85 protein-coding genes (1 of these 85 cut by a window edge) are annotated in these 51,334 nt (G+C 42.2%); 26 read left to right on the forward strand and 59 right to left on the reverse strand.

The annotated features are described in order from the left end of the window. The first annotated feature begins 462 nt into the window (after positions 1 to 462). A complete protein-coding gene (locus QT994_RS10000; RefSeq protein ID WP_333173928.1) occupies positions 463 to 969 on the forward strand; it encodes a hypothetical protein in 507 nt (168 codons plus the stop codon). 49 nt (positions 970 to 1,018) lie between these two features. Here QT994_RS10000 and QT994_RS10005 read toward each other — a convergent pair whose 3' ends face one another. The 23 genes from QT994_RS10005 to QT994_RS10115 all read right to left on the reverse strand — a co-directional run bounded on the left by QT994_RS10005 (position 1,019) and on the right by QT994_RS10115 (position 14,663). Beyond that, the gene (locus QT994_RS10005) at positions 1,019 to 1,591 is read right to left on the reverse strand and encodes a hypothetical protein (RefSeq protein ID WP_333173930.1); all 573 of its coding nucleotides are present in this window, start codon (positions 1,589 to 1,591) and stop codon (positions 1,019 to 1,021) included. Between the two features lie 26 nt (positions 1,592 to 1,617). Next, entirely contained in the window at positions 1,618 to 1,842 is a 225-nt protein-coding gene (locus tag QT994_RS10010; protein WP_333173933.1) for a hypothetical protein, read from the reverse strand. Positions 1,843 to 1,847: 5 nt separating this feature from the next. Next, positions 1,848 to 2,911, reverse strand: a protein-coding gene (locus tag QT994_RS10015; RefSeq protein WP_333173935.1) for an ISKra4 family transposase whose coding sequence is annotated in 2 segments (ribosomal slippage) — positions 1,848 to 2,758 and positions 2,758 to 2,911 — 1,065 coding nt in all. Because the reading frame shifts where the segments join, the coding sequence is not laid out codon by codon here. 69 nt (positions 2,912 to 2,980) lie between these two features. Beyond that, positions 2,981 to 3,289 (reverse strand): DUF1822 family protein, encoded by a 309-nt coding sequence (locus QT994_RS10020; protein WP_333173938.1) that lies wholly within the window; start codon positions 3,287 to 3,289, stop codon positions 2,981 to 2,983. Between the two features lie 37 nt (positions 3,290 to 3,326). Continuing rightward, positions 3,327 to 4,076 carry a hypothetical protein gene (locus tag QT994_RS10025; protein ID WP_333173941.1) on the reverse strand — a complete coding sequence of 250 codons (750 nt, stop codon included), beginning with the start codon at positions 4,074 to 4,076 and terminating at the stop codon, positions 3,327 to 3,329. 113 nt (positions 4,077 to 4,189) lie between these two features. Next, positions 4,190 to 4,804 carry a hypothetical protein gene (locus QT994_RS10030; RefSeq protein WP_333173943.1) on the reverse strand — a complete coding sequence of 205 codons (615 nt, stop codon included), beginning with the start codon at positions 4,802 to 4,804 and terminating at the stop codon, positions 4,190 to 4,192. Between the two features lie 78 nt (positions 4,805 to 4,882). Further along, positions 4,883 to 5,233, reverse strand: coding sequence for a hypothetical protein (locus tag QT994_RS10035; RefSeq protein ID WP_333173945.1), 351 nt, complete (start codon positions 5,231 to 5,233; stop codon positions 4,883 to 4,885). A gap of 46 nt (positions 5,234 to 5,279) precedes the next feature. After that, positions 5,280 to 5,660, reverse strand: coding sequence for a hypothetical protein (locus QT994_RS10040; RefSeq protein ID WP_333173947.1), 381 nt, complete (start codon positions 5,658 to 5,660; stop codon positions 5,280 to 5,282). 35 nt (positions 5,661 to 5,695) lie between these two features. After that, positions 5,696 to 5,911, reverse strand: a complete 216-nt coding sequence (locus QT994_RS10045) for a hypothetical protein (protein ID WP_333173949.1) — start codon at positions 5,909 to 5,911, stop codon at positions 5,696 to 5,698. Positions 5,912 to 6,366: 455 nt separating this feature from the next. Then, the gene (locus QT994_RS10050; protein WP_333173951.1) at positions 6,367 to 6,657 is read right to left on the reverse strand and encodes a hypothetical protein; all 291 of its coding nucleotides are present in this window, start codon (positions 6,655 to 6,657) and stop codon (positions 6,367 to 6,369) included. Positions 6,658 to 6,833: 176 nt separating this feature from the next. Beyond that, positions 6,834 to 7,502 carry an MT-A70 family methyltransferase gene (locus QT994_RS10055; protein ID WP_333173953.1) on the reverse strand — a complete coding sequence of 223 codons (669 nt, stop codon included), beginning with the start codon at positions 7,500 to 7,502 and terminating at the stop codon, positions 6,834 to 6,836. 1 nt (position 7,503) lies between these two features. Continuing rightward, positions 7,504 to 7,866 carry a hypothetical protein gene (locus QT994_RS10060; RefSeq protein WP_333173955.1) on the reverse strand — a complete coding sequence of 121 codons (363 nt, stop codon included), beginning with the start codon at positions 7,864 to 7,866 and terminating at the stop codon, positions 7,504 to 7,506. Positions 7,867 to 7,936: 70 nt separating this feature from the next. Continuing rightward, positions 7,937 to 8,089, reverse strand: coding sequence for a hypothetical protein (locus tag QT994_RS10065; protein ID WP_333173957.1), 153 nt, complete (start codon positions 8,087 to 8,089; stop codon positions 7,937 to 7,939). A 76-nt stretch (positions 8,090 to 8,165) separates the two neighbouring features. Beyond that, positions 8,166 to 8,309: a hypothetical protein gene (locus QT994_RS10070; protein ID WP_333173959.1), complete on the reverse strand. Its 144-nt coding sequence runs from the start codon at positions 8,307 to 8,309 to the stop codon at positions 8,166 to 8,168. Positions 8,310 to 8,534: 225 nt separating this feature from the next. Then, positions 8,535 to 8,753 (reverse strand): hypothetical protein, encoded by a 219-nt coding sequence (locus tag QT994_RS10075; protein WP_333173961.1) that lies wholly within the window; start codon positions 8,751 to 8,753, stop codon positions 8,535 to 8,537. Beyond that, entirely contained in the window at positions 8,750 to 9,010 is a 261-nt protein-coding gene (locus tag QT994_RS10080) for a hypothetical protein (protein ID WP_333173963.1), read from the reverse strand. Before QT994_RS10080 ends, QT994_RS10075 begins: the two co-directional genes overlap by 4 nt. A 233-nt stretch (positions 9,011 to 9,243) precedes the next feature. Next, positions 9,244 to 9,627, reverse strand: a complete 384-nt coding sequence (locus QT994_RS10085; protein ID WP_333173965.1) for a hypothetical protein — start codon at positions 9,625 to 9,627, stop codon at positions 9,244 to 9,246. Between the two features lie 87 nt (positions 9,628 to 9,714). After that, positions 9,715 to 10,113, reverse strand: a complete 399-nt coding sequence (locus QT994_RS10090) for a DUF6876 family protein (RefSeq protein WP_333173968.1) — start codon at positions 10,111 to 10,113, stop codon at positions 9,715 to 9,717. A 73-nt stretch (positions 10,114 to 10,186) separates the two neighbouring features. Beyond that, complete coding sequence (locus QT994_RS10095) at positions 10,187 to 10,489, reverse strand: hypothetical protein (RefSeq protein WP_333173971.1); 303 nt, start codon at positions 10,487 to 10,489, stop codon at positions 10,187 to 10,189. Positions 10,490 to 10,537: 48 nt separating this feature from the next. Next, positions 10,538 to 10,819 (reverse strand): hypothetical protein, encoded by a 282-nt coding sequence (locus QT994_RS10100; protein WP_333173973.1) that lies wholly within the window; start codon positions 10,817 to 10,819, stop codon positions 10,538 to 10,540. Positions 10,820 to 10,953: 134 nt separating this feature from the next. Continuing rightward, positions 10,954 to 12,534 carry an AAA family ATPase gene (locus tag QT994_RS10105; RefSeq protein ID WP_333173975.1) on the reverse strand — a complete coding sequence of 527 codons (1,581 nt, stop codon included), beginning with the start codon at positions 12,532 to 12,534 and terminating at the stop codon, positions 10,954 to 10,956. Positions 12,535 to 12,752: 218 nt separating this feature from the next. After that, positions 12,753 to 14,078, reverse strand: a complete 1,326-nt coding sequence (locus tag QT994_RS10110) for a hypothetical protein (RefSeq protein ID WP_333173978.1) — start codon at positions 14,076 to 14,078, stop codon at positions 12,753 to 12,755. Positions 14,079 to 14,183: 105 nt separating this feature from the next. Then, positions 14,184 to 14,663 carry a hypothetical protein gene (locus QT994_RS10115; RefSeq protein ID WP_333173980.1) on the reverse strand — a complete coding sequence of 160 codons (480 nt, stop codon included), beginning with the start codon at positions 14,661 to 14,663 and terminating at the stop codon, positions 14,184 to 14,186. Positions 14,664 to 15,049: 386 nt separating this feature from the next. Here QT994_RS10115 and QT994_RS10120 point away from each other — a divergent pair, with 386 nt between their 5' ends. The 4 genes from QT994_RS10120 to QT994_RS10135 are packed head-to-tail and all read left to right on the forward strand — an operon-like array spanning position 15,050 to position 19,505. Next, entirely contained in the window at positions 15,050 to 15,316 is a 267-nt protein-coding gene (locus QT994_RS10120) for a hypothetical protein (protein WP_333173982.1), read from the forward strand. 16 nt (positions 15,317 to 15,332) lie between these two features. Continuing rightward, on the forward strand, positions 15,333 to 15,701 hold the full coding sequence (locus QT994_RS10125; protein WP_333173984.1) for a hypothetical protein: 369 nt from the start codon (positions 15,333 to 15,335) through the stop codon (positions 15,699 to 15,701). Continuing rightward, entirely contained in the window at positions 15,698 to 19,264 is a 3,567-nt protein-coding gene (locus tag QT994_RS10130) for a virulence-associated E family protein (RefSeq protein WP_333173986.1), read from the forward strand. The genes QT994_RS10125 and QT994_RS10130 overlap by 4 nt, the downstream gene beginning before the upstream one ends. Positions 19,265 to 19,277: 13 nt before the next feature. Further along, complete coding sequence (locus tag QT994_RS10135; protein WP_333173989.1) at positions 19,278 to 19,505, forward strand: NblA/ycf18 family protein; 228 nt, start codon at positions 19,278 to 19,280, stop codon at positions 19,503 to 19,505. Between the two features lie 877 nt (positions 19,506 to 20,382). On the opposite strand, the gene QT994_RS10140 is transcribed toward QT994_RS10135, so the two are convergent. After that, positions 20,383 to 20,577 (reverse strand): hypothetical protein, encoded by a 195-nt coding sequence (locus QT994_RS10140; protein WP_333173991.1) that lies wholly within the window; start codon positions 20,575 to 20,577, stop codon positions 20,383 to 20,385. Positions 20,578 to 20,769: 192 nt separating this feature from the next. Between QT994_RS10140 and QT994_RS10145 the strand changes: the two genes are divergently transcribed. The 18 genes from QT994_RS10145 (at position 20,770) to QT994_RS10230 (ending at position 29,525) form a co-directional block, all read left to right on the forward strand. Next, the gene (locus QT994_RS10145; RefSeq protein WP_333173993.1) at positions 20,770 to 20,982 is read left to right on the forward strand and encodes a hypothetical protein; all 213 of its coding nucleotides are present in this window, start codon (positions 20,770 to 20,772) and stop codon (positions 20,980 to 20,982) included. Positions 20,983 to 21,050: 68 nt separating this feature from the next. Then, a complete protein-coding gene (locus QT994_RS10150) occupies positions 21,051 to 21,419 on the forward strand; it encodes a hypothetical protein (protein WP_333173995.1) in 369 nt (122 codons plus the stop codon). Then, the gene (locus QT994_RS10155) at positions 21,367 to 21,936 is read left to right on the forward strand and encodes a hypothetical protein (RefSeq protein ID WP_333173998.1); all 570 of its coding nucleotides are present in this window, start codon (positions 21,367 to 21,369) and stop codon (positions 21,934 to 21,936) included. Before QT994_RS10150 ends, QT994_RS10155 begins: the two co-directional genes overlap by 53 nt. Before the next feature lie 339 nt (positions 21,937 to 22,275). Then, positions 22,276 to 22,476, forward strand: a complete 201-nt coding sequence (locus QT994_RS10160; RefSeq protein WP_333174000.1) for a hypothetical protein — start codon at positions 22,276 to 22,278, stop codon at positions 22,474 to 22,476. Beyond that, the gene (locus QT994_RS10165) at positions 22,473 to 22,757 is read left to right on the forward strand and encodes a hypothetical protein (protein ID WP_333174002.1); all 285 of its coding nucleotides are present in this window, start codon (positions 22,473 to 22,475) and stop codon (positions 22,755 to 22,757) included. Before QT994_RS10160 ends, QT994_RS10165 begins: the two co-directional genes overlap by 4 nt. Before the next feature lie 8 nt (positions 22,758 to 22,765). Continuing rightward, positions 22,766 to 23,059, forward strand: coding sequence for a hypothetical protein (locus QT994_RS10170; protein ID WP_333174006.1), 294 nt, complete (start codon positions 22,766 to 22,768; stop codon positions 23,057 to 23,059). After that, a complete protein-coding gene (locus tag QT994_RS10175) occupies positions 23,056 to 23,283 on the forward strand; it encodes a hypothetical protein (protein ID WP_333174009.1) in 228 nt (75 codons plus the stop codon). Before QT994_RS10170 ends, QT994_RS10175 begins: the two co-directional genes overlap by 4 nt. After that, positions 23,280 to 23,750, forward strand: coding sequence for a GIY-YIG nuclease family protein (locus QT994_RS10180; RefSeq protein WP_333174012.1), 471 nt, complete (start codon positions 23,280 to 23,282; stop codon positions 23,748 to 23,750). Before QT994_RS10175 ends, QT994_RS10180 begins: the two co-directional genes overlap by 4 nt. A 2-nt stretch (positions 23,751 to 23,752) precedes the next feature. Further along, positions 23,753 to 24,070, forward strand: coding sequence for a hypothetical protein (locus QT994_RS10185; RefSeq protein WP_333174013.1), 318 nt, complete (start codon positions 23,753 to 23,755; stop codon positions 24,068 to 24,070). Between the two features lie 19 nt (positions 24,071 to 24,089). Then, complete coding sequence (locus QT994_RS10190) at positions 24,090 to 24,296, forward strand: hypothetical protein (protein ID WP_333174016.1); 207 nt, start codon at positions 24,090 to 24,092, stop codon at positions 24,294 to 24,296. Between the two features lie 3 nt (positions 24,297 to 24,299). Continuing rightward, positions 24,300 to 24,632, forward strand: coding sequence for a hypothetical protein (locus QT994_RS10195; protein ID WP_333174018.1), 333 nt, complete (start codon positions 24,300 to 24,302; stop codon positions 24,630 to 24,632). 1 nt (position 24,633) lies between these two features. Then, positions 24,634 to 24,984 carry a hypothetical protein gene (locus tag QT994_RS10200; protein ID WP_333174021.1) on the forward strand — a complete coding sequence of 117 codons (351 nt, stop codon included), beginning with the start codon at positions 24,634 to 24,636 and terminating at the stop codon, positions 24,982 to 24,984. Beyond that, positions 24,977 to 25,201: a hypothetical protein gene (locus QT994_RS10205; protein ID WP_333174024.1), complete on the forward strand. Its 225-nt coding sequence runs from the start codon at positions 24,977 to 24,979 to the stop codon at positions 25,199 to 25,201. Before QT994_RS10200 ends, QT994_RS10205 begins: the two co-directional genes overlap by 8 nt. Further along, entirely contained in the window at positions 25,201 to 25,566 is a 366-nt protein-coding gene (locus QT994_RS10210) for a hypothetical protein (protein ID WP_333174026.1), read from the forward strand. The genes QT994_RS10205 and QT994_RS10210 overlap by 1 nt, the downstream gene beginning before the upstream one ends. 51 nt (positions 25,567 to 25,617) lie before the next feature. Next, complete coding sequence (locus tag QT994_RS10215; RefSeq protein ID WP_333174029.1) at positions 25,618 to 26,514, forward strand: hypothetical protein; 897 nt, start codon at positions 25,618 to 25,620, stop codon at positions 26,512 to 26,514. Positions 26,515 to 26,745: 231 nt separating this feature from the next. Then, positions 26,746 to 27,171: a hypothetical protein gene (locus tag QT994_RS10220; protein ID WP_333174031.1), complete on the forward strand. Its 426-nt coding sequence runs from the start codon at positions 26,746 to 26,748 to the stop codon at positions 27,169 to 27,171. Positions 27,172 to 27,349: 178 nt separating this feature from the next. Continuing rightward, positions 27,350 to 29,215 (forward strand): hypothetical protein, encoded by a 1,866-nt coding sequence (locus QT994_RS10225; protein ID WP_333174033.1) that lies wholly within the window; start codon positions 27,350 to 27,352, stop codon positions 29,213 to 29,215. Positions 29,216 to 29,273: 58 nt separating this feature from the next. Next, positions 29,274 to 29,525, forward strand: a complete 252-nt coding sequence (locus QT994_RS10230) for a hypothetical protein (protein WP_333174035.1) — start codon at positions 29,274 to 29,276, stop codon at positions 29,523 to 29,525. Positions 29,526 to 29,645: 120 nt separating this feature from the next. Here QT994_RS10230 and QT994_RS10235 read toward each other — a convergent pair whose 3' ends face one another. The 34 genes from QT994_RS10235 to QT994_RS10400 all read right to left on the reverse strand — a co-directional run bounded on the left by QT994_RS10235 (position 29,646) and on the right by QT994_RS10400 (position 48,921). After that, positions 29,646 to 29,876 (reverse strand): hypothetical protein, encoded by a 231-nt coding sequence (locus tag QT994_RS10235; protein ID WP_333106795.1) that lies wholly within the window; start codon positions 29,874 to 29,876, stop codon positions 29,646 to 29,648. 16 nt (positions 29,877 to 29,892) lie between these two features. After that, positions 29,893 to 30,216, reverse strand: coding sequence for a hypothetical protein (locus QT994_RS10240; RefSeq protein ID WP_333106796.1), 324 nt, complete (start codon positions 30,214 to 30,216; stop codon positions 29,893 to 29,895). An 11-nt stretch (positions 30,217 to 30,227) separates the two neighbouring features. After that, the gene (locus tag QT994_RS10245; protein WP_333174037.1) at positions 30,228 to 30,836 is read right to left on the reverse strand and encodes a hypothetical protein; all 609 of its coding nucleotides are present in this window, start codon (positions 30,834 to 30,836) and stop codon (positions 30,228 to 30,230) included. A 6-nt stretch (positions 30,837 to 30,842) separates the two neighbouring features. Next, entirely contained in the window at positions 30,843 to 31,352 is a 510-nt protein-coding gene (locus tag QT994_RS10250) for a thermonuclease family protein (protein WP_333174041.1), read from the reverse strand. A gap of 55 nt (positions 31,353 to 31,407) precedes the next feature. Then, positions 31,408 to 32,397 (reverse strand): hypothetical protein, encoded by a 990-nt coding sequence (locus tag QT994_RS10255; RefSeq protein ID WP_333174043.1) that lies wholly within the window; start codon positions 32,395 to 32,397, stop codon positions 31,408 to 31,410. Positions 32,398 to 32,405: 8 nt separating this feature from the next. Next, positions 32,406 to 32,792 (reverse strand): hypothetical protein, encoded by a 387-nt coding sequence (locus QT994_RS10260; protein ID WP_333174045.1) that lies wholly within the window; start codon positions 32,790 to 32,792, stop codon positions 32,406 to 32,408. Positions 32,793 to 32,880: 88 nt separating this feature from the next. Then, positions 32,881 to 33,132 (reverse strand): hypothetical protein, encoded by a 252-nt coding sequence (locus QT994_RS10265; RefSeq protein ID WP_333174047.1) that lies wholly within the window; start codon positions 33,130 to 33,132, stop codon positions 32,881 to 32,883. Between the two features lie 29 nt (positions 33,133 to 33,161). Continuing rightward, positions 33,162 to 33,503, reverse strand: coding sequence for a hypothetical protein (locus tag QT994_RS10270; RefSeq protein ID WP_333174049.1), 342 nt, complete (start codon positions 33,501 to 33,503; stop codon positions 33,162 to 33,164). Positions 33,504 to 33,551: 48 nt separating this feature from the next. After that, positions 33,552 to 33,914 carry a hypothetical protein gene (locus QT994_RS10275; RefSeq protein WP_333174052.1) on the reverse strand — a complete coding sequence of 121 codons (363 nt, stop codon included), beginning with the start codon at positions 33,912 to 33,914 and terminating at the stop codon, positions 33,552 to 33,554. Between the two features lie 2 nt (positions 33,915 to 33,916). Further along, positions 33,917 to 34,279, reverse strand: a complete 363-nt coding sequence (locus tag QT994_RS10280) for a hypothetical protein (protein ID WP_333174055.1) — start codon at positions 34,277 to 34,279, stop codon at positions 33,917 to 33,919. Between the two features lie 450 nt (positions 34,280 to 34,729). After that, positions 34,730 to 34,972: a hypothetical protein gene (locus QT994_RS10285; RefSeq protein WP_333174057.1), complete on the reverse strand. Its 243-nt coding sequence runs from the start codon at positions 34,970 to 34,972 to the stop codon at positions 34,730 to 34,732. Positions 34,973 to 35,053: 81 nt separating this feature from the next. After that, positions 35,054 to 35,977, reverse strand: a complete 924-nt coding sequence (locus tag QT994_RS10290; RefSeq protein ID WP_333174060.1) for a DUF5131 family protein — start codon at positions 35,975 to 35,977, stop codon at positions 35,054 to 35,056. A gap of 73 nt (positions 35,978 to 36,050) precedes the next feature. Then, the gene (locus QT994_RS10295) at positions 36,051 to 36,425 is read right to left on the reverse strand and encodes a hypothetical protein (protein WP_333174063.1); all 375 of its coding nucleotides are present in this window, start codon (positions 36,423 to 36,425) and stop codon (positions 36,051 to 36,053) included. Between the two features lie 123 nt (positions 36,426 to 36,548). Further along, entirely contained in the window at positions 36,549 to 37,274 is a 726-nt protein-coding gene (locus QT994_RS10300) for a hypothetical protein (protein WP_333174065.1), read from the reverse strand. Between the two features lie 189 nt (positions 37,275 to 37,463). Further along, positions 37,464 to 37,922 (reverse strand): hypothetical protein, encoded by a 459-nt coding sequence (locus tag QT994_RS10305; protein ID WP_333174068.1) that lies wholly within the window; start codon positions 37,920 to 37,922, stop codon positions 37,464 to 37,466. Positions 37,923 to 38,005: 83 nt separating this feature from the next. After that, positions 38,006 to 38,461: a hypothetical protein gene (locus tag QT994_RS10310; RefSeq protein ID WP_333174070.1), complete on the reverse strand. Its 456-nt coding sequence runs from the start codon at positions 38,459 to 38,461 to the stop codon at positions 38,006 to 38,008. A gap of 85 nt (positions 38,462 to 38,546) precedes the next feature. Beyond that, entirely contained in the window at positions 38,547 to 39,017 is a 471-nt protein-coding gene (locus QT994_RS10315; RefSeq protein WP_333174072.1) for a hypothetical protein, read from the reverse strand. 100 nt (positions 39,018 to 39,117) lie between these two features. Next, a complete protein-coding gene (locus tag QT994_RS10320) occupies positions 39,118 to 39,435 on the reverse strand; it encodes a hypothetical protein (RefSeq protein ID WP_333174074.1) in 318 nt (105 codons plus the stop codon). Positions 39,436 to 39,462: 27 nt separating this feature from the next. Further along, positions 39,463 to 39,738 carry a hypothetical protein gene (locus tag QT994_RS10325; protein ID WP_333174077.1) on the reverse strand — a complete coding sequence of 92 codons (276 nt, stop codon included), beginning with the start codon at positions 39,736 to 39,738 and terminating at the stop codon, positions 39,463 to 39,465. Positions 39,739 to 39,811: 73 nt separating this feature from the next. Further along, positions 39,812 to 40,408: an SLOG family protein gene (locus QT994_RS10330; RefSeq protein WP_333174079.1), complete on the reverse strand. Its 597-nt coding sequence runs from the start codon at positions 40,406 to 40,408 to the stop codon at positions 39,812 to 39,814. 68 nt (positions 40,409 to 40,476) lie between these two features. Further along, the gene (locus QT994_RS10335; RefSeq protein ID WP_333174082.1) at positions 40,477 to 41,082 is read right to left on the reverse strand and encodes an alpha-ketoglutarate-dependent dioxygenase AlkB; all 606 of its coding nucleotides are present in this window, start codon (positions 41,080 to 41,082) and stop codon (positions 40,477 to 40,479) included. A gap of 77 nt (positions 41,083 to 41,159) precedes the next feature. Then, positions 41,160 to 42,599, reverse strand: coding sequence for a phospholipase D-like domain-containing protein (locus tag QT994_RS10340; protein ID WP_333174084.1), 1,440 nt, complete (start codon positions 42,597 to 42,599; stop codon positions 41,160 to 41,162). 87 nt (positions 42,600 to 42,686) lie between these two features. Next, complete coding sequence (locus QT994_RS10345; RefSeq protein ID WP_333174087.1) at positions 42,687 to 43,196, reverse strand: hypothetical protein; 510 nt, start codon at positions 43,194 to 43,196, stop codon at positions 42,687 to 42,689. A gap of 184 nt (positions 43,197 to 43,380) precedes the next feature. Then, on the reverse strand, positions 43,381 to 43,683 hold the full coding sequence (locus QT994_RS10350) for a hypothetical protein (protein ID WP_333174090.1): 303 nt from the start codon (positions 43,681 to 43,683) through the stop codon (positions 43,381 to 43,383). A 188-nt stretch (positions 43,684 to 43,871) separates the two neighbouring features. Then, on the reverse strand, positions 43,872 to 44,282 hold the full coding sequence (locus QT994_RS10355) for a hypothetical protein (protein WP_333174092.1): 411 nt from the start codon (positions 44,280 to 44,282) through the stop codon (positions 43,872 to 43,874). A gap of 173 nt (positions 44,283 to 44,455) precedes the next feature. Beyond that, a complete protein-coding gene (locus QT994_RS10360) occupies positions 44,456 to 44,752 on the reverse strand; it encodes a hypothetical protein (protein ID WP_333174094.1) in 297 nt (98 codons plus the stop codon). After that, complete coding sequence (locus QT994_RS10365) at positions 44,749 to 45,177, reverse strand: hypothetical protein (protein WP_333174096.1); 429 nt, start codon at positions 45,175 to 45,177, stop codon at positions 44,749 to 44,751. Before QT994_RS10365 ends, QT994_RS10360 begins: the two co-directional genes overlap by 4 nt. 75 nt (positions 45,178 to 45,252) lie before the next feature. Then, complete coding sequence (locus tag QT994_RS10370; RefSeq protein ID WP_333174098.1) at positions 45,253 to 45,618, reverse strand: hypothetical protein; 366 nt, start codon at positions 45,616 to 45,618, stop codon at positions 45,253 to 45,255. Positions 45,619 to 45,733: 115 nt separating this feature from the next. Further along, the gene (locus tag QT994_RS10375) at positions 45,734 to 46,117 is read right to left on the reverse strand and encodes a hypothetical protein (protein WP_333174099.1); all 384 of its coding nucleotides are present in this window, start codon (positions 46,115 to 46,117) and stop codon (positions 45,734 to 45,736) included. 172 nt (positions 46,118 to 46,289) lie between these two features. Further along, the gene (locus tag QT994_RS10380) at positions 46,290 to 46,682 is read right to left on the reverse strand and encodes a hypothetical protein (RefSeq protein WP_333174101.1); all 393 of its coding nucleotides are present in this window, start codon (positions 46,680 to 46,682) and stop codon (positions 46,290 to 46,292) included. Positions 46,683 to 46,724: 42 nt separating this feature from the next. Then, a complete protein-coding gene (locus QT994_RS10385; protein ID WP_333174103.1) occupies positions 46,725 to 47,453 on the reverse strand; it encodes a hypothetical protein in 729 nt (242 codons plus the stop codon). 41 nt (positions 47,454 to 47,494) lie between these two features. Continuing rightward, the gene (locus QT994_RS10390; RefSeq protein WP_333174105.1) at positions 47,495 to 47,911 is read right to left on the reverse strand and encodes a hypothetical protein; all 417 of its coding nucleotides are present in this window, start codon (positions 47,909 to 47,911) and stop codon (positions 47,495 to 47,497) included. A 149-nt stretch (positions 47,912 to 48,060) separates the two neighbouring features. Beyond that, positions 48,061 to 48,468 carry a hypothetical protein gene (locus QT994_RS10395; protein ID WP_333174107.1) on the reverse strand — a complete coding sequence of 136 codons (408 nt, stop codon included), beginning with the start codon at positions 48,466 to 48,468 and terminating at the stop codon, positions 48,061 to 48,063. A gap of 66 nt (positions 48,469 to 48,534) precedes the next feature. Further along, positions 48,535 to 48,921 carry a hypothetical protein gene (locus QT994_RS10400; protein ID WP_333174110.1) on the reverse strand — a complete coding sequence of 129 codons (387 nt, stop codon included), beginning with the start codon at positions 48,919 to 48,921 and terminating at the stop codon, positions 48,535 to 48,537. A 67-nt stretch (positions 48,922 to 48,988) separates the two neighbouring features. Between QT994_RS10400 and QT994_RS10405 the strand changes: the two genes are divergently transcribed. Then, on the forward strand, positions 48,989 to 49,813 hold the full coding sequence (locus tag QT994_RS10405; protein ID WP_333174114.1) for a DNA cytosine methyltransferase: 825 nt from the start codon (positions 48,989 to 48,991) through the stop codon (positions 49,811 to 49,813). A gap of 16 nt (positions 49,814 to 49,829) precedes the next feature. Next, the gene (locus QT994_RS10410; RefSeq protein ID WP_333174117.1) at positions 49,830 to 50,072 is read left to right on the forward strand and encodes a hypothetical protein; all 243 of its coding nucleotides are present in this window, start codon (positions 49,830 to 49,832) and stop codon (positions 50,070 to 50,072) included. Between the two features lie 70 nt (positions 50,073 to 50,142). Here QT994_RS10410 and QT994_RS10415 read toward each other — a convergent pair whose 3' ends face one another. After that, a complete protein-coding gene (locus QT994_RS10415) occupies positions 50,143 to 50,709 on the reverse strand; it encodes an HNH endonuclease signature motif containing protein (protein ID WP_333174120.1) in 567 nt (188 codons plus the stop codon). 37 nt (positions 50,710 to 50,746) lie between these two features. On the opposite strand from QT994_RS10415, the gene QT994_RS10420 reads away from it, so the two are divergent. Further along, positions 50,747 to 51,334: the 5' portion of a hypothetical protein gene (locus QT994_RS10420; protein ID WP_333174122.1), read on the forward strand. The gene runs 81 nt beyond the window's last position; the window shows 588 of its 669 coding nt (coding positions 1-588); its start codon is at positions 50,747 to 50,749; its stop codon lies beyond the right edge, outside the window.

Raw genomic sequence — 51,334 nt, forward strand, 5'->3', positions numbered from 1 at the left:
AAACATTGCGAGAAACATTACTAAAAACATTGCGAGAAACATTACTAAAAACATTGCGAGAAACATTACTAAAAACATTGCGAGAAACATTACTAAAAACATTACTAAAAACCTTACTGAAAACATTACTAGAAACATAGTAAAGAAGGCTTTACACAACTAAATAATTGCTCATTAAACAAATAAAACGTTAAACTGGAAAAAATTCATTATTGAGTAAAGAGTATGGGCGAAGCTAAACGTAGAAGAGAGGCGGGATTAGGATTCGATCCAAATCAAAAGCTAATAACTGGTTGCTACATGGCTCCGGCGATGATAAGCGATCGACACACAGTTTACTTAGGAATCAGAAGAAAGGCTGATTTAGTAAGCAGCAAACCGTTGTCTGTCCATACAAACATAACAGATGCTTGGAAAGTTCTGACAAGCTGTAAAGAAATCTTGAAGAATTGCTCTTTTTCTATGAACCAATCAGATGAAGAGGTTTTTAAGTTATTCAAGGAAATGCTTCTGTCTACCTATGGAAACCAAAGTGAGGAAGGCGATCGATATCAAGTATCGGGCAACATAGATGCTTTCAATTCCTGGATGAACGAAGGCAACTACCGAGATAAAAATAATCCACCGCCGGGAGTGACAATTACCCCTTTAACATCGGTAGTTAGGAAACGTTACAGAGTTTTTAGTAGTCCAATTAGAAAGGAATCACCCAAATTCTATGGAAATCCCGAAGATAACTCGGTATTTCATGTAGGTGAAAGTTTTGACCGCCCCATTGCCGGAACCAAAAATGAACTGTTTATCTGGCAAACTTATGTAATTGCAGGATTCTTCGCTGATTACCTGAATCTTCATGATAAAGATTCCCTGAGCGCTGAGGAAGCCCAAAGACTAACTCACGAAGTACAGGATTTGATGAATCAGGAGCGATCGCCGAGAGTCGCCATTGAACGAGCGCATTCTAGATGATAAGGAAGGTGGCGGGGTGGCGGTGGCCACCGCCTATCCCGCAAATAATTTATTGACTGCGTTTGCAGACTTTGCCATCTCGGAAACCGAGTCCATGTCCGGGACATACCCTCTGGCAGCCGTCAGGGTCTAAGAGACTTGGAAAAGTTTTGTAGCCCTGGTGTGGGCAAATGTCGTTGACCAGGGTGTGGTCTTTGTAAGCTTCCTCCAAAGCAGAGATGAAACTGTAGGAGGAATCCAGAAATCGCATCTCTCGAACACAAACCATCTTTTTTAGGAACGGTTCGCTAATTACGTCCTCGGCACGTTGAATATAAGATGGCCAATCAGCAGAAGTTTCGTATATCGAATCATTGAATACTTCTTTAACCAATTTGTCAGACCAAAAGCGATAGTCATAGTGAAGATGTAGGTCAGGAAAACCAATAATTTTTGCATCCGAATGTGGCTCATAAGGCAGTATCGGCAAAGCTGTAAAGATTTGATAACTGCGACTTACAGAGGTGTACATTCTACTTGTGACACAAAGAACTGATGCCACTTGTCCGACCGCTACTTCCTCAAGTTGAGTTTTCATATTATTCAAGGGTGCTGTTTGGAATAGCTGGAAAGCAGCCAGCATTTAACTACTTTCCCAATTGCAAAAAATTACACCGTTCCTAATTCAATGCGTTCCAAATAGTCCGATAAGTTATCAAAGGGCTGAAGGTCGGCAACGGAAATTTCTACAGTATCACCGTGGAGGTCGGCAGCCGGGAGAAAGCCCAAAAGTTTGACTTTATCCAATGGGTCAGGTAATTGGACAAAGATATAGGCAATGCGATCGTCTTGGACTTGGACAGAAATAGCGCTGGGAGCATCCCGGTTTTGCAAAAGCCTCAAATGGCTAAGAGGTCGTTGAGGTAGGCACAACGAAGTTTGAGCATTTGATTGACATTTTTTTTCAACCATTGAGCGCCAGAAATTTTCAACCTTCTATCTATTTGTTTGACCGTCGATTCCACCGCTCCCGAGCCGATGGAACAAATCTTGTCTTGTGATAATTGCTCATAGTTAACAATTCGAGAGCGATGCTTTTCTAGATACTTACAAAAGTTTTGGGCGGTTTTTTTGCGACCATACTTAAATAAATCTAGAGTGGACTCCACCCGGCATTGCCACAAAAATTCCTTGGCTTGGGCTAGACGTTTCAACGACCCTCCCACTTTATATAGATTTTCAATTAAATGATACCAATCTAAAATTTCGCGTCGGGTTTTACCAGGATTCAACTGGCTAATAATGTTCCATATTCCCTCATGTCCATCACCCAGACAAGTTAATATATCGGCTAAAGGCTGATGGTTTATATAGTTAATTAACGCTTCATTATCTTGATAAAAAGCTCCATAATAACTTTCATGTAACCGCACGGCCTTATAATCTTGCCAATGAGACCCTTCTCCCAACTTCCCTCTCAGACGGACTTTCCCTCCATCTATGCTAGTTTCCTCAACCTCCAAGAAGGCTATCGGTTCTGACCATTCTTGTTTTTCTACCAATCGATGTAAACAAGTGTGTCCCATCTTTACTCCTGTCTGAACTTCCATTTCTTGGGCAGCCTTGGAGTAGGAAATATTAGCGATTTGACGGAGACAGCATTTTTCAAATAATGGAGATAATCGGGTGGATTTCTTGACCTCTAATTTTTCTGCCTGTTTTTCAGTAATTATTAGTTCACCAATACAGCTTTTTACTGTCCGGGGTCGTCCTTGTTCTGTTCCCGTTGCCTGTTTGATAAAAAAAAACCTATTTGGGGACCTACATGAACCAGCCATTGCTGCCTGAGATGCTTTTCGATATTTTCCAAACTTGTCAGTTCACTGGGGGGTGTATTGTTATAAAAAATTTTAGCAATTTCTGACGTACAGCTTTCCAATCGCTCTAGTTCTTCAGGGGTCATGGCTCTTTCTCTCTACTCTTTTTTAACGTTTCTTTGGATTTTACTCATTTTATGCTGATTTGGGGATATTTACAAAACCGGGATGCTCCCAATAGCGCTTTCTTCTTCACAAATTCGACAGCATTGAATCTTTCCGATTCCGGGCAACATCAAGTCAGCAAGGTCCAAAACTGCTTCAATTGCCAGAGTCCAGTCATCATGCTTATCTAGAATGGTTTCAAATTCCATCCATCCTAAAAAATGATTCACTGCCCACACTGTCATTGTATTGTAGAAAAGTTTTAGACCATTTTCTAGGTTCGCTTGTTCTGAGGCATAAGCTAAAGCTAAGTTGTAAACTTTGGCATCGATCGGAAATTCCATCAAATTATCTTTCATTTGTGTGATTGAGAAATCACACTCTCAAAGCGAAGCATTATTCAATTACTAAATCTTCAAAGGACGATTTGATTAGTTTTGATAAATCCTGTTCAAAACAAGGGAGCAAACTGTGATAAATGCCTTGGCTCAACAATCTTGATTCAATATTATCAGGAAACTTATTTCTAGGTACTTCCTTCTGATAAGCTACGCAAATATCATAATACGTTTGGCAGTAATAAACAAAGTTCAAGATTGTTTCTCTTCTTAGCTTTTCGGCTGATAGAATTTGTACTAAGTAGTTCATTGAATCACTTAAAGTTTTTCTATTGCCTTTAGCCCATTCCCAATCTTGAACTTGAGAAAACCTAATATAGCTATAGCCTCCGCCGAAATACCATTTCCTTTTGCCATACAATGTGTTTATGTAAGCAAGAAGTTTTTCACAAGCCAATCGCAAAGTATCTATTTTGCTGTCAGAGTATAACTGCCCACGTCCAACAAGATACCATCCTAAATCATCAGTGACTAGGGTATCGTTTAACATTGAGGAAACGCAAGTTTTGCCAGCCTTTTTTACTGCTGGGTCGATCGACTTATCTTTCAAAAACTGAACCATCAAATCAAAACCAACCTCACCATATTTACAGGCTTCACACAAACCACCAATTTGGGATAATCGGTGATTGGATGCTAAGCGATTCTTGACACCGAATAGACCTCCGAGCACCGCAGCGCCTTCGGGAACTAAGACTTGACTGCCGAGTACCGCGTCATATTCTGTGGGGTATGTGGCATCTACCATTGCTATTACCTGATTAAATGTGATGTGGGGCGCAACTCCCACGTAAATGCGTTGAAATTGATGCTAATTACTGACTATCGATGCGCTACGCGCCTCGCCCGTGCTACGATAGTTCAGTCATAGTTTTTAAGAATTTGAGGGATTAAGGCTGTCAATTGGGAGGAAGTTATCAAGAAAAATTTTTCATTTGTATCAAGCCCTAGAATCAGAAGTAAACCTCGCAATTCTTGCCCCTTTTTCGTGACAAAATTTACTTCACCCTCGGCACCAGCGTTGCTTAAAATGACCAAACTTTTATCAAGAAACTGATGTCCTGTAATTTCTAAGAAGGCTTTCTCTTCCACTTCTATGTCCAACCCCAAAAGTCTTTGGATATCAGGTAAAACTGGGTTTTTGGAGAATTTTACTTCCAAACCTTGGTCTGAAACTAAAACGTAATAGAGCATAGGTGTGTCGATCGTATATTTTACTCTGGGTCTACCATTGACGGTTTCCGTGGGGACTGACTTAATGGAAACCTGACCATTTTGTAAAGCCAAAATAATTTGATTAACGTACTCGGCGGATAAGTCTAATTGAGCACCTATGTCTTCTGGGTAAAGGGGTTCTGAGTTTTTAAGCAGATTGTAGACACTTCTCGCAGTGTACAGCCCTGACCACGGTAATTCATCCTCCCCAGCAATTACCCTGGCATATTGAATTATTCTTTGGTAAAGATTCTTATCCATTTTTTTGTGTTGTTCCTTTGATAGATGCTAAGAAAGTTGCCATCACGCCCCAGAATGAGGGGCATGATTTTGTTAGGGCTAACGTAAATTTGCTTGATAGAGTTTGGTTTCTCGTTTCACAAGCTCTACCTGCTGCTGAGTCAACAGACAGAAATCTGCAATTTGCGGATCGCTCGCCACAACGAGAACTTGTCCCTGAAGAATCACGCGCTTTGGAGTAAGCATAGTTGGCTGATGAGCCTTTAGCAAGAATTCGTCATCACACAAAACCGCGAGTGACAGGTCAGAATAACAGTGGTACACCGCCTCAAAGAACGCTTCTTCCCCTGGAATTCCTACAAGCTTTTGAATTTCTGGGATTTGTGGCAGTTCAGTTGCTGCTACTTCTTCAATTCCTGTTGAGTTAATTAAAACGTAAAATCGTGTCATGCTGGCTCCAGTTAACGGTGGCAATTACAGAAAATCAATCAATATCTCACAGCGAAGCACTAAAATCGTGTTCTGGCTTTGGTGGTTTTTGGTGCAGTTTGAGTTCTTTTTTCACCATTTTTACTTGTTCAAGATTTAGCAAGCACAAATCTAAGAGTGAGTTGTTAGTTCCAACAATAACTACTTGACCGAAAATCACGTCTCCGTTTTTAGTTACACAAGTCGGTTTCAGCGCTTTCGGTTCCACGTCATCATCACAAATTATGACAATCTTGGGGTCAGAAAAGTTAGAAGAATCTAGCACTTCAAAAGTGGCTGGCTCTCCTTCAATGCCAACCAAATCTTGAATTTCTTCTGTTGTCAACATTTCGCGAGTGGTGTAGACATCTATTTCTTGTTCGTTCGTAACCAAAATGTAGTAAGGCATGAGAGGGAACTGGGAGCGACCCAGTTATTCGCTATTTATTGATTTGTCGCCATCTTAGGGATAGGTTCACACAAAGCTTTGGCTGCCTCAAGGTGCTCAGGGGGAACATAGAAGCTAAACTTGTCTTGATACACGTAAAACTCTAGTTGATGAGAAATTTTGCCAATGGCAGCAACAACCGCCTGATGCTGATTGGATGGAAAATCAGCTACTCTTTGAAGTCCTGAAATATTGGTGTCAGATGAAGGCATTCGTTAGGACTGGGAACGACCCAATTATTACGCTAATAAGGTTGTGGGCTACCAAATAAATTACCAGATTATTGGCAAATTCGATCGCATTTTGAATCAATTCAGCTTTTTGTCTAGCAAATTCTGTATGGGATAACTTTGCTAAACGATAAACTTGCTCTTTTGACCATCGGCTTTCTGCGTCATAGCCTGGATCTCCAATAACCACCGAGATTTCAATTGTGGTATTTTTGGATCATTTCGTGATTTGAAGGTAGTAATCATTCCAGCCGTCATCAATGAGAAGTTGAAAACGCTCTCTTAGATATGGGATTGATTTACCTTCTTTGGTTTTCCAAGAACCCTGTTCTGAGGATATATTTAGTTCTAATTCGCTCATTTTTTATGCTAAAAACTCACAAGTTCAGAGCGAAGCATTCTGTATTTTAACTGGGAGCGACCCAGTTATTACGCTATTATTTGTTGGATTTGTTGGCAAATTCGATCGACATACAGAAAGTTCTAGCTGCTTCAAGATGTTCCTCTAAAACATACACTCTAAAAGCACCTTTTCTCCAAAGCTGTTTCGGATCATAAGGATGAAACTCTATCAGGTATTGAAACTCGCTATTTTTCAGTGCGGTTTCGATTAATTCACGCTGATGTGCGAAAAAGTCACTCACAATAATAAAGCCGTTTTCAGCAATCTCTGGCAATTCATTAGATTCTGATTCTGTCGTTGTGCAGTCGTTATGAACGGTTGTCATGATGGTAAATATGAGAGAACAAATCAACATCTCAAAGCGAAGCACTAACGGAGAGACTTAACCCTAGTAATTCCATTGAAAAACTAGGAAAAGTCTTCAATTGCTATTAGTCAAGTGAAAGACAGTCTTTGTTCACATCATTCCAATAGACATTAAGAACAGAAACCTCAAAAGAATTAGGTTTTAGGCAAATTAGCTTCAGCACCCCAGGAATCCCAGTTCGATCGCTGTTGCCTTGCAAATAACTCAATCCTCGACGGTTGCGACAATTGCCCCAATTCCTCACAATTCTCTAGTTTTTCTGCCAGTTGATTTGCGATCGTCCAAAACTCTTCCGGCTTCTGAGAATGTTTGCGTCTCCGCGCTCTAATGATATTCGGGATGTTGGTTAGACCGTGGGTACTAAAACTCCCTGGTTCGCCTTTGGTAGCTACCAAAAAGTGTTCAGTACAATTCCTCCCGTAGTGACCCATTCCGATGTGAGGTCGGCCATCCTTCGTGACCTTCTCCCATGTGAAGGTCGATCGATGAGTAAATCCCCAGTTTTCTAAGCAGCGGAACCCTAGCGCTTGATGGTTATTTGTCACCCACAGCAGCAGATAAGAGTTATCGCTGGCGATCGCACTAATTGGCATATTGAGAATTTCCTCCTCGGTCATAGATGGATAACTGCAACGGCCCCGGTGAGTTTTGTCTGTTTCCCGAAGTGAATAGACCCAAGGAGGATCTATTACGATAAGCCGATAATCCTTGCAGGGAATCGGGGGCAGATTCGGTAGCAGATGGAGTGCGATCGATAGTTTCAGTTGTCCTACCGCATCATCAGCTTTGTAAGTAGTCTTCATGCTAATTTCTCCTTTTTTCTGCTAATCGTTGTTCGGTTTCCTGTTTATTGATGACTAAGCCCTGGAAGAGTATGTTTTGTGCTTGCTTAATCTTCAAAGGGTCTAACTGACGAACTTTATAAAGCAAATAGTTCAGGATATTGATTGAGCTTTGTCCATCTAATTTGGTCACATTTTGAACGAGTTGAGCAGCAATTGAGAAATATCCAAGTTCATAATCTGTGGCTCCCGCGAGAACTTTAATCGCAAATTGTTCCAAACTCCAGTTATTCGATCGAGCCGTCTCAAAGATTTTATCAACCTCTATTTGGATTCTTGCAGCTTCGTCTATTACTTCTTCCGTGTGATGCCCCATGATTTTCACTCCTTTTTTTGGACTTCTGAAGTCTTGATACTTCGTAGTGTACAGCCGTATATTTCGACATAAACGTAAGTCATGATTTGACCTTCAGTAATCGAATCTTCAACTGTTTTTCGATTGAACAAGAAATACATTCCCACCAAGTTAAAATCATTGGCGGTTCCTGCAAGACTTCGGCTGTCAGATTTTTTTCATCAATGACTTCTAAGACGACAATGTGTTTCATGGTGTTAATTATTTGAGAGGAAAACAATCAATATGAACTGTTTTCCTCAACCTTAAAAGCGAAGCATTAACTTAAGTTAAATGAGTTTTTGATACTTAACTAAGCCGTCAGCAATAACGGTTATAACTGCTTGGAGTGTGTCTAAATCTCCCAAAATAGTAGCAGCGACCATTTCATCAATATGGGGTTTTCCTGGCAAACCTGTAACGTTTTCTAGCAAGAAAGTGGAGAAGGCTACATAGTTAACATCCTGTGAAACCGTATTGTTCCAAACTTCGTAGCTTGCGGGCGCGTAGGCATCGCAAAGTCTCTGATACTCAAACCTTGTTCATTGGCACTGTGCACAATTTGATTGAATTTATCTTTCATTTCTTCACTGATTTGTTGAGACATTTTGTTTCCTTCCGCTACGTTCATCAATTCCTTGTGGCGAAGCCCTCACCGATTAATCTTTGTCTGACAAATCAATCGAATCATAACCCAACTGTTGCACCAATTTTAGTGCTAACCTGCCAGGTTCTGTCTCGTATTTACTTTGGGTTGTTCGGGTCGTAATTAACAAGGTATCTGCTGCACGATCGAGACATTTTATAATGTCAATAAAATCGTCTATTTCTAGGACTACATTGCTGCCTTCTTGGTTAGTTGTGTAATTCCAAATCATGATTTTTCTTCAATTAAAGTTTCTGCAAAAGTTGCCCGTTGTGCGCCATCAATATCAAGCTCTTTCATTTGACCTGAGCGCATCAATACCAGTCGTAGAGCTAGATTATTGTTTCGTAGTTGGTGATAAATCCAACCCACACATTCAAGCAATTTCTCATCTGTGGAATAGTGACAAGCCATTGCCATATTTGGATTTGTTAATTGATAGATAGCCTCTGAAACATCACTTTTTGGATTAGCGATCGTCCCTTTCATAGCTTCATGATTTCCCGGTTATAGCCAGGAATTTTGCTCAATATTCTGTCTACTTTCCACGGGCAATTAGCGCATTGTTTGGTTTGTGTGAGTTCCATGATTAGTATTTGACTGAAATAATACGATCAAATTCATCTCTGACAATTTTGGGACTTTGGTTAAAACTCATCCCACAGTTTCGGCATTGAAAGTGTTTAAGATAGCCTAACTGACCAAGAAACATGAGTTGACCGCTACAGATTTTGCACTTCAAATTGGCCATTTTTGTTGTCCTCTTTGAGGGTGTTGTTGATAATTAAACCTTGATTAATTAAATCGACTGCCCACTGTACGCTCGAAGCATCTTTTTCCAAAGTTTTGTTAGCTAGAAATCGTAGAAATTGCAGCAATTCATCTCCCAGAAAATTTGTGCTGTGGTGAATCATGCGACAAGCAATTGCCACATAAGGTTTTTTCTCTAACATTGCATTCACCCAAATTTCTGTTGCAAAGTCAACATTTTTGACCTTATTACTGATTGCTTCAGCAAAAATTGTGTTAACTTCTGCCTGCAATTCTGCCAGTTGTTTATGCTTTTCTTGGAGTGTGAGTTCGGGAATTGGTTCGTTGGTAGTCATTCGATTTGGTCCTAATATTGGCTAAATGATGTAGTGCAAAAGTGTGTCCAGTCTCCAGAGTAGGAAGACTGGACAGGGTTTCAAGGCTTAATTTTCGCTTGGCAATAGAAGAACTCTATCTCGTAAGAAAAGCTTCATTTCAGGCAAAGGAAACTCGGTATAAGGTATCTGCTGAATAATCGCAGGTTTAGTTTCGGGAGTTGGCGTATCTTCCCAACAAGTCAAAACAGCATCATTAGGCGATTTAGGCTTGATAAATTCATGTTTATCGCCAACATGAAGGAACCAAAGTTGAAACTCACTTAAACTACGAACTTTCCTCAGTCTGTGTTGATAGGAGACGATCGCATCAATCAACCAGTAAGCTTCAGCATTTTCAGCCAAGTATTTGACTCCATCGGTGTACAGAAGTCCAAGGAAATGCTTGTAATATTGCTCACTTCCATTAAAGTGTTGCAAATTCTTCGACAGTGTTTCAGCATCCATCTTTACTTTTGACATGATCTGACTCACAAACTCAAAACATCACTTCCTTACAGCGAAGCATTACACGACTATTTCAATTTTCTGAACCTTTATTTTCAAATGCTTCAGCTAATTTGTCATCAATGGCAAAAGCAATAATTCCGATCGCACCTGCTATAGCTGCTTCGTTTCCTGCTTTAGAAGCTTCGAGAAAAGTTTGAATCTCATCTTTGTTGGTAAATAGTTCGGTGGCTATTGCTAAAGCATTTGTGTTGCCAGTGACGGCGCTTGTCCAAATCATTGAGGCAAATGCCCAACTATTCATTACTTCTTTTTGACCTTCATCGGTATCGATCGTTTCCACGCTTGACAAAGGATGAACAAAATGGGGTTCCATATTCTGCCTCAATTTATGTGACCAATTCCTCAACTTTAAACTCTCGCATTAAACTGTCCAAGTAGGACGTTTATCATTCTTGTCCCACTCTTCAAGAATTTTCCGAGTCCGTTCTAATGCTATTTCTTCAGATTGGAATTCTAGACAGAAATCAGGTGAGTAATAGCCTGCGTAATTTTGCAACCACAAAAGACCGTTAGTGCTTCCACATCTGCCATAACTCCACCATCCAATAGCACGTTTATTTCTCAGAATCAATTTTCTGAGAAGATATCCGTCTCTTCTAACATTAGGGTTAGCAAATACTTTGCCTAGTTCAATTTCTTCCATCTGATTTTTGAGAGTAAATGACTTGTTTCATAAATCAGAATCAAAAAGCGAAGCATTTAACCTTTCGGCTAGGCGGTTCCTGCCCTTCGACCCTTCGGCTACGCTCAGGGCGACGCTTCGCTTTTTAATAACAATTAATTTTCGTCAACCTCAAGAGGGGAGAGATGAGAGTAGAAAGTCGCAGGTGTTTCAGTCCGATCGGCAATGCTGGCGGATTTAGCACCCGATCGAATGGCCCAAGTTTTCAAATCATCAATTTGCGCCTCGGCTATTTGTGCCAGAGGGACGCAGCCGGCGATCGAAACGAGTAAGTCTCGCTGGGTGAACTCAACCCCGACGCTGAAACTACACTGCATCGCGTCGTAGACCACTTGCTCAATCTCAGCGCCAGAAAAATTTTTCGATTGCTCTGCCAGTAGCTTCAAATCGAAATCGCCTTGGTTGACTCGATCGGGCCGGACGCGGGTGAGGTGAACTTGAAAAATTGCCTCCCGCTCTGTGAGGTTCGGCAGGTCAACCCAGAAAATTTCATCAATCCGCCCCTTACGAATTAGCTCGGCGGGTAAAACTTCCGCTCTGTTCGCGGTCATCACCACGAACACTGGCGCGGTCTTTTCTTGCATCCAAGTAAGTATCGTTCCAAATACTCGCTGGGAAGTGCCGGAATCACCATCCATGCCAGACGTGATGTTGGCGAACGCTTTGTCTATTTCGTCCAAGAATAATATACATGGTGCGATCGCCTCGACGAGCTTAATTACCTGTCGGATGCGGTTCTCACTTTCACCGACCATGCTGCCGAACACGCGACCGACATCGAGGCGCAGCAGGGGGAGTTTCCATTCAGTGGCAATCGTCTTGGCAAGTAGCGATTTACCAGTCCCTTGAATGCCAGCGAGTAAGACACCTTTGGGGTTTGGCAAACCATATTCGCGGGCTTTGTCAGTGAAGGAGCGCGATCGAGATTTGACCCATTGTTTGAGAATTTCGAGTCCGCCGACTACTTCCAGACCTGATTCAAGCGGGATAAATTCTAGGATGCCCGTCTCGCGGATGGTTTGGCGTTTCTCCTCGATGACCGCAGCTAGGGCGGTACTATCAACTTTGCCTCGTTTACCACGTACCAAACATTTGGCAAGGACACGAGATATCCGGCACCGGGTCAGCCCCTGGCAAGCTTTGATAAACTGCTGCCGTTGTTCCGCACTTAATTTGAGATCCGGGGGTGCCACCAATCGAGTGAGCAAGTTCGATATCTCCTCGATGCCTGGTAAGGAGATATCTACCACCGTCGTTTCTTGAGACAGTTCTTGGGGAATTCGGAGTTGGTCGGAGAGGATGACGAGACAGCGGCGGTCGCGGGCAATTTGAAATGCCAGATTTTTCAGTTCGCGGACGATCGCTAGTTGGTTCATAGCTATCTGACCATTGGCACCGGGGGCTATTAAACTCCCTAAATCCTTCATGACAAATACAGTGACTTGCTCCATTGGCGGCGCTTTACTGATGCGCTCCAGTGCTTGCATCGGGTTTCCCTTGCCTGTGCCTGAGTCATTCCACCCCCTGGCGAAATCCCAGAAATAGATTTGTCCCTCAACGGCTTTGATCACATCGCACAAAATTTCTTCTGCTGGTTCTTCTTCCGGGCTCACCATCCACAGCAAAGGAAATCGCGCCAATAACATTAGCTGAATTTCTTTTTTTTGATCTATCATGTCTTTAATCCAATTATCAATTGCTAATTACTCTCTACCCAGCAATCGAGCTTTTGAGTCACAAATTTTGCTACAAGTTTTGAGCTACCCACTCAAAACTTAGTAGCTCTCTAACAGTACCCATTCTCCCTTCTAAGCTCAGTAACAGTAACAGCAACTGTTACTGAACTTTTTGTTTCTGTTTGTTTCTGTTTTGTTTCTGTTTCTCTTACTGTTACTCATCTAGGCACAGTAACTTTTTGCCTTTTGTTTCTGGAAACAGGTTCAAATGACTTAGCTGAAGGTTCAACAGATTCAACAGACTCAACTGGTTCTGAACTAGAGTCAGAGATAGCAGGGTCAGGGTCAGAGTCAGAGTTAGCGGGTTTTAAAAGAGGGTCAACAAAGTTTGAAATCGTTTCAGGGAGTAGTTCGTGGAGTATTTGAGGAAGTAATTCAGCTTGAGATTCAGAGGGAAATTCAGATTGAGCGACTTGAGTTTCAGCGAGACGTGCTTTCAAATCTTCAATTTCTTTAAGAGCATCCGACAAATCAGCATGGAGTGTTTCGTTTTCCACCATAAGCTGAGCATCAGTGACTAGCTCATCATCTGAATCATCTAAAACTCGATCGACTTGTAAAGCGCCACTAACTTTCTGTTGACTTTGCAGGTTAGTGATTGTTGTTGAAGCTTCTCTTAGCTGAGTTCTCACTTGTTCTAGTTGAGATTCAAGAACTTGTTTCTCACCAACTTGTGCTTGGAGAGTTTGAATTTGAGCATGAAGGCTAGAAACTTCACGTTCCCGTGCTTCGATTTGACCGTTGAGTTTAGAGATTTCAGAGATTCGATCGCGGGCTGCCGTTTCAAATTCAGCAACTTCAGCCAACCGTTGTTCGGAAACTGTAAGTTTTGCTTGTAATTCGCTGCGATCGGCTTGTAGGGAATCCAACCGATGACGAAATTCTTCAGAATCTGCCAATTGTTGCTTGTTCAGATTCATGTACGCTTCCCTCAGTTCATCGCGTTGGCGTTCGTACTCCCCTTTGTAAAAATTCAACTCGTACTGATTTTGAGGATAATCCTTGAGTTGTTGCCGAAGAATTTCGTTCTCCTGAGCGAGAGATTTCATTCGATCGCCTGAAATAACGGTATCTGCTTTTTGGTAAGCGAGACGGTAAATGGCAAATCCCATTTGCTTCATGACTGCCAGGATTTCTTCAGGCACTTCCGATTCATCAAGCAATCCGTCATCTACGGCTTCCAGCAACGCACTTGCTAAATCTTTTTCAGATTTTCCTTGCTTGAGGAGTGACAGATTATCTGATCGCCATTCCTTGACCAGTTTGCATACGGCGTCCGTACTGCCTCCAAAACCGTAGATTTCTTTGAGGGCTGCATTCACTGACCGGACTGCAATCCCTACACGATTTTTTTGAAGTGCAGCACAGGCAAAATCCACCATTTCTCGGTTAATTCCTGTGTATCCTGGGTTCGGCTTCTTGTGATTATCTAAGTCAAAACCCGATAAGTCAAGGCTGGTAAACGTTGTCGGTAATTTTGCCATTGCTACTCATTGGTAAATAGTGCTGGTAACTTACTTACCAATATACACCATTTACCAATAGTGGTAAATACATTTATTAAAAAGTCATAAGGGAAATAGAAGAATTCAGGAGGCAATCCGCTCGGCAATAACCTGGAGTACAACAGCAAGCTCCTCCTTTGAAATAGTACGAACTTGCTGTACGAGTTCTTGCAATGGGGTGGGTTTGCGCTTCCCCGCAAGGAGTAGCTTCAATTCTTCAAGAGTTTCACCTCTGAATTTAGCGACACGTTCCAAATTTTCCAGGTCGGGAACCCCTTCTAGCTTCTCCCAAGATATTAGGGTCGGATGAGTTACGCCCAACAGGCGACCAAATGCTCGGTATGGCCGATTTGCACGCATTTCATAGATCAGCTCAGCAAATTTTTTCCTGGCGCGATCATCCATCATATATCGCTGAGGTTCTCTCTGGCTGTCGCTTTCAGAGTTTTCCGAATCATTTTGAGAAGGATTGGGAGGATGTTGCACATGGAGGGAAGACTCACTTTCCACATCTGGATAGTCGCCCTCCGAAAAACGAAATTTGATATGAGATGGGGTATCCATTTGGTAAATAAGGTATTATTGTGGTAAATACGCATGGTAAGAGAGTTACCAAGCATCCTATTCGCAGGTACAAGGCACAGAGCACAGGGAAAGGTAAGCAAACTCAAGCTAGTAATAGCTTAAGACATAGAGACATTGAGTTAATCACATTCTGAGCTGTTCGGAACCTTAGTTTGCTTTGAGCTGTTCTGGATTCTCAATCACCACACCCTTAAATGCTTTGCGGTCTTAGCCTGTCCTGACATTGAAACAGGTACTACGTCCGCCTTACTTTAGCGTAACAACTTAGCCGTACATTAGCAAAGCTCCATCATTCTTCTTCGAGCTTGGCATATTTTACTTGCAATGCACGGGCAACCATAACACGCAGTCAGGAAATTTTCAGCGTGGACAGCTACCAATCTCTTACTCACTATTTCTTTTATATGATGACAGAATCACTAAGCTCAACAGTGCTAACTGTGTTAGCGGATACCAACAATTTGCCAGAGAAAGTCAAAAAAACTAAGCGCACTTTATTAATTTCTGAAGAAATTGACCACAAAGTTCGTGTTTTTGCAGCGCACAAAAGAATTAGTGTCGGTTCTTTAGTTGAAGCTGCTCTAGTTCTTTACTTTTCTCAGAATCTCTCTCAACAAAATACTGAAATGTAATAGAGCAGAGGTTCTGATGACAATAAACGGATGGTGCCGCACCAATTACCACAAAGATGGTAAACGTCGTTTTGCGAAGTTGACTGGCGGTTTGTGCTGTGAATGTATAGCCGATCGACTTGCTCAATCAACTACTGAATCCCTTAATGAATCAGTCGCTGAACCTAAAAACACGCCAAAAAAAACTGCACAACAGAAGAAGGACACAGCCGATCGAAGGAAAATTACTTGTCTTCAACAACAAATTGTTGATATGGAGGTAGAACGCAACCATCTAACTGCCGAAATAGACCGTTTGCAATTTAAATTGCAGACTCTTATCAACTCCTTGAATCAATCTGGAGTTGAAAAATCAGGAATAAAATCAGGAGTAGCAAAGACGTGAGTAATAAAATCGTGATCGATCGTGAATTAGCAGAAAAACATCTCAATTACCTGGGATATCAGCCAGGGGAAGCTTTTCTGAGATTTTTCTATTATTCCACAGACGATCGTAAGAAAAAAGATAAAGGGCGCAAACTCTCTGGCTTAGACTGGCAACAAATTGAACAATATCAAACAGATGATCGCGGTGTCTATGTAGTCGTCAACGGCGCTGGCGGCACTGGTCACACCGATGCTGATATCACCCGTTGTTGCGGTATTTTCTGCGAATGGGACGATATACCGCTGGCTGAACAATTTGAAAAATGGAGTGCTGTAAACTTTGTAGAGCCGACGTTCACCATATTTAGCGGTGATAAGTCGATGCAGCCGTATTGGCTGTTTGAGGAGCCTATTACACCGGAACAGTGGCGCGAACTGCAAGTGCTTCTCATCGAGATCATGGAAGCTGATGAAAGTAATAAAAATCCCAGTAGGGTGTTTCGCCTAGCAGGGGGTTGGCACGTCAAACCCGATCGCCAACCAGTCAAGTCAGAAATTGTCAGTGAATCAGGTATTCGATACAATTACAATGATTTGCGGGAACGTCTCATTAGATTATTCCGGGAACTTGAGCAAAGAAGAAAGGAGGAGCGAAATCAGCAAAACTTACTCGACTTATTAGTCAATTCTTCTAGACCGATAAGTATTGAAAATACCGCTAACGGTACAGGAAGTCCGAGTACGTCAACAGCAACACTTATAAAGCCGACAGAAACTCTCCCCGCGCCAGGAACCAAAAAGATAAAATTTAAGGATCTTAAGGTTCCGGTGCCGATCGCCATACCCTTGGATTCCGCTTTGGGCAAGGCTAAGGTTTATTTGAATGGCGTCGAAACTCGAAGAAATACATCAATGGCAATGCTCGCCAGAGATTTACTTGGAGTTCAGACAGAGTTCCAGCGACTTGGACAACTTACAGATGATGATGCTTATACATTGTTTCTGGATGCTTGTCGCCGTTGTTCACCCGGTGGTGGATGGGATGAGGATGAATGGCAGCAGGTGTGGGATTCGGCTCTTAAATCCAACCCCATATCTTCTATCAAACACTATATTCCTGATGGAGTAGAAAGCTGCATCAAAGGCGTATACTGGCGCTTTCTCAAAGCTCAGCAACCCTTTGATTTAGGTTTCTCACCGGAATCTGATTCTACTTCTCTTCCTAATTCTGTTCCTGATTCTGTTGCTGATTCTGTTCCTGCTTCTGTTGCTGAGTTAGAAAATCAAAAGTCATCGGGTTTCAATATTTTCAATTCTGATGACAAGATGATTCAGGATTACAAAAAGTTGAATAGACATTTTGGGAAGCGGATCAGGCTAAACACACTCAGCAAACGAATCGAAATAGATGGGAAACCAGTATCTCTCGATCGAGTCCGTCTTCAACTCGCAATCAGACACGGAGTATTGGCTCGATCGAGTAGAGAAGATGTCCAAGACATTCTCACAGAAATAGCCGTGGAAAATCAATATTCACCTATTCAAGAGTATCTAAATTCTCTGCCAGTGGCTTCAGATACTTCGATTTTAGATAGTCTCGCTGCAAAATACTTTGGTGTTAACGATCCAATTTATGAAATGTTCGTCCGCAAAACATTAATTGGCGCTGTCAAGCGGACTTTTGAGCCAGGCTGCAAAATAGACACAGTTCTGATTTTGCAAGGGAAGCAGGGCTATAGAAAGTCCACTTTTTTTAAGATACTTGCGGGAGACAAATACTTTGACGATTCTCTGGGGACTGTCTCTGATAAAGATGAAAGACTCAAATTGCACCAAGCTTGGTTTGTTGAATGGGCAGAACTAGAAAGTATTTTCAGACGGCGCGATGTCAGCGCAACCAAAGCTTTTTTATCCACCGGGACAGACAAAATTCGACCGCCATATTGCCGAGATATTGAAGACTTCAACCGACCCAGCATCATTGTCGCAACCACCAACAAGCAAGAATTTCTCGCTGATGAAACAGGCAACCGGCGATTCTGGGTAATCCCAGTCCAACACCGGATCGATACCAAACGGTTAAAGAGAGAACGAGATGATATTTGGGCTGCTGCGATGCTGGCTTACCAATCTGGTGAAGAACCTTGCCTCGATTATGAAGATGAAGAGACTGCCGAGTACGTTGCTCAAGAGTTTCAGTCATCAGATCCCTGGGAAGATGTCATCGAAAATTTTATCGAGCACCGGGGATATGTTCAGCTTAGCGATCTGCTCACTCATCTCCAAGTTGACCTGAGCAGACAAGAGCGATCGCACCAAATGCGCTGTACCGCTATCCTCAAGAAATTTGGCTGGGAGCGAGAGTTCCGATCGATATCCAATAAACGAGTTCGAGTTTGGTGCAAAACTGAACCCATTCCCGAACCCGTTCCCGAACCCGTTCCCGAACCCGTCGCTGTTGGTGAAAATGAGGTTGATTCAATCCCTGTTGAGGCTGCTGATCAACCTCAAGTTTTGAAAATCGACGAAAAAAACGAGGTCGATCGTAAGGTTGATCACCCTGCTACGTCTGGGTTTGATCAACCTGATCAACCTGATCATCCTGTTTCTCAAACTTTACTAATTTCTGAGCAGACCGTTTATCCAACCTCCGAGCCAACCTCCGAGCTAACCTCCGAGCTAACCTCTGAACCAACTTCCAACTCGAGCGGTAATTCGATTTCCGATCCGAGCGCTGAGTTGAAAAATGAGGCGACGGCAGCAGAAGATTTGCAAAGTTTGGGTGAAAAGGTTGATCAGGTTGATCGGGTCGATCAAAACCTTACAGAGCAAGGCTTTGATTCCGATCGACCTACCGAAAATGAGGTTGATCTTTCAAAAAATGAGGTTGATCAGCAAACTCAGCAACAAATAGAAGAAGCTGGCCTACTCGAATATATTCGGACAGTGCTCGAAGCCGGCGACCCGGAATTAGCCAGAAATATCCAGAGTGTTTTGAAGGAAGTTTGCGGAGCAGGTGCAGCCGATCGCCAAAAGGTCTGGGCAAGCCTGACCGAAGCTGAAAAAGCCACCTTCACTGCCTTACTCGCAGCCCCTGAACCCGAAACCCCCGAAACCCCCGAAACCCCCGAACCCCCTGAAACCATAGACGAACCAACCACACCAACATCTGAACCTGTAGAGGAACCTGTAGAGGAATCCATACCGGTCACGCCAGCCGAAACTATAAGTGAAGCGACAGCAACATCAAATTCTGCGCCCACACCAACCACACCTGAACCCGTAGCCAACCAATTAATTAGTGAAGAAGATGCAGAGAAACTGCGAGATATAGCTCTGATTTGGTGGAATGAATACCATCCCGAACGGATGCAAGCTCTGCTAACACAAATGTACGGTTGGCAGACACCAGGGACTAAGTACGACGTGGCTGTGATAGTTCAGTGGCTGGAGGGGGAAAGTGCGGAGACTCGCGATCGAATCAATCAATTGATAACCCTCAAAAATAACAATTCTTCAACCGATTCTCTATTCACGGATTCTCTAACAGACAAGGAAAAAACCCAGGAAGCAGACGATTAAAACAGTAGAGATTATGACCACTGAAAGAACAGGAAATGATGAAGATCAATCGAATAAGCTTTCAACTGAACTTACGGTTGAACAGCAATTTAAACTCAAAGTTTATTCGGATGAGACTCAATCACTTTCGGCTGAAGAAGCGCAGATATTGCTCATTGAAATGGTTCGGAGAAACATGATTAAGGATAATGTTATTAAACATTTAATTAATCATCATGGCGGCGAAGTTCACCATTTCTAAATAGGTTGTTAAGGGCTTTAAGAGAGGTTTTGACACGCCTAGGGCGACCATATTCGGTCATAGTATAAGGAGCGTAATCAGGTACAGACAACAAAGTAAAATTTTAGAAGGCATTCACTGGGAACCCTATCCTGGTGGAAAAGTTTTCTATAACTCTGTATTGCAAAGGTGAGGTGACTTAAATAAGAGTAGGGATTGCAGAAATTCTTGCCGTCGATCGTACTTCTTTCGACGACCTCTTTCGACACTGTAAAAAATTTAGTCGGTAAAAAATTGGGTCATTTTTCGGTTCAGTTTGCCAATTTTTAGGTATGCGATCGAGAAGTAGTTGTTGCAACCGAGGAGTTAGCGGCACAATTCGATCTCTGTTTCTTTTGCAAGCTTTATTGGCAGCTTTCGGATTGCGTTCTTCTCCATACCCACTTACAGAAGAGTTAAAAGTCTCACCAACCCACAGGTGACAGAAAAGCGATGCGCTATGCGCCTCGCCCGTGCTACGCACTCGCTGGAACAGTGCCGCCATCTCAGGGCTGCGGCTTCCCCTGCTTAAGTTTTTGGGTGTCTCGGCTGACCCCCTAAACTTCTATACTACTCTCTCAGAAACACAAAAACACGTTTTGTTTCTGAAAAATACAGAAACACGTTTTTGTAACCCAAGATATTTAGCGAAACTAGAACGCTCGATTTTACGGCGTTTGTACTTGACAAAGTGGTCAAGAGGTCAGAAACAGAAATGGATTCTTGTTTCTGGGGCTTGTACTTGGCGAGGGATGGGTCAAAGTTGCCACCTCAAAGTAGTTTCACTTTACTTGTAATACTTACTGTATATAGATTTTTAGCATTTTCAATAACTGAATATATCAATTTAATCCTTTTTTTAAGAATTCTCAGAATTTTCAGATTCTTCAGATTGGACAGCTTCCCGTTGCTCAAGCCATTCGAGCACAGCCATCCTGACGATCGATGCCAGTGACTGGCTCGGCTCAATCGCCTGAGCTTTTAATCGCTCCCGCAACTGCCCCACGTCGAATGTAACACTTATCCGATCGCGACTATCCCTACTTTTTGCCATGAAATCTCATAAAATCCCATAAAATCCTTTGACTACTCAAATCAGGATAATGGAAAACTTAGAAACTTTATAAGTTTTTCTTGACGTAACACTAATTTAGTGTTACATTGGCAAAAACGCCTGGTAAACGTGCGTCAACACGTTCACCAGACTTTCCACCAATGCCGGCACACGGCACTAGGAGACAGCATTATGTTACTACAGCAACAGCATCTAGTTGTGGTTGAACGTTCGTTCAACCCCAACTGCATTGTCAGAGGTTTCGGCAAAACGGCTCAAGAAGCAGCTCGCAAAGTTTTGGAACAAGCACGGGAATATGGCTACTGGGACGCAACGAAAACTTACCCCAAAGCTAAAAGCCCTGAGCCAGCAGTCCCAAAAGGAAGCGGACGGGACGATCGATAATTTTTTTTAAATGCCTGTGAGCTACTTGAAAGACAGCCAGCTATCCCTAAATTAGCTCATACAAAGAGATGAAACGCCGAAAGACAATAACAGCGCAAGTTACAGAAGAATCGGGTAGGCGCAATTTCTGGACGCGATCGGAGTTAAGGGCAGAACTGGGCAAGATTTCCAACAAAACGAATAAGCCAATGGCAGAAGCAACTTTTAAACGAAGATTGGCGCTGCTTGAGGAAGAATGCCCAGAAATTGACCGATCGCTCTATAGTCGCAAATTCTCGGATTTTTCAAAATGGTGTCTGGTTCAGCTAGAGGAAATCTTTTTGAGCTGCGATCGAGATATCGACAAAACCCGCAATTACTTACAAAACATAGGAATCAACACAGATGAGTATTTCAAGAATCGAACTCAAAGCTCAACTTGGCCTGGGCAAAGTTAGCGACATCACCAATGTCCGTAAAGCCCTGGGTCAGAAAGATTGGCAGAACTCTCAGGTTTTAGAGGCTGATGCTCTCGAAGTGACTGAATATTACCGACTGGTACGAGAACAAATGATGTCCCCAGCAGACGCACTGTTACAAATAGCTGGCAAACGGACAGGCACCGCAGCGGAAGCTCAAAATGATGATATTGACGAGACTGCGGTTGATCATAGTGAACACCGCGACGCGGAAGAAGAAACCAATGGAATGGTACTTGCTATTCGATCGCTCACTCAAGAAGCCAGCTTAGCAATGACTGATGTTGCTGAGGCAGCATCCGAACAAATAGTTGATACTTTTTGCATTGCCCTGGGCGCAAATGTAGTGGGCAAACTTCAAGACAGAGCAACTAAAGTTCGAGCAAATTTTGGTTCAATCACTGACTCTATTCGATCGACTCCTTTAGATTTGCGTGGCGGGAGTTTACCGGGAAAAAAACAGGAATCGAAACAGATTACTGGACTTTGGGGCTAATCGAATCTTGCAGAGAACTAGCTGAAGTTTATAACGATCGCCTAGTTCTGGAGCATCAAGCTAGGCAAGCTCACAGAGAAAAACTATTCACTGCTTTAGTTATCTATGCGAGCTTGCGTTCCCCTTCCTGTTCCTGTTCCTGTTCTTGTTCCTGTTCTTGTTCCTGTTCCTGTACCAAGAAATCTACACCTCAATCTAGACAAGAGGAAAGAGCAATGATTCAGTGGTTGATTTCAATTTTTACCGCTCCCGCCAATCCCTATCCTGTGAGTTCAGCTTCAGTATTTATGACGGGGGTTTGCTAAATGTTAGTGTTCATCAAGTTCAGCAAGAGGAAGAATGGAGCCAACGAATGATATGAAAACCATTCTTGAGTTTCTGAAAGAATTTGGAGTAGGTAGTGTACCCGAAATTTCATTCTGTACTCTAATTCAAGAATGGCGTGTTGAAATCGATGTCCAAGATATGGGTGATGAAGGTTGGCTGGAACTGTCAACTAATGATCAAGAACACACAGTCGCAAGAATTAAACAATCATGAATGACCAATTTTCTAACGATTCACTCACAGATTCTACAGATTCTACAGAAATTACTGAAGAATCTGGAAAAGGCTCGATATGGGTGGGTTCTTTAATTTGTGGTGCCGTTCCAGCCCTTATTGTAGGTTTCGGTGCAGTTTGCTATCAAACTGGGTACAAAGAAGCTGTGAATGAAGCGCGACCGACGATCGTTCACGGCAACCAAACAGTTAATAACCAGAAAATTTATCAAATTGCACCATCAATCGGTAGTAACAATAACAACAGTCATAACAAATAGGAGATGAGATGGGACGTAAAAGCATCCCCGACATGACTTATGAGGAATTAGAAAAGGAACATCAAAAAAATACCTTTGCTAAACAACGACTCGCAAATCAGTCGGAAAAAGAGACTGACAGCAAAATTCAGCTAGAACTGACTAGACAAATTCTCTCTTTAGCCAGACGGAATGAACGCTTAGTTAAACAGCAACTGGTGTTAATGAAAGGTCAACTTTATGAAATTTCTAAGCCAAAACCTGAACCTAAACCTGAACCTCAAACGAAAGCAAAAAAAGTACAGCCAAAAAAGGCAAATTGAAGAAAGCGGTCGAAATGTCGATCGATGAACTCCAAGCAGAAATTGAATCGAACAACGCCCGCTGTGAGGAACTAGAAAAACCGAGAAAATCATCTGACATTAATACACGAATTGAGGCTGACAACGAAATTAAAACGTTAGCCAATCGGACAACGAAACTGGGTCAGCAAAAGATTGCGTTACTGAATCATCAAATATCTCTACTAAAGCAAGGAAAATTATGAAACCAAAGCCAAAACCCAAACCAAAGCCAATATTACGGGGGGAGAGGATACCGAAGAAAATCAAGAAACAGAACTATTACAGACCGGGTTTTGTCTATATTTTCCATGACCCGTTGGCAGTGCTAGCAGAGGGTATCACTATGTGCAAAGTCGGCTTAAGCGGGACACCGAAACGACGCAGATACTATCTTTCAGAAGAATACCAAAGCAATTTAATCATCAAGGCGATCGCACCGACAATGAATATGAGGCTGACCGAAATTGTCATGCACCAAATATTAAAAAAACACAATGTTTTAAGAAAACAAGGGTTGGATGGATATACTGAATGGTTCGCTGTCAATTCCCTGAGAATTATTCAGATGCGGGCATCGCTGTATTTGGTAGCTATTGCTATCAATTTTCTTTATCTGGTGGTTGTGGTTGTGATAATTTTGATGATCGTTCAAATAGTTGTAGAAAATTAACAATGATTCAAAAAATGTTGAACTTAGTACCAATAGAGATTCTTCGTCAGTTGCATAATGAAGTCGTAAAAAATTTACAGCAACGAGAAATGATTGGGTGGAATAAATCAGAGCAAGGGGAACCATCTTACTACTCAGGCGTACAAATCAAAATTACTCCCAAAGCTCGACTAGATTATTGGGATTGGGATTGGATTATCTACGACGGGGAAGGTGTCAACATTCTCAAAACTGGCACAGCAACAACTGAAAATGATGCCTATGATTTAGCTATGACATGGACTAATAACTTTATGAGCGAGGATGATGAGATTAATTAGAAACAGAAGGAACAAATAGATGCTTGATTGGTTATTCGGAACAGCGAAAGTTGCCAATAGATATTCTCGAAAAGTTTACGTTATAACCAGCCGTCACGCAACAAAAGTTTTTACAGTTTACGGCGACACTGAAGTCTGCGCGATTCGGGCGCTGAAAGAAGTCGAACGCCAGCTACCCAGACCCGCACTGGGAGAGGAAGTAGAAATTAAAACTTATTTAGAATAAGCCATGCTTGACGAAATACTGAGTTTGTTTCCAGAGTCGATCGTCAGCCACGTTGTCGAAGTTTTATCGAGTCATTTGAAGAGTAGACCTGGATATTTTCAAGTGACTGAAATTCAAGCCAAAGACCATGAATACTTAGGTTTATGGATAAGTATTCAAAGCTGGAAAATTAACGATAAATTCCATTGTTACTGGTACATCCGGGATTGTCGAGAAACCGTGATTCAACAAGGAAGTGCTGGTAGTCGAGATGATGCTCTCCTTATTGCTCAAAGACAAATTGATGATATTGACCTTTTCTTCATTCATCACAAACGTTCATCAACTAGAAACTGAAATGCTTAAACAAGTTTTGAATTTTCTGCCAGTCAACCTTCTTCAAAGTATTGGTAGCTCGATCGTAGAAAACTTACACGATCGAGATGAGTTACGGCACTGGACACCGGAACCAAATGAAACCGCTGGCGAAACTTTTTATTATATGGGACTAGAAATCAAAATCGTTCCCTGTGCAAGGTTGAATTACTGGTACTGGTATTGGTTCGTTTGTAATGGTCAAAATGCCGACATCCTAACAAATGGAACAGCTACTACCGAAAATGATGCCATTGCCCTAGCTCTGAAATGGGCGAATGCCTTTCTAGCCGATGATATTGATACTTTAGGTGAGGAAGAAATAGATGTTTGATTGGTTATTAGGCAAAGCTCAACCCATCAATCAATATTCTCGAAACATTTACGTTTTCAGCAGCCGTCACCCAACCCAAATTTTTACATTTTACGGTGACGCGGAAATTTGCGTTATTCAGGCAATGAAACAAGTTGAGCGCCAACTTCCTAAACCCGAACCGGGAGAAATGGTCAAAATTACAGCTTACCTAACACCGAATGGTTTACCAGAATAATGCGTAAAAATTTCAAACCAATACTGAATCTGTTGCCTGATTCGATCGTCCTGTCGTTCACCAAACAGTTGTTAATTTACCTAAAACTCAAAGGTGCAATCACAGAATGGGTAATAGATCCTCCACTATCGGATGAATATGATCATTGTGGATTGATTATCCGTTTGAGATGCTTTCACATAGATGGGGATGAACGCTGGAGCGAACAATGGATCTGGTATGTCTACGACGGTATGTATCGGTTTCTCGATCAAGGCATGACCTACGATTGCACCTCTTCCCTCAAAGCCGCCAAACAGTGGATTAACGATTTTATGAACTATGAGGATGAAGAAGAATCTCATGAGGTAAGTAATGTTAGATAGAATCCTGAATCTGTTGTCAGCTCACACCGTTAGCAATTAAGAGGAAAAATAATGCAACAACTACTTGACCAAGAACAAGATGTATTGACTTACCTTCTCTCAACGCTAGTCGGTGGCGCTCTTGATGCTGAAGGTGAGCAAATGTTGGATGAGGTTTTTGGCATCACAACTGCTAATTTAAACCAACTTACTCCCCAGGGCTGGGCTGCGATCGGCGATCGCGCAATCCAAGCAAAATGGTTTCTTGACCACATCACCGAAATCAAAGAGAAATTCAAGCTACTCATTGACGCACAAATCTGTTTCCGTGAGTTCCAAGGCTGGCTGATGGAAGCTGGCTATAAAGGCGCTGAGAAAATTAAGAAAGCTCAGATAGATGTTGCCGTTGCTCGTGCCAAGTATGGCGCAACAGTTGAAGTCGAAGATTATCGACTTACCAAAAAGCAAGAACAATTCACAGAGGAAACTGTACAAGATAAGCTTTTCTGGGACAACACGGTAATTGCTGCGATCGCCAAGAAAGTTGCCGAAGTTGACGCAGCCAGTATAAAGATGCAAGGAAATCCAGAATTTGCTCAACAGTTAGCAGAGTGGAAAGATCAAGAGAGCAATATCTATAAGCAAGCTGCATACGGTTTGAAACACGGTACTCATGGCTTGAGCCATCCAGCTCTCGGCGGTTCGACTTCTTCTCCACTCCAAATTAGTCAGTCTAATTACTCTCAACCTCAATTTGTTTCAGCTTCAGGTTCAGGTTCAGCTACACAACGATGGCGTTCCGCCCCGCAAGCTACGGCAGTACAACGCTCAGCAACAGCCAAAGCGAAGGATTCCATCAACGTAGCGGTTAACTGGTCAGGCGACATGGCAGGCAAAGTTAATGGTGTTGCTTCGCAGATAAATCGTGGTTTCTCAAAATTTACTAAATTTTTCAGAGGTGAAAGTTGATTATTTCTAAAGGTCACGTTTTCAAAGTCGTCAGCTCGATCGATTACAAGAACGGCGCTGCTGCTACGACAAACACAGGCTGGTTAACGACAGATGACCATCACCCGGGAATCAAAGTACCCAACCGTTACGGATATTTAGTAGTTGCTGAAGCTTCGGCAATCCAGAATATCGAGATTTGCTCCAATTGTTGTCTGCTCTACGGCAAAACCTTCAATAAATGCACCAACCATGTTTTTACAAACTCCACAATTACCACAAAACCCGAAGCCTGCTGTACAACAACCACAGCAACCTAAAGAAGAACTGGTTTTCAAGCCGTCAGCGGAACTGAAACACCTCAAAAATGTCAACAATTGGCTATTTTTGGTAGTGAAGTTCTCGATCGGCATCGGCATAGCAAATTTATTCCGGCTCTTTCCGTCACATCTTTTCTTAGGAATCGTGGCGATCGTCATCGGCTCTCTCAGTCTGTTTTTCATGTCGCCAGCCGATCGCACTTATGTCGGACTCTGGCGGACTGGCGGTGCAGCACTGGCGATCGGAGGCATTCTCTGCTTCTGGGATTTGTATTATCTCCTGACCTGGCAGCATGGTTTGGCGATCGCAATCTTTATCATCGTCGCTATGTGGATCATTGGTGCTGGTAGTAAATAACACTTACCTCCCTGTTGCTACGGCTGTACTGATTTGAGTCAGCAGCAGGGAGATTTAAGTCTTGGCATCACTCATCAGTCATCAGTCATCAGTCATTAGTCATCGGGCATCGGGCATCGGGCATTGGGCATTGGATTTTGGGTATTGGGGAGTGGGTAAAGGATAGGAGTCATGAGTCATGGGTAACAGGGTAACGATCGGGTCATTTTTCGGAGCATTTTGCTGTCTCGGTCTGGCATTGATGCCGCTTCCTTTCGATCGCTGGGTGGGAGTTCGGCAAGCCAGCTCTCTGGCTGCGATCGGCTGCGGATATTTTGGCTGGCACGACAGCCAGAAAAAAAAGGAGCAGCTTGAACGGCAAGAGCTCTGGGAATTTGAGCAGCGACTGAAACAACTAGCTCTTGATGCTGCTGTTAACTCCGCCCTCACTGAGGTTCTAGTTGAGGAGGTAGTGGTCAAAGAGAAGCTTCGGGCTAATGCCTCTGTTGAGGTCTACAAAGCCGAGACTCAGCAAAATTATGTCCGGGTCATGGCTCACGATCACCCCACCATTCTTGAGCATCTTCTCAAAACTTCACAGCCCCCAATACCAGAAACAAAAACAGTTTTTGATTCTCAATCAGAAACAGAAACAGATTCTATTTCTGATTCTGTTGTTGATAGTGTTCCGGGCGGTGCAGCAAGAGAGAAAACAGTAGAAGAGAAGAGAGCGGAGTATATAGCTGCTGCCCGATCGAAGCTGTTGAAATTGATTGAGGAGCATGAAGGAGGCTGGATTGCACAACTGATGCACAAACCCCTCCTAATTTATGGGGATATGGGTAGCTTTAAAAGTTACTTTGCAGCTTTTTTAGCACTGTGCCGGCATTATTTATATGGTCACAAAATCATTTCGATTGCCGACCCTCACTTTCACCAAAATTATGATGAGTGCTGGAAAACTTTGGTTAAGTTGGGAGTTCCCGGCTATGGCGCAAATCAAAACTTTGATGAAGTTGGTCAACAACTTAACGCCATGTACGATCGATTCAAAGTCAGAACTCTAAAGGACGATTGGCTGACTTCTATCTTTGATGAGATGACACAATATGGCTTTGAAGAAGGTACGGCGGAACCGGCCAGCAAACTAACAAGAAAAGTTGTCGGCGACCCTCGCAAAGGTAAAGAAGCGCCTATCTTCATTGCTCATAATGATACTAATGCTGCTTTCGGCGGTGGTGACGGTTTTAGTAAATCTGTTAACTCAGGAGTTATCAAACTACAGTTACGATCGGACAGCAAATATCAGCCACTTTTCAAAGGAACTATTTCGGGCATCAAAGATGAAGAGGGAGAGGGCATCAAAGATTTACCTATTTCTATTTTGCCGTACTGGATACGCCCTGAATGGGTCTATGAGTTATTTAATGGCTTTAGTTCAGAGTCTGACAATCAAGTTATTAGTAATTCAGAAGTTGACCAGAAACCTGATTTAAACCTTAGCTTGCACAACACAAAAAGTGAACTACAATCTGAGAGACTACCTGAAATAGAATCGGACATAGAATCGGACATAGACAAACTAAATCGGGCATTAAATCAGTCAGTATCGTGGGATTATTGGTTAGCAGAATCAACCACTGAAGAACTCGCTCGACAAATAGACTTACACCGATCGCAAGCCAGCCAAAACCCAGATAATTTACCAGATAATTCAGCAGATAAGTCAGGTGAAGAATTATCCATGTCCGATAACCTTATCAAATCCGAGATAACTCCGAAAGCCTTACCCAGAGAGGATTATCCAGTTACCTGGGATGCCGAAGATTTCGCAAGATTACTGCCAAATGAGTCAGAAAAAGCAGTTTTTGAGCGCATTTTGGAATTATCCGATAAATATACAAGTGCCAGCAAACTCATACAAATCGGTTTGGGTTTCACCCAGGGGAGAAGGAAGCCTCGAAGTTATTCAGATGTAGGAAAAAAGTGTTTTCACTACATAGTAATGAAGTACGGAACACCCTCTCTGATTGCTAAATTCAAGGATTACTTGGAAAAGAGGTAAGTCTAATTATTTGTCAATTCGAGCGTAGTACATCAATCCAACAAAACTAGGAGAAAAGATGCGTAAACCAACCCCAGGCGAATCAGTATTTTTGGCGGGAACATTGACAACAGCCATACTCACAACTGCTGAAGTTGTCCCCAATGTAATGCAAGAATTTAAAGAGGACGCGCATCAAGCAAGTCAAGAATTGAAGCGCACAAAGTCTGCAAATCCAGCAGACACTTTTACTGCTGGACTAATCATAGGTTTGGTTGGCGGAGCCGTAGGAACAACAAAGGTTATATCGGATAAAATTAATAATCCATAATGACCCAAAAGTAAATCTCATAGTAAAATCATTTTAAGTTGTGATTTTACTATGAGATTTATGGATCAGTTAGCAGTTTTGTTTTTTCTATTAGGTATTTTGACAGGAATCTTAGTGATACTATTCCTCCGTCAATTCATCTAGTAATTTTGGAAATCCTCTGAGCTTAACAATGCGAGGTGGTTTATTGCTAAAAAAACTCCAAACAATTAATGCAAGCCCAGCAACAAGCTGACCGTCTTCATTACTAACACGTTTACAAGCGATAAGCAATTCTGCGATGCCTGCGATCCCTCCGAAAATAGTTGACAAAATATCTAATTGATCCTGAGTAGGTTTTTTAAACTTCATAGTTTTCTAGAGTAATTTAGTCTTCATCTTCATCGTCAAATTGTCTTTCGATCGATTCAATAATATTGCACGAGCCAATATCCAGTTTTTTTTCAATAGCCTCCATTCTACATTCTAAAGTTATCCATCGAAGTTTATTCATATCTTGCCAGCGCCGTAACTTAAACGCAGTAGATATTGTATCGCTTTCTTGTTTTTTGCTAAAGTTGTGACAAAACTTATCAATTTTGTAGACTAAATCAACCTTAATTTGTCGAGATGCTAGCCAAAAAATATAAGTTGAGATGGTTGCAATAATACCGATCGAACCCGCAACATAATCAAGCGTTTCTTGCTTCATTTTTCCATAGATTAGAGTTTGTCACCTGGAATGATAGTTGTTGGAAATACAAAATTTGGGTCAGCAATATACCGTGGGTCAGACTTGACGCGATCCATAAAATCAAAGTGTTCGTCAGGATCGCGACCTACAAAACATCCAGCTCCGGCTTTGTGAATGTCGTTCTTAGGGTGTCCCCAACCGTGGTGCTGATTTATGCCGAAGTAACCTTCATCGATCGCATCCCCAGTCCTCATCATGTCCCGGTTCCAATCTCGGTAAACGCGAACAGGTGCAACCTGGATAAGAGCTTCGTGCGGGTGAGAGTAACCGTGAAGGCCGACTTGCCAAGCTCGATACTGCCCAAAGGCAATTCTAGCGGCACCGTTAGGGTTCATCGGATTGTCGGTGTAGTAGTAGCCCGGTTCGGTTGTTGCTTCCCAAGCACCTTCGATCTGGGGCAATCCATCATAAAAAACTAAAAGCAGTCGGGCATCATTGAAATGATTTGGAGTATCGGCATTGAGGGTTCCGTCCGGGTTCATCCCTTCGACATAAATTATGTTTTTTTCTCCCGCTCGTGTAGCCAGTTGGTAATTTTTGGCTTTCATATAGTTAACAATTTTTTCAGCTAATTGCATTGTTTTTCAGGATAGATTTAACTTTTTGAACTCGTAAGGAAGAATTAGGTCAGGCTCTGACCAAAGCCCTAATTTTTTACGATTAGCAGCAGCAGTTTCTGTAATGACACCTCTGAGTACAGTCAATTCTCGGGTATTGTAGGCAAAGCGATTAAATGGCATATAAGTAACTGCCATTCCAGTTTTGCATAACTGAATTTGTATGTTGGTTGCTGCCGATATTTTGTCAAAGTAACAATCGCATACCCAGCGATCGTATATATCTTTCTCGATCGGAACCGTGATTATTGATTTTCCTGCTACATAATTCATCAAAGCTGTCTTAGCTTTTTGTGCCCATTCCCAGTGTTTAAGTATTCCGGGGTCGGTGCTAGTTTGCCCATTTTTTTGAGATTCAGGTGAATCTATCCACCGCAATCTTACTCTTAGTTCTGCACCTTGAGAATCGAGCGATAAAGTATCACCATCAAATACCAATTTAGAAAAGCAGTTATAGACAGTTCCTGGTGTTATCATGGTAGCCTCAAAAGTATTTTATCTATTGTAATTTTATTTTAAGGCTTGATTAATGCTATTGAGAATTGACTAAAACAGGTTCGATCCAAAGCCGTTTACTATCTCGCCAGCGCTTACCCTCACCTGATTCTAACATCCTCCAATGTCCTCGTCTCCAGTGAGTACACGGAGAGAAATGAGTTTTTTTGTCTGCGGATATTACCGAGAAAGGTTGATAATTTTTACCCAACCATCGGGGATATCTGACATTAGAAAAAGTGCAATTGATAGGCTGGAATCCTTTATTTTTTCTCTTGATTTCAGATTCAGTAACGGACATCAATAAATCTGGTGAAAATTCCAGAGCCAACAACACATTGATTACTAAGTTTCTGATGCGTTGGAGGAAAGCTTTATCATCGATCGATATTGTATGTTTACCCAAACTCTCATTTTCATCGTAAATCAAACTACCGTCAGCTTTGACCGCAGTTCCTGAAGTCCAGACAGTTTCTAATGAATCTACGGTGCAAATCTGAAAATATAGATTGTGTTCTAGCGAAAACGGTTTAATTTGAATGTTGTGCCAGCTACCAGAATTCCACTCAGGATGTTCACAATCGCTACAAGAGATTGTGAGATAATCCACTTCACCGCCGTCCGGTGTGTGGATAAATCCTTTAGGTATGGCTAAGAGAAAAGTCGGTAAGGACGGTAGCCAGCCTGCAAGGATACCAGGTTTAGCAAGCGCATCGGTTCGATCGAACGCTGTAATTAATTGCTCAGTCAAGCAATAAATAGGAGCATCTTTGATAAACCAAAGAGCTGTTCGGTAGCTATGAATAAATGCCGAAATATCAACTTTCGCATATTCAGAACCGCAACTTGACAAAGCTACCGAGACAATTCCGCTCAAAGTATGCCAGTTGATGTAGTTCGGAGGCATTTTATAGGTGCGATCGCCTCTGATTTCTTTAAGCAAATCTTTCTGGATTTCCTCAAAGATTTTCAGGCTGCGATCGCGATTAAGATTTTTTTCGTCAAAAATGATTGATTTTAGTTTCATGATTGATTTCAAATGTTAACGTAAATGATTCGCGTTTTCTCCGCTGGTATCCGTCTTAAATTGGCTTTAACTCCATAGCTAAGATCGTCATGAACTGCCAACATATAATCTGCCGATGCGCTACGCGCCCGCAAGCTACGACTCATTAGGATATCTTGACGTGGATATCGACCTGCATCAATGATTGGATATCCAAAACCTATACCGCTTCCCGCTTCATAAACTTTAACGTTAGGATATTCCAAAACATTTAAAAATGTTAATGCTAACTGATCAAAACCGCGATATTTCCCCATTAAAATTGTAGCATTGAGCTTCATAATATTGTGAATTCGCGTCCACATTTCCTCGTTCATTTTCTCAAGTCTTTCGGTTCCCGTGAGAAATACTTGCATAGATTTAGGCTCCAACTAATTGAGTTGAGGTTTTGAGTTAATTGACTATTACAAGCACGATGTAACAGTCAATTTTTCTGATGATTTGTTAGATTCTTTTAAGAAGCATGGCAATTCGATCGTATCGATCGGCATGATAACCGTTATCAAAAAATCCAAACTGATAATGAGAATAGTTGATGCCGAGTACCGAGATAACGCAGTAGTGGCTGTAATAAGGGAATAATACTGAGCCTAAATATGGCTCAATATATTCCACCTCAAACAAAAGTTTCGCTGTTAGTTTTTCATACTGTTGCTGAGTGTTTTGTCCCAAAAATTCTAAAATCTCAATGTCCATTGGTCAACAATTAGCTAAACACTACCCCTCTACAGCGAAGCTCCACGACTGTAATAATTCAGTTGTTTGACTTCTGTAAGTTGATCGATCGACCACATCTTGGCTAACAATTCACCAATTTCAGCATAAGTTTCGGGAGACTTAGCAGCTTCAAATCCCTGAGTTTTTTTTACAAGACAACAGGTGTTACGGTAATAGCGAAAAAGTCTTTGTAGCTCTGGTTTAATATTCAATCTATCCCAACGTAGTCGATTAGCTAATCTTACCGCTGGTCGATGCGCTACGCGCCCGCAAGCTACGTATTGGATGGCTGAAGGATGGATGAAAGAATCATTGGAATCGTCGATTTTTGTGAGATAGGGTAGTGACATATTACTGTTCCTAGAAATCACTACCCTACAGGAAGCATTACTTATTAGCTACCTAGCACCACGACTGTTATGATTTACTTTTCTGTCTTCTGTTACTTGTTCGATCGACCACAACTGAGCCAAACGCCGACCAATTTCTTCATACTCTTCGATGCGAGAATGATAAAAGCCATATCCTTCATCACATCTAAACGTTAGAAAGATAATACATTTGTCGTCATAAGAAGGGTACATTTCACCCAATACGGGCTTAATATGTTCCTTTTCCCAGCGAAGTTTAGCTGTTAATTTCTGAAATACTAAGTCTACATCAAATCCAGAATCAGAAGTAGACTCAGGATTAGACTCAGGCTTAGGCTCAGGCTCAGGGTCACGAAACTTGTCATTTTTATGGGGAATGCGAATTGCCATAATTATTTACCACGACTGTTGTGATTGATTTTTCTGTCTTCGGTTACTTGATCGATCGGCCACATTTTTGCCAACCGCCGACCAATTTCATCGTATTTGTCTAAGCAATCTCGATAGATTCCATAGCCTTCTCCTACATACTCTTCATCACAGTTAGGAGTTAGAAAAATATAGCAGTAGTCTTTGTAATAAGGAAAGAGTTCATCCAACTCTGGCTCAATATTATTGATTTCCCAGGATAGTTTAGCCGTAAATTTGGCAAACATTGATTCCTTCGACTTTGAATCAGAAGTAGCAGAATTAGAAGGCTCAGGCTCAGGTTCAGGATTAAACTTGCCATTTTTGTTGGGAATGCGAATCGCCATATTATTTGTCCACAAAACTTACAATTTTACAGCGAAGCACTATTTACCAGGACTGATGTGTTTGTGATATTGCCTTTCCTGTTTCCGTTGCCGTTACTGATCGATATGGCAAGGAATGCAAACGCATTCAACTTCTAAATGGTTGACGGCATCGTAGCCTTTATAGTGGTCATATTCATGGAGTCGTAGCTTGCGGGGCGGTACGCCATCGGGCCCTAAATGACCGCAATCTACACACGGGATATTACGTGCACGCGGTAATTTATTGCGGGAAACTGCGTAATTCACCCGGTTGCGGGGTTGGTTTTTGTCGCCGTCTCTGCCGGGAACCGGGGGGAAGCCACGGGGTTTATTTATACCGACTGGAATAGGCTGATACAGCAGATTCCACGTTTATGAAGTACCCCGCCTATCGTTCTATCCCCGTAGGGACACGGCATTGCCGTGTCCCTACACTTCATCAACCTGGAATACGCTGTATCTTCGTCGATCGAAAGCTCGACGACAGATTTTGCAACGGTTGTCTTTGCCGTCGCGGGCACTGGCATCATGATTAAACCTGTTCAGCTTGAGCCAGCTTTGACAGCCAAAACACCATTTCAGACCCGACTTAAGATTTTGCTGATATTCTTCAACAGAAATTCCAATCTTGCCAGCAGCGATTTTTTGTCCGCCAAGTTTAGTGAGTGCCATATTTGTTGATGTAGGTAGTAAATAAAAGAAAAACCTCTGACCTATGCAAATAGTTTGTCAGAGGTTTTTTCTCAGGCAGGATTAGAGAGAGAGAGAAGACGACAACATTTGTCTCGGAACAGGAAACTGACGAAATCTCACATCTTCGGGAAATTCTTCGATCGTTCCGCCCTTTTTATCTTTAAGCTTCAGTTTTTGGTAAGTAGTTGCTACTCCGTCGATATAGCAGGCGCTGAGGATGGGGTTTGAGCCAAGTTGTTTGACAAATATCGCCACATCTTCAGCACTTTGACATTGCCTGACCATGAATCGAATCCAGTCAAGGTCACAGGGACGCGCACCAGGCCCGGATTCACCGCCGATAATTACTTGGTCGATTTGATCTAGCCATTCTTTCTTAATCGTTACCCGTTCTAGTAAAGGCTCACAGCTCAGAAACCAAACTACTGATTCTGTTTCTAAAAGGTAAGGAATTCTTTTAGTACAGTCTTGGTTCTCGATCGTCGTGCCAAGCCAGAGATTCGGAATCGGCCACACAAACTCTGCCGGGGGTAATTTCAGTTCCCGTCTCAAGTCCTCAACAGTTTTTCTGATTCGTTCTTTTGCTGATCGAAAATAGTCCGGCATCCGCTCCGGGCGTTTTGTCAGAATTTGGAAGGTGTGCTGGGACGCTATCACCATATAAGCAAAAGCTAAATCCAGCCAATCATTACTGATCCAATCCCCGAAGCAATCAGTCATGGAGAAGATGAAAATTCTCTCACCTTTCTTCATTTTCACCAGCTTCTCCATGATGATTGAGGAGAAAACCATGTTGACAGGAACTGTCCCGCTGTAGGCTAAGCCACTGGCAAAGACGAAGTAGTTGCTTAGATTCATTGCTTCGGCATAACAATGAAGGCATCCTGGGCTGATTTTATGGCACCAGTGTCCGCCGTGTCTGCCATCGGCTTTGACCAAATGGATGGGATTAGCCGTGATGCCAGTCCACTGAATATTGCTCATGTGTTTTAGATGTTGGGGTAATCACGCGCGCGTGATAATTAACGTGCGCGTGTGTATGTAGAGAAATGAGAAACTAGCTAGTTACAGTGATATCCAGGTCATAGACCGCATCAGCTTCAATGAACTTTTCTGACGTGTGGCTTCGGATGGCTTGGTCAGACTTGAGGTAGATAGTGCAATCGCCATCGGTTCCGTTGCCATTCGTAGCTTGCGGGCGCGTAGCGCATCGAATGTGCCAAGCCCAAGATACTGTTTCGACTAATTCAGCGGGAGAAGAATCTGTGACCCATTCCCAGTCAGACTTTTGAAATTCAGGCAAAAATTCTTGACCGTTTTCTTCGGCAACAGCTACAGCTTTTTTCAGAATTTCTATCACATATTCCTTGAAGAGTTTGGCAATGTGTTCTTGATTGCCTGTTGTGCTAGTTATTTTGATTGTTTTCAGCATCAGATTACCTTTCTTTGACAGAAGAGCGAGTTAATTGGGTCAGCTCGTAAGTTGCGATCGTAAACAATTAAAATTGGGAAGAACAACACTTCAAAAAAATCGTGTCCTCCCCAATTTTAAGAATTATTTACCTTTGAGCTGCTTAGTCTCTGTTACTGGAACAGCAAGGTCTGCAACTGGAACTGTTGCACCGCCCAAGCACATCTGCTGATTTTCAACTAAGCGAGGGTCGCTACAGTAATCTATCCCGGATTGTTTCATTTCGTGAATCTGACGGACAACTTTCAGAGCTGCTTCATCAAGAGCGCTGGAAGGAGGGCGAAGCGTCGTTGCCACATAGTGGAACGGCCCATGTTTACCCTCTGTAAGGGTCAGTTGAAATCGAAAAATATTGGAGAAATAAGCTTCCGAAGCTTTGCTCCTCGCATATTCGTTGTGATCGCCCTGCATCCCCTCCTCAACCCAGGAATTGAAAGCCGATCGACTAAATACCTCAATCAGTCCCTTCATCCTGTCCTGAGACTGACGATGAATCAAGAAAGTTGAGAGTTCACTGCATTTCTCATGGAAGAAGGTTTTCATCTCACCTGCGACTGGGATACCCCAGACTTCGGTAAATTGCTCATTGATGTAATGAGGTTCAAATGTCAGCGTTTTGTTATCGATCGCACAAATTGCCATCTCAACAAAGTCACCACGGGTCAAGCCCGCTTTTTCAGCTTTACTGACATTCATGCCTTTGGTATCGCCTGTTACGAAGCAACCGAAATCTTTACCACAAGATGCGCGATATCGGCTAGCGATACCAGGAATTCTGAATGCAAATCCGTCCATCATTATTACGTTCATGATTTTAGTTCTGACTAAGTTTGAGATGAGTTTCTGTTTTGGTTTTGGTTTTTGTTTCTGTTTCTACCAATGGTAAAAAAGAATCAAAACCTCAAAGCGAAGCATTACGATCGCTTTGGGTATATCTATTAACTTTACCGCAGGTTGCCATTGCCTTGCTATTACGCAAGCCAATGACAAACTGCCAAGTTAGACTCGCATTTCATTCAATCTTTCATCCTGACAGAAATCTATCTCAGAGTTTAGGATATCGTCAGCAACTTCTAAAGCATACTTTTCGATAGCATTAACAGGATTGCGAGGAAAAGCGTTTACCGTGAAGCCTTTCCCTAGGTCAGTCTTGAATGGCAGAAAATCTAATTTATAGATTTTGCCAGGTTCGATCGGTGGTAAATCACGCTTTAACGTAAGCACAGTTGAAAGTGTTCCGCCCGAATCATTGACGACAAATCCCCAAATTTCATTTACTGGTAAAGAGGCAAGTACCGAATCGAGTGTTAAGGTTCGGCTCTTAATCTTTACGATTGCCATATTCAGCGAAGAAAATTCTTGACTTTGTAAACTAAAGTGTCCTTTGACTCGATTTTCTTTGTAGCGGACAAAGGGCTGTACCTGAAAACTGGATTCATTGACTGTGATTGTTGTCATTGTAGAAATACCTGAATTGTCAAAAAATAAATCAACAACCTAAAGCGAAGCCTTTTGATGAATACTATCGATTTAGGTTTATTTTAACGCTTTAGGTAATGAACATAAACCGCTAAACCTGGCACTTTATGCTCAGTTTTCTTGATTTCGATCGCCCGCTGTTTCCGTAACGTTTCTAAATACGGAGAAGTGAGAAGCGCTTCATGTTTTGTTTCTGCTTCTGTAAGCATTTCTTTGATATCGTTGAGGTAAGATTCACTGTTGGCGATGGCGGTTGCGTTCGATCGACACAGTTTATCGTATTCGCGATTGATATCTTCGTCCAATCGGATAACGGTAAGGTTTTTGTCATCGTAGCGAGTTCTTAGCTGGATGACAATTTTCGCATTGTCGTCGTTAAATACAACGTTTTTGCGAGACTTTTCAGATTCCATAATCTCGAAACCTTCGAGAATAGCATCAGGTTCGATCGCTTCGGCTTCAACTTTTAATCTTTCAATTTGATTGCGAATTTCGGCAAGTCTTTTGAGATGTTCCATGATAGAATTGTTGTGTGGAAAATACCTGAAACTGAATCAAAAGCGGCTAGTCCTACGCTAACCGCTTTTTTTGTTGACTATTTAGCTACCAAGTTAAAGCATCTGCTGCTGCTTGTTGTGCAGTACCAGTAAACTGATCTTCAAGGCTAGAATTATCGAATAATCCAGCTTCATGAGCATCACCGATTTCTTGATAAACAGCTTCAACATCAAACTCTTGTTCGACGGCAGCTTGTAACTCCTCAAACGGTAGATGTCGATCGAAATGCTTGAAATCCTTGGTCAGATACCATTCAGGTTGGAGTTCGATCGACTCAAGATGATTCTCAATCCATTTCAGGAAGGCAAACTTAACTTGCTCAGGCATGAACAAACTGCACTGATGATGATCCATTGCCTGAATCCGATCAACAATTTCATCCAGATTGATCAGTTTGCCGATCGTTTCTAGAAGAATCTGATCTGATGCTTTGCCAAAAAGATTGGATTTGTCGGGTACTTTTGATTGAATTTTTGAGACAATTTGTGATAGAGTAGTCGAAGATGTGATGGACATATTGTTACCTTTCTTTGCTAGTTTTCGCGACAGAGTAGAAATCAGTACCCCAAGGCGAAGCCTTACACGAGGGGTACTTTTTTTACCTTTATCTTTCGTTTCAAGATGAAGTCAAATTAAGTTGGAAAATCTTATCATCAGCTTCAACGACATTGTAAATATCGTTGCTTATGTGTTCCATTTTGGCTTGAAACCAACGCACAAACGCTAATTTGACATCAGAATCGTCGTACATCTGACAGTCACAGATGCAGCGAGATTTAAGCGTTTCTACGATCGCATCTACATCTAGTATCTTTTCAACTTTTGAAAGATAATAGATATCCTCTTCTAACCAAGTTTGTTGCTTCTCGTATCGATCGGTAAATTCTTTCATTGAGAAACAGAAACGGAACATCACTCTCTCGCAGCGAAGCATTATTTTGTTTCTGTTTCTCAATGATTTCTAAACTGTTTCTGTTTCTGCTACTGTTTCTGTTTCTGTTTCTGTTTCTGATGTGGGATTGGCTAAAGCATAGGAATTCAGAAGATGAAGGAGACTAGCAGCAGCGACAGTAGTGTATTTGGTAGTCTGTGGTCGGTCAGTCTGGTCAATTCGCTTGATCAAATAGGAGCCGTCGGAGATGCGATCGCAACTGGTAATGTCTCCACGTTCGATCGCACCATTGGCAAGTTTGGCGATGCGACTGTGAATATGAGCCATAACTACTTTTTTCTTCATGTTGAGTTTGTGATTAAGTTTGTGGTTGGTAAAATGTCCCCCTTGATAAGGGGAGATGCGCCATGAAAAACAGCTAGAACAGGCTTAATTGTTGATGAGCAGGTTCAAGGATTACGAACCGAGATTCAGCAGGAATATACTGATAAATCAGCAGATTGCGATTGCGGGCCATCTTGAAAGTTGTGGCAGTTCCCCCTCCAACACCGTGAGGGTCGCCGGAGAAAACTGCTAGGCAAATATCCGATCGGTTGACCATCCATTGATTTCGGGCTTGCATAACACCAGCGCTGTAGGTCTGATAAAGGCATCTCTGTTCTGTGGCTTGTTCCAGCAATTTCTTGTAATGGCTTTGCTGATGTGGTTTCCAAAGTTTGTGTTGATCAGCGCAAGGAATCACGGCTGTCCATTTGAGTTTACGCCGAACTAAAATCTCTGCTGCAATTTGGTCAGTGCCGAGTGCCATGCCACACAAGAATTTAGTCACACCTTGATTCAGTGCCATTGTGATAAGTTTGTCAACTTTAAGATCGTACTTGAACCAACGATGTCCAGTAATCATCGCGGTGTGGTACTCTTTCACATCAAACGGTTCATCAAAATTGTATTGAGTCTTGCGGTTAAGACTTCGATTGACTCGTTGTTGTAAAGCAGAAATATTGCTTGCTGCCATGAGTTGTCACCTGAAAAGGAATCAACAACTCACAGCGAAGCATTACTTATTTCTGTGTTATTTCTTGGCTAATAAACTTGGCGAATGGTCAAGTTTAATCTGCCGTGGTTCTTCAATAAGTCCGAGGTTTTGGGAATAATTCTTTGGACTCCATGATAGGCTAAACGGCTGTCACCGTGCAAGATAACGACATCGCCCGATCGTAAAAGGATGCCTTCGAGTGGATCTTTGCGACTGCGGTTGCTGCCGATGACAAAACTGCAATCATCACCGAGAGATATCGAAATTATGCAGGGTTTGAGGTTGCTCTCGGTGTTATCTTGATGCAAACCTAACTTACTTTTCCCGGTGGCTGGGTAAAAGTTGATTAGGCAAGTTTCGGGCTGGTAATCAAATTCACCAACTAATTTGGCTAAACTTTGAGCAATGTCTATTAACTCTGTTGGCATTGCTGCGAATGGCTGATTATTTACTGGATTGATGGATGAGTAACGGTAGCCATTTCGATCGGATAGCCAGCCAACTATTCCGCAACTGGTTTGGCTACAGTTGAATTTCAGACCAGATGGCATTACAGGAATTGTTATCCCGCCGTTGGCTCTGGCTATATTTCGGATAAGCTCAACTAAAGCTTGTTGTTCAGAAACAGAGAAATAGCTTTTGAGGTGCAGCATAGTTTTTAGTTAGAAATCAACTCATTAACGCGAAGCGCTAGGTAACAGAAAATCTCCAGCGAGGGCTGGAGAATTATCTACTTACATTCAGATTTGCGAGAATCCATCTTCTGCTTGATGCGCTGTGGCAGACCGAGAATTGCGCCTTGATAGAGCCTATCGAACTCTTGCTCGAAGTGAGCGCCGACCGTGGCACTTTCCACAACCAACAGCGTTTCATCATTTGCCCGGTTGGCGGCTTCACTCCAGTTGTGAGAACCGGTGATGACTGTCGCTCCATCAACAACACCGAACTTGTGGTGCAGTCGATCGCCTACAGGAAGTTTTGGCATCCCGACCGTCGCCAGTGGCTGACTCCAGGGACGGTTTTCGACTTCCAACTTGCAACCTTCCAGTAGGCTAGCGCCCATCATGTCCATCGCTTCGCTGTAAGGACGGTAGACAAAACTCGAATCAACCAAAGCTTTGATAGCAACTCCAGTTCGAGACTGAGCTTGAAGTGTGTCTGCCAACTGCTGGGCAGAAAACACGAACAGCGCCAGATTCACGGACTTGGATGAATTGGCTAAAGTCCGATCGATTAATCCGTTCGGTGTTTGCTGCCAGGGAGTTTTCGCGGTCGCTGGCGAGAACTGAACTGCGACAGTTGCACCGCCAACAGAAACTCTGGCGATGGCGCTTCGCGCCCCGCTAGCTAACGGACGAATCGCTTTCTTGACACCAAACTTACTGTCTGGCTTTCCGCCAGGGCCGTCTCCCCACATCTGACTGAACTCTTCACTGAAAACTTTTGCCAGCTCCGGGCTTTGCATTTTCAGCAGATTGTTGGGATTGCCCCGACTTTCGGCGCTCTTGAAATCGCCGTGAATATCGCTGGTAGTGAAATTCGCTGAAGTGACGATGAGAGTTTTGCCATCAATGACAATGAACTTGTGGTGCATCAATCCGCTGCCTTTGCTGCCGTCAGCGGTATCGTCAATCATGGGGATTCCTGCTTCACGGACGATCGCCAGAGCATCACCGCTGGAGATTTCGGCATCAGACAGAGAACCGTCTTTATCGGTATCTGCGAGACTAACGAGTTCGGCATAGCGATCGCGCTCTCGCTTAGGCAATGCTCTCACCTGTGAGGGAGAAAGAGCAACGGGACGATTGTAGAGATTTTCGATAATCAACCGAACTTTGACACCTGAGCGATGGCGATGCGCTAGAGCTTGCGCTATCCGAGGCAAGCGAAGTTCTTGAACTGCGACATCGACACTCTCGCGAGCACTGTTGATGGAATAGACCATGAGTTGTTCCAAATCATGACCCGATCGCGTGACCTGACGATATGGCTCAGTGTAGCTAGAAGTCTGAGATTGATTGAAATAAACCTGAAGTGATGGATCTTGAGGCAATGCTTTGATGACTGGAGCTGCGGAATTTTCTTCTGTTGGTTTTGGTTTCATGAATTGATTGCAGGAAACGAAACCAGCGACAATTAAAAGTGCTAAAGCGACGATTTTCTTGTTCATGATATTTTGGGTTGATGAGTAATATTTACGTGGGTCTTAAAAAAAATCTCTAGCTTGTGCTAGAGATTTTCTTGTACTTGAACATTGCTATCTACAATCCTTGTCAGTTTTGATGACGACTTCGCCTTGATTGCCCAAAGCTCCGCCTCTAACCAAACAAAACTTCTTTCTTGACCAGGGATGGCTGAATGTGATTGTTCCATGCTGACCGTAGCTACCACCAATTCCGCTGTTGGTTTCGCTACTCCAACTAATCAAAGTTGCTACATTGCTGCCAGCTCTGCCTGCAACTCTCGCATCAATGCCTCTAAAAGTTGATTCAATCTTGACTCCGCTGGGCAAGGAGATTTTCTCTCCACAAACTCCACCCAAACACTCTGCGATTGCTGCTTTCTCGCCTGTGAAAACTGCTACGCTTCTTACTTGGCCATAATTGACAATTGCGTCATATCTGCTTTGCTTCGCTGTCTGAACTAACTGGACATGGGCTGCTGTGACTTTTGCATAACCAATCAATCCAGTAGCGCCTAACAAACCAAGCGCTGCTAATTCACCAGTAATAACGATAGATACCATTGTTTCAACTAAGTTAGCCATGAGAAATACCTAAATAACAACAGTGAGCTGCATTAACTACAGCTCACTCCCTCATCGCGAAGCGCCCTCACTAAAAAAATTCACCTCGCTCTTTCTCTTTCCATTTCTCTTAATTTGAAAGCCCCAACATCCATGACGGATATTGAGGCTTTTCTTTGGTATCGATCGGTACTAACTTACTTGATTAGAACTCATCAGTTCTATTGTTGTTGTTGTTGTACTCCTTCTTGTTTGCATAATATTCAGTACGAATCTGCATCAATTCATCTGGCGTATATCCAAGGTCGCTAACAAACGTATGGATTTCTGGCAGAAGCATTGTATGAATCTTGTAACCTTCCCAGTCACGCTTGAAAACGTCATACAAATCTAAGCCTTTGAGATCGGTATCATTCTCAGCTTTGAACTGACTCCAAGCCAAGATACGAATTGCATCTCTCAAATTGGATGCTTCTTTTTCTGATTTGGTCAAGATATTGATAGTCATGATAAACCTCTAAGTAAAGTAAAGTACAGAAAATCTAACTCAATCCCTTAAGGCGAAGCCCTACAAAATGCTTAACTTCACCATTGTTTCTTCATTCAGCGATTAGTAGATTAAGTCAAATACTTTCGATCGAAAAGAATCAAAAATATTTAACTTAATCTTACCATTGGCTGATGAACTAACTCACGCTAAAACAAATCGCCAACATCAAATTCTTCGTCAGGAACAGGAACAGAAATATTGCTATTAGCCGATGAATCGTTGACTTTCCGAGTAGGAGTAGCACTAACCGTAGCCGTAGTAGCACTCGTAGTAGCACCCGAAGAATTGTTTTTCTTTGCATAATAGGTCGATCGAATGCTTAACAATTCTACCTCGGTAAACTCTAAACTTTTGGCGAAAGCGATAAGTTCTTCATACGTCATGTCATGAAGTTTCTCATCTTTCCATTCAGCATCAAACACTGCATAACCGCCATACTGGAAATCTTTCAGTGATTCTTTGTTGGTAGATTTGTATTCTTCCCAGGCAAGAATACGAAGCGCATCAAGCAACAAACTACGCTTTTTGGCAGTCTTGGACATAAAAACAATAGCCATGATGGAATCCTTTGGTGTAAAGTACAGTAAATCTAGAAACAGGCAGAAAACCTCTCTCATCTCCCCATCGCGAAGCGACCCTAACAGAAAAACTACTGGGGTTCTTTCTTCTTTCTTTCGATCGATGATGGAAAGATAAACTAACCATCATCCATCACTCTTTAAATCAACGGTTAATCATGAACAAAAGTATCAGGATAAGGTTGTGCAATGGAGTAGTAGCATTCTCTGATAGTTAACAGTTGTTCGATCGAGAAACCTCTTTCTGCTGCTAGCTCTGTGAGTTGAGTCAAATCCATCGATCGAATCTTGCTCTGTTTCCAGCGACTGTAGAATCTGGTGTAACGCTGGTTTAAATCTTCACGAATCCGAGGATTTGTTTCAAAAACCTCCCATGCGAGCACCCGGAACGCATCACGCAGGCGTAGAGTTTCTTGATCAGTTTCAATTTGTGTATCTACTTGCATCATTGTTTTGTTCTCTCGTTACTTTTGGCGTTAATTTTGTTGTTACTGGTGTAGAAAAGGTCATTAAGAAGCTGGATGAGAGTTTCTTTGTTCTCGATCGCCACCCTGAGTGCGTAAGGAAAGAGCAAATCGCATTCAGTTTCAAAGTGCAGTTTGCCACTAAGACTAGACGATGCAAACGATACCTGAAGAAAACTAGCTCTAGGAGTTAGCACCAGTTGATATCTTCTGTCGCCTTTGTTTTTGTAAGCAACGTACTGCTGTTTGTTGAATCGCTCTAATTTGGTATTCTTTGCTATCCAAGACTCTGCGATCGAGAATAAACTTGTCCCGCCTTCGATGCAATGGATTTGGCTGGATACCAATTGAGGTACACCATCAACGACTTCAAATCGTTGAATTAAGTCGTAAACTATTCTGTCAGTCATTTTGATTTCTTGTGTGAATTGGATTCTGTAAGTTTCTCCTCACATAGGGAAGAGAAACTTACGTTTAGTAGATAGCTACTTTTTCTTACAACGAATTACTTCAGCAACAAACTCAGGAGTTAAGCCACGGACTTTAATTTCAAACGGGAAATCTTTAATCCGTTTAGCTTTTCTGGGTTCTGCTTCTTTCTTGAATGTGTAACCGCCAACTGTAGCTACCAAGTTTAGATATGTAGTAGCCTCAGTTTTCGATCGTATGCCTATGTACGTGATGAAAGATTCAAATCCTGAAGCAGCATCGGGCATTTCTTGCCAATTGAATTGATTGTTGGTTGTGCCAACAATCGTGATTCGATCGCTCAATTTTACTACAACGTAACTGCCATGCGGTGATGTTTCGATAACTTCACCTTCAACACCTGCAAAATTGATTTTGTCCATGATTAAGTTTCTAACTAAAGAACTAACTCAACACTTCATAGCGAAGCAAAACACTAATAACCTTGGAAACAGTTTTTAATTTTGTTTCTTTGATGAAGAGTGTTTGCTTCTGTAACTAAGCAGAATGAGGATGAGGAAATGCTGTAGAGTTTGCAGACACAGGAGATAGAACAAACGACTTGAAACGAGCTTGATGTTGAATCCTGTGCTGATTACCAATCGATCGGAAAACCTCTTTGAGATCCTTGAGGCGAAGATGCTGAAGATTGATTGAACCTTGGGAATATGCTTGCCATACTCCTTGCTGTTGAAGATGCAGACACAGATAGAAACCGTAATCTGGCAAAACTAAAACTGGACATTTGATGCCTGTGAGGTAAGGCTGAAATTCTTTAACTGGCTCACCTAATTTATGTTTGCTACTTTTATTAATCAGCCAGAAATCTGCTTCCGGGAAATTGTTTTTCACAATCCAGTCAAACAGTAATAAGTTTTCCATTTCGTTTGGGGAATAACATCAGTTCCCCCAAACGAAGTATTCTTATTTCTCTTTCTTCACTTCAACTCACACATAACCTGTACCTGTAGCGCACATGACCGTTACATGACCGTTACATGAGCATTGGAAAACAGGAACCGCATAGCTGAAGGGTTCCTGTTTCTGCTAGAAGTTACCAGAAAATACTAACAAAATCACGGTTGTCGATTTCCCAGGACAGAAGTTTTTCTTCAGTTCCTTGTTCAGTTTCCACAATATACTCAAAATATTGAGCAATTGTTGCTGAAGGAACGATCGACTTAACTCTAACTATCCCGTAGACAGTGAAATAAGCAAAACCCACCTGGATGCGATCGCCGTTGACACAAAGCGGGAGTTCGCAAGAAAAATAATATTCCTTCCTACCATCCACACAAATATAGACACCGCCTCGCCAAACCAAATCCTGACCAATTGGCAAATCAAACTCAGACCAGTGTGGGCGGGAAATTGGGGCGACTACCTTCTTTCCTGTTTCTGTAACTGTAACTAACGTCATGTCAAAACTCGCTGGGTAAGAACTCATGTCCTTACCGCAAAGCGCCTTTGTGATTGACCTCTGCTACTGTTACTTGCAAATTAAGTCTGTTTCTGTACCTGTTTCTGTTTCTGGTTTGGTTTCTGTGATTGTTTCTGTTACTGTTTTTGTTTCTGAGGGTGGAGATTTTTTCCAGGGAGCAAAGATTTCGGTATCCTGGAAAAGCTCTTGAGGACTGATGGTAAAGTTAGGACGCTTCAGAATGCCTTTATCTCGGTAGAATAACTGCTCATCCAAAGCGTAGGCAACAAGTTCGCTGCAAATCCATTTATCGGGATGATTAAGCAGATTGCCTAACAGTTCCTCCAACTTTCCGGTCAGCACTCGATCGAGCATCCGCCCAGGGAAACTGCCTGAGAGTCCTTGCGTCAAGATTGCGCCGAAATCGTATTCTTTGCCGACTTCGAGACTGGCTCTGTGTGCGATCGCATAGCCTACCGAATCGTTGAAAAATATGGGTTTGCGGAAGAAAATTTGACAGTTAGGGTCATTGAAGTATTTGCTTAGGCTGCAAACCTTAACTGTGTTATTTACCATGTCTGCTTCAATACATTGATCCTCACCCGCGACAATCAAGGTATGAGTCACATGGATATCGCTTATCAAATTCCAGCCTGTAAAATAAGCGATACCGAGAGATGTTACGTCGGCTCCCTTGTTGAGAAATCCTATGTACCCAGTTTTATAGTTCACTTCATAATCCGGGGCTATGTCTGTTACTTGGATTGCTAGTTTATCAGGAGATTCTGTTGCAAACATGAGGCTATACTCCAACTAAATTAATTAGAGTATAGCAGTTTTTAACTGTTGATTATTGGGTATTCTGACCAATACCATTCCAGAAAACGCTGGATAAATTGAGCTGTCGGTAAGTCATGGCAACTGAGATACCAAAGATATAAATCTTCAGTTCTAAATTTTTCACAGAAACTGATTAGATGTCTGTTAACAGTTCGAGTTTGAAATTGCTGCCAAATAACTAAGCGTTTTTGTTCGAGTGTGTCACCATCAAAGTAAGTGGCTAAGTTGGTCAATTCCTTACGCTGTTTCCATGCCCAAGTTGACAAACGGATATCGCTACCTTCATAAGCAACAGCATAATGACCTTTGAGAAAGTCTTTATCAATTTGCTTACCGTTTCGATCAAAGTAGGTTCCTTCTCGCCTGTTGACATCGTAAGGAAAAAGGTTCATGGGATTGATGTGAATTTCTGACATGATTGTTGTTGATATTAGGTTATGGTTTAGCTTAGTAGGATATAATGACTCAATCGGGCTTCTTACCAGAGATTAATTTCTGGTATCGCTGATAAAATCGGCTTCTTATCAGGAAAGGAATTAATCACTTTCCTGATACCGCCGAAATTCTAATTTAGAACCTGATTTGCTAAATACTCAACACATCTGGCAATAAGTTCAGCATGGGAACGATCGGAAATATAAATCAGCTTGAGCCGACCTGTATCTCGGTAAGCATGGGCTAATTCCATAATCGATCGAAAGATATCTGAATCAGGCACTAAATTAGGCTCGTAGAAACCTTTTAATCTGACTTTGAAATATCTGGGTAAATGCTTCTGGATTTGTTGCCATAGCATTTGCCTATATTCCTCAACAGAAAACTGGCCTCGCCAAAGCGGAGAATTGTCTAGTTGGTCATACTGATCGTTTAGACCTTCACTTACATTGAAAACTTCTCGGTCAATATCGATCGCAAACTTAACTTTCTCAGTCGTGAATTTATCGAAGTCAAACTTTTCTACAGCAATAGTCATGATAGTTAGAAATGACAGGTCGCTCCCTTACCGCGAAGCGACCCTAACCCAAAAACTTTAACTACCTCAATTGCCTATTCTGATAATTTTGATTTTACTTTGAGTTCGATCGATATTCTCTTTGGTTCCCCGACTGTTGCCGTCCCATAATGCCAAACCGTAATCACAAACTGAACACATGGCTATATCTCGATTGACATAGCTCCCTGCAATTCCTACAGTTTCATATCCCGTAGTGTTTCTTGGTTTCCCAGTTTCGCCCCATAAAGCAAAGTAAATCTTGACGTTTAGGTAATTCGATCGACGCAGATATTCTTGAACTAACTTATCAACTCCTCCCGCATCACCAACAATTACCGAAAACTTTAGCTCCATTATTCGATTGATTGATGGTAATCCAGCACTGATATCTTTGATTGAACGACTGCCAGAAATCATTACTATTTTAGTCATAGTTTTACCTCAAACTACTTCCCAAACACGAAGTGAAAATGATAAAATTAAAATAAACTTCACTCAAATGAAACTAAAGTGCATTGATTTGTTTGCGGGAATAGGAGCTTGGGAACTAGCCAGTAGTTTAGTTAACTCGAATTCTCAGATTAAATTAGAGACGATCGAATTTGTAGAAAAGAATCCTTATTCCCAACAAGTTCTTAGAACGCACTTCCCAGGAATCCCAATTCATTCCGATATCTGTGACTACCTACCAACCAAAAATAAAGCCGATGTATTCTTCGTCTCATTCCCTTGCACAGGCACATCAAGAGCCGGAACCAAAACCGGACTCGTTCATGTTGAATCAAGTTTATGGTTCCAAGCACTCCGCTGCATCATACTTGGTAGACCAAGTTTTGTACTGGTGGAAAATCCAGCAGGACTCATCGATCGAGGGCTACGAACAATCCTTGCCGGATTCAGAATGGCTCATTATCAAACAGAAGTTGAAGTTGTCAGCGCGTCGGAGTGCGGTGCGCCACACGAGAGACAAAGAGTGTTTGTCATTGCCCACACCAACAACTTACAGCTCCAGCAACGGCAAGGGTGGACCTGCTGGTCTGACAACATTGGAAAGCAAATTGAGATCGCAAGGTCGTTTATCAGCTACCCAGAAACTAAACCCAGAGCTTTGTCTGTGGATGCTCGGATTCCCTCATACTTGGCTGGAGTGCATTATGACTACTGGTGGAGAATGAATCCACCACCAGTCAGTCCTGGATTAAAGCCTAGAACGCCTGGAAGACGTGAAGCAGTAACTCTAGCTGGTTTGTCGATCTGTGTCCCCCAAGCCACTGTGCCCTTAATGCGTCTCCAGTTTCTAGCTTCCTTACTTCCTCAACATTAGTAATTGTTGCAAAGAGATGAGCAATGTAGAAGAGCAAATCCGTTTGTACCGTCAAGGGCTGTCTTATTCCCAGATAGCCAAATATACCAACACGACAGCAGCCAAGGTACAGCGCAGTATCAGAGCATGGAACTTGCAGCCTAAGCAAGTAGAACCTACTCGATCGGCTGAAGAAATTGAAGCCCTGAGAGAGCGCATCCGTAGCTTGAGAATGGATGAGCTATCCATGAAGTCAATCGGTCGCCAAGCGGTGCGCTGAGCGAAGCCGAAGCGTTGGGATTGAGGAAATTGTAGTTTATCGACATTTGGAAATTATGGGATTGCTTTAGTTAGTCAAATAAACTCAATTGTTTCCATTCTAAAGGTTTGTTTTTGTTTCTGTTTCTGTTACTGTTTTTGTTTACATCGGTGTTGGTGTTACTAAAATTGCTGTTAGCAATATAATTAACGTGTTTCCAGATATCGTTTTGTTTGATGTATGCGATAGTTCGTTGGGAAACATCAAATAATATACTGATTCTTTCAACCGTTAAGTTAGTTTCAACTAACAAAGCTTTGATTTGAAAGACTTCTTTTTCGGTCAATTTAGACTGAGGGTTTTTAGAACCTCTATTAGAGCGTCCTTTTTCTACCATGTCTCTCATATTTTCTGTATGAGTGCCGAGGAATAAATGCTCAGGATTTACACAAGGTGGATTATCGCATTTGTGACATACAAACATACCTTCAGGTATTTCCCCGTTGTATATCAGAAAACTTGCACGAGAAGCATTCATCCGGCTTCTCTTTAGATGGAATTGACCATAACCTCTCTGATTACACCACAAATCTGTTAACCAGCAATTATCTTTGCTGATAATGTGTTTTTCAAACCGTTCTTTGCTACGATCGTCCATAAGTAAAATGTCCCTTAGTTTGTAGCTCAATAAAATCATGAAAACGAAAATCAAAAACAGAAACAAAAACAGAAACACACGTAAATTGTTTCTGGAGATGAATAGGTGTCAAAAGGTGATACTGCGATGTTTTATTGCCCAGTTAGAAGGTGTTGAGGGTCATGCGGTTTACTTAGCGATCGATCGAAATGGAGAAATTGAACTAACAGTAGTTTTTCTTCATTCTACTGTAATAAAAGCCTGGAGTGTAGCCGTAGCAGCTAGAAGAATCTTAGAAAATAGCAGTTATAGTTATAAGCACAGCAACGAAGTTATTCTTAAGACTTTCGTTGCTGCATTGGTTGCGGATTACTTTGATTATTCTACAGATTCAGATTCAGAAAACGAGATTGAAGTTCCTAGCAAGTGGAAAACTTTTAGCACTAAGTCGAAACATCCTGACTTTGCTAATGGAGTTTACGTGATTGGTACATCAGCAACCGAAATTTTAATGCTGGAAGAAGAACCCAAAAAGTTAATTCTGGCAAATACCTATTTGATGTCTGCTTATATTGCTGATTTTATGAACGAAAACCAGCTTGATTCTCTGGTTCTGCCAGATATCGATCGCTTAGTCCATGAAGCA

This window comes from Microcoleus sp. S13_B4 (assembly GCF_036700885.1).
In the GTDB taxonomy this organism is placed as follows: domain Bacteria; phylum Cyanobacteriota; class Cyanobacteriia; order Cyanobacteriales; family Microcoleaceae; genus Microcoleus.

Excerpts from the sequence above, each read along its gene's own strand:
- QT994_RS10000 (WP_333173928.1), top strand. The coding sequence starts at position 463 with ATGAACCAATCAGATGAAGAGGTTTTTAAGTTATTCAAGGAAATGCTT.
- QT994_RS10005 (WP_333173930.1), bottom strand. The coding sequence starts at position 1,591 with ATGCTGGCTGCTTTCCAGCTATTCCAAACAGCACCCTTGAATAATATG.
- QT994_RS10020 (WP_333173938.1), bottom strand. The coding sequence starts at position 3,289 with ATGAAAGATAATTTGATGGAATTTCCGATCGATGCCAAAGTTTACAAC.
- QT994_RS10025 (WP_333173941.1), bottom strand. The coding sequence starts at position 4,076 with ATGGTAGATGCCACATACCCCACAGAATATGACGCGGTACTCGGCAGT.
- QT994_RS10030 (WP_333173943.1), bottom strand. The coding sequence starts at position 4,804 with ATGGATAAGAATCTTTACCAAAGAATAATTCAATATGCCAGGGTAATT.
- QT994_RS10035 (WP_333173945.1), bottom strand. The coding sequence starts at position 5,233 with ATGACACGATTTTACGTTTTAATTAACTCAACAGGAATTGAAGAAGTA.
- QT994_RS10040 (WP_333173947.1), bottom strand. The coding sequence starts at position 5,660 with ATGCCTTACTACATTTTGGTTACGAACGAACAAGAAATAGATGTCTAC.
- QT994_RS10045 (WP_333173949.1), bottom strand. The coding sequence starts at position 5,911 with ATGCCTTCATCTGACACCAATATTTCAGGACTTCAAAGAGTAGCTGAT.
- QT994_RS10050 (WP_333173951.1), bottom strand. The coding sequence starts at position 6,657 with ATGACAACCGTTCATAACGACTGCACAACGACAGAATCAGAATCTAAT.
- QT994_RS10055 (WP_333173953.1), bottom strand. The coding sequence starts at position 7,502 with ATGAAGACTACTTACAAAGCTGATGATGCGGTAGGACAACTGAAACTA.
- QT994_RS10065 (WP_333173957.1), bottom strand. The coding sequence starts at position 8,089 with ATGAAACACATTGTCGTCTTAGAAGTCATTGATGAAAAAAATCTGACA.
- QT994_RS10075 (WP_333173961.1), bottom strand. The coding sequence starts at position 8,753 with ATGATTTGGAATTACACAACTAACCAAGAAGGCAGCAATGTAGTCCTA.
- QT994_RS10080 (WP_333173963.1), bottom strand. The coding sequence starts at position 9,010 with ATGAAAGGGACGATCGCTAATCCAAAAAGTGATGTTTCAGAGGCTATC.
- QT994_RS10085 (WP_333173965.1), bottom strand. The coding sequence starts at position 9,627 with ATGACTACCAACGAACCAATTCCCGAACTCACACTCCAAGAAAAGCAT.
- QT994_RS10090 (WP_333173968.1), bottom strand. The coding sequence starts at position 10,113 with ATGGATGCTGAAACACTGTCGAAGAATTTGCAACACTTTAATGGAAGT.
- QT994_RS10095 (WP_333173971.1), bottom strand. The coding sequence starts at position 10,489 with ATGGAACCCCATTTTGTTCATCCTTTGTCAAGCGTGGAAACGATCGAT.
- QT994_RS10100 (WP_333173973.1), bottom strand. The coding sequence starts at position 10,819 with ATGGAAGAAATTGAACTAGGCAAAGTATTTGCTAACCCTAATGTTAGA.
- QT994_RS10105 (WP_333173975.1), bottom strand. The coding sequence starts at position 12,534 with ATGATAGATCAAAAAAAAGAAATTCAGCTAATGTTATTGGCGCGATTT.
- QT994_RS10110 (WP_333173978.1), bottom strand. The coding sequence starts at position 14,078 with ATGGCAAAATTACCGACAACGTTTACCAGCCTTGACTTATCGGGTTTT.
- QT994_RS10115 (WP_333173980.1), bottom strand. The coding sequence starts at position 14,663 with ATGGATACCCCATCTCATATCAAATTTCGTTTTTCGGAGGGCGACTAT.
- QT994_RS10125 (WP_333173984.1), top strand. The coding sequence starts at position 15,333 with ATGACAATAAACGGATGGTGCCGCACCAATTACCACAAAGATGGTAAA.
- QT994_RS10135 (WP_333173989.1), top strand. The coding sequence starts at position 19,278 with ATGACCACTGAAAGAACAGGAAATGATGAAGATCAATCGAATAAGCTT.
- QT994_RS10140 (WP_333173991.1), bottom strand. The coding sequence starts at position 20,577 with ATGGCAAAAAGTAGGGATAGTCGCGATCGGATAAGTGTTACATTCGAC.
- QT994_RS10145 (WP_333173993.1), top strand. The coding sequence starts at position 20,770 with ATGTTACTACAGCAACAGCATCTAGTTGTGGTTGAACGTTCGTTCAAC.
- QT994_RS10150 (WP_333173995.1), top strand. The coding sequence starts at position 21,051 with ATGAAACGCCGAAAGACAATAACAGCGCAAGTTACAGAAGAATCGGGT.
- QT994_RS10155 (WP_333173998.1), top strand. The coding sequence starts at position 21,367 with ATGAGTATTTCAAGAATCGAACTCAAAGCTCAACTTGGCCTGGGCAAA.
- QT994_RS10160 (WP_333174000.1), top strand. The coding sequence starts at position 22,276 with ATGGAGCCAACGAATGATATGAAAACCATTCTTGAGTTTCTGAAAGAA.
- QT994_RS10165 (WP_333174002.1), top strand. The coding sequence starts at position 22,473 with ATGAATGACCAATTTTCTAACGATTCACTCACAGATTCTACAGATTCT.
- QT994_RS10170 (WP_333174006.1), top strand. The coding sequence starts at position 22,766 with ATGGGACGTAAAAGCATCCCCGACATGACTTATGAGGAATTAGAAAAG.
- QT994_RS10180 (WP_333174012.1), top strand. The coding sequence starts at position 23,280 with ATGAAACCAAAGCCAAAACCCAAACCAAAGCCAATATTACGGGGGGAG.
- QT994_RS10185 (WP_333174013.1), top strand. The coding sequence starts at position 23,753 with ATGATTCAAAAAATGTTGAACTTAGTACCAATAGAGATTCTTCGTCAG.
- QT994_RS10190 (WP_333174016.1), top strand. The coding sequence starts at position 24,090 with ATGCTTGATTGGTTATTCGGAACAGCGAAAGTTGCCAATAGATATTCT.
- QT994_RS10195 (WP_333174018.1), top strand. The coding sequence starts at position 24,300 with ATGCTTGACGAAATACTGAGTTTGTTTCCAGAGTCGATCGTCAGCCAC.
- QT994_RS10200 (WP_333174021.1), top strand. The coding sequence starts at position 24,634 with ATGCTTAAACAAGTTTTGAATTTTCTGCCAGTCAACCTTCTTCAAAGT.
- QT994_RS10205 (WP_333174024.1), top strand. The coding sequence starts at position 24,977 with ATGTTTGATTGGTTATTAGGCAAAGCTCAACCCATCAATCAATATTCT.
- QT994_RS10210 (WP_333174026.1), top strand. The coding sequence starts at position 25,201 with ATGCGTAAAAATTTCAAACCAATACTGAATCTGTTGCCTGATTCGATC.
- QT994_RS10215 (WP_333174029.1), top strand. The coding sequence starts at position 25,618 with ATGCAACAACTACTTGACCAAGAACAAGATGTATTGACTTACCTTCTC.
- QT994_RS10220 (WP_333174031.1), top strand. The coding sequence starts at position 26,746 with ATGTTTTTACAAACTCCACAATTACCACAAAACCCGAAGCCTGCTGTA.
- QT994_RS10225 (WP_333174033.1), top strand. The coding sequence starts at position 27,350 with ATGGGTAACAGGGTAACGATCGGGTCATTTTTCGGAGCATTTTGCTGT.
- QT994_RS10230 (WP_333174035.1), top strand. The coding sequence starts at position 29,274 with ATGCGTAAACCAACCCCAGGCGAATCAGTATTTTTGGCGGGAACATTG.
- QT994_RS10235 (WP_333106795.1), bottom strand. The coding sequence starts at position 29,876 with ATGAAGTTTAAAAAACCTACTCAGGATCAATTAGATATTTTGTCAACT.
- QT994_RS10240 (WP_333106796.1), bottom strand. The coding sequence starts at position 30,216 with ATGAAGCAAGAAACGCTTGATTATGTTGCGGGTTCGATCGGTATTATT.
- QT994_RS10245 (WP_333174037.1), bottom strand. The coding sequence starts at position 30,836 with ATGCAATTAGCTGAAAAAATTGTTAACTATATGAAAGCCAAAAATTAC.
- QT994_RS10250 (WP_333174041.1), bottom strand. The coding sequence starts at position 31,352 with ATGATAACACCAGGAACTGTCTATAACTGCTTTTCTAAATTGGTATTT.
- QT994_RS10255 (WP_333174043.1), bottom strand. The coding sequence starts at position 32,397 with ATGAAACTAAAATCAATCATTTTTGACGAAAAAAATCTTAATCGCGAT.
- QT994_RS10260 (WP_333174045.1), bottom strand. The coding sequence starts at position 32,792 with ATGCAAGTATTTCTCACGGGAACCGAAAGACTTGAGAAAATGAACGAG.
- QT994_RS10265 (WP_333174047.1), bottom strand. The coding sequence starts at position 33,132 with ATGGACATTGAGATTTTAGAATTTTTGGGACAAAACACTCAGCAACAG.
- QT994_RS10270 (WP_333174049.1), bottom strand. The coding sequence starts at position 33,503 with ATGTCACTACCCTATCTCACAAAAATCGACGATTCCAATGATTCTTTC.
- QT994_RS10275 (WP_333174052.1), bottom strand. The coding sequence starts at position 33,914 with ATGGCAATTCGCATTCCCCATAAAAATGACAAGTTTCGTGACCCTGAG.
- QT994_RS10280 (WP_333174055.1), bottom strand. The coding sequence starts at position 34,279 with ATGGCGATTCGCATTCCCAACAAAAATGGCAAGTTTAATCCTGAACCT.
- QT994_RS10285 (WP_333174057.1), bottom strand. The coding sequence starts at position 34,972 with ATGGCACTCACTAAACTTGGCGGACAAAAAATCGCTGCTGGCAAGATT.
- QT994_RS10290 (WP_333174060.1), bottom strand. The coding sequence starts at position 35,977 with ATGAGCAATATTCAGTGGACTGGCATCACGGCTAATCCCATCCATTTG.
- QT994_RS10295 (WP_333174063.1), bottom strand. The coding sequence starts at position 36,425 with ATGCTGAAAACAATCAAAATAACTAGCACAACAGGCAATCAAGAACAC.
- QT994_RS10300 (WP_333174065.1), bottom strand. The coding sequence starts at position 37,274 with ATGAACGTAATAATGATGGACGGATTTGCATTCAGAATTCCTGGTATC.
- QT994_RS10305 (WP_333174068.1), bottom strand. The coding sequence starts at position 37,922 with ATGACAACAATCACAGTCAATGAATCCAGTTTTCAGGTACAGCCCTTT.
- QT994_RS10310 (WP_333174070.1), bottom strand. The coding sequence starts at position 38,461 with ATGGAACATCTCAAAAGACTTGCCGAAATTCGCAATCAAATTGAAAGA.
- QT994_RS10315 (WP_333174072.1), bottom strand. The coding sequence starts at position 39,017 with ATGTCCATCACATCTTCGACTACTCTATCACAAATTGTCTCAAAAATT.
- QT994_RS10320 (WP_333174074.1), bottom strand. The coding sequence starts at position 39,435 with ATGCTTCGCTGCGAGAGAGTGATGTTCCGTTTCTGTTTCTCAATGAAA.
- QT994_RS10325 (WP_333174077.1), bottom strand. The coding sequence starts at position 39,738 with ATGAAGAAAAAAGTAGTTATGGCTCATATTCACAGTCGCATCGCCAAA.
- QT994_RS10330 (WP_333174079.1), bottom strand. The coding sequence starts at position 40,408 with ATGGCAGCAAGCAATATTTCTGCTTTACAACAACGAGTCAATCGAAGT.
- QT994_RS10335 (WP_333174082.1), bottom strand. The coding sequence starts at position 41,082 with ATGCTGCACCTCAAAAGCTATTTCTCTGTTTCTGAACAACAAGCTTTA.
- QT994_RS10340 (WP_333174084.1), bottom strand. The coding sequence starts at position 42,599 with ATGAACAAGAAAATCGTCGCTTTAGCACTTTTAATTGTCGCTGGTTTC.
- QT994_RS10345 (WP_333174087.1), bottom strand. The coding sequence starts at position 43,196 with ATGGCTAACTTAGTTGAAACAATGGTATCTATCGTTATTACTGGTGAA.
- QT994_RS10350 (WP_333174090.1), bottom strand. The coding sequence starts at position 43,683 with ATGACTATCAATATCTTGACCAAATCAGAAAAAGAAGCATCCAATTTG.
- QT994_RS10355 (WP_333174092.1), bottom strand. The coding sequence starts at position 44,282 with ATGGCTATTGTTTTTATGTCCAAGACTGCCAAAAAGCGTAGTTTGTTG.
- QT994_RS10360 (WP_333174094.1), bottom strand. The coding sequence starts at position 44,752 with ATGATGCAAGTAGATACACAAATTGAAACTGATCAAGAAACTCTACGC.
- QT994_RS10365 (WP_333174096.1), bottom strand. The coding sequence starts at position 45,177 with ATGACTGACAGAATAGTTTACGACTTAATTCAACGATTTGAAGTCGTT.
- QT994_RS10370 (WP_333174098.1), bottom strand. The coding sequence starts at position 45,618 with ATGGACAAAATCAATTTTGCAGGTGTTGAAGGTGAAGTTATCGAAACA.
- QT994_RS10375 (WP_333174099.1), bottom strand. The coding sequence starts at position 46,117 with ATGGAAAACTTATTACTGTTTGACTGGATTGTGAAAAACAATTTCCCG.
- QT994_RS10380 (WP_333174101.1), bottom strand. The coding sequence starts at position 46,682 with ATGAGTTCTTACCCAGCGAGTTTTGACATGACGTTAGTTACAGTTACA.
- QT994_RS10385 (WP_333174103.1), bottom strand. The coding sequence starts at position 47,453 with ATGTTTGCAACAGAATCTCCTGATAAACTAGCAATCCAAGTAACAGAC.
- QT994_RS10390 (WP_333174105.1), bottom strand. The coding sequence starts at position 47,911 with ATGTCAGAAATTCACATCAATCCCATGAACCTTTTTCCTTACGATGTC.
- QT994_RS10395 (WP_333174107.1), bottom strand. The coding sequence starts at position 48,468 with ATGACTATTGCTGTAGAAAAGTTTGACTTCGATAAATTCACGACTGAG.
- QT994_RS10400 (WP_333174110.1), bottom strand. The coding sequence starts at position 48,921 with ATGACTAAAATAGTAATGATTTCTGGCAGTCGTTCAATCAAAGATATC.
- QT994_RS10405 (WP_333174114.1), top strand. The coding sequence starts at position 48,989 with ATGAAACTAAAGTGCATTGATTTGTTTGCGGGAATAGGAGCTTGGGAA.
- QT994_RS10410 (WP_333174117.1), top strand. The coding sequence starts at position 49,830 with ATGAGCAATGTAGAAGAGCAAATCCGTTTGTACCGTCAAGGGCTGTCT.
- QT994_RS10415 (WP_333174120.1), bottom strand. The coding sequence starts at position 50,709 with ATGGACGATCGTAGCAAAGAACGGTTTGAAAAACACATTATCAGCAAA.